We start from the raw sequence: 56541 nt of genomic DNA, 5'->3' as shown, positions 1-56541 counted from the left end.
ACACGGCCTGGGCTTTTTCCATGGCCGCAAACACCTCTTCAGCGAACTCGACGCGCGCATCGAATGGGGGCAGCGCATCGCCATCATCGGCGACAATGGCAGCGGCAAGTCGTCATTGCTGCATTTGCTGCAGGGCAGCCTGGCGCCCAGCGAGGGGCACATGGAGCGCCACGGCGGTTTGCGTGTCGGCCATGTGGCACAGGTACTGGGCGGCGAGTCGTCGCTCAGCGGCGGCCAGCGTGTCAACCAGGCATTGAGCCAGGCACTGGCCCTGGACCCCGACCTGCTGCTGCTGGACGAGCCGACCAACCACCTGGACGCCGCCAACCGCCGCTCGCTGTCACGCATGCTCGAGCATTTCCACGGCACCCTGGTGCTGGTGACCCACGACGTGGCGCTGATGAACCAGACCTGCGACACGCTCTGGCACTTGCACAACGGGCGCCTGGACGTGTTCAACGGCAGCTACGCCGACTACATGGCCGAGCGCGACCTGCAGCGCGGCTTGCTCGACAAGCGCATCGCCGAGGTGCGCCGCGCCCGCGACGACGCCCACGACTCGCTGATGCAGGAACAGGCCCGCGCCGCCGGCGCCCGCAAGCGTGGGGCCAAGGCGATCCAGAACAGCAAGTGGGCTACAGTGCGCTCGCCGACCAAGCTGGGCCGCGGGAACACCACGGCCGGGCGCAAGCAAGCGCAGATCCTGCAGCAACAGCGCGAGCTCGGCGAACAGCTGGCCGAACTGCGCCCGGAGCCGGTGATCGTGCCACGCTTCCATCTGCCGGCGACGGGCCAGTCATCGCGGGTGCTGATACAGGTGCGTGACGGCTGTGTGGGCTCCGCAGACACAGCGGTGCTCAACGGCATCGACCTGCAGTTGGACGGCGGCGAACGCCTGGCCCTGACCGGCAACAACGGCAGCGGCAAGTCCACCCTGGCGCGTGCAATCCTCGGCGATCCACGGGTCTGGCGGCGCGGCGACTGGCTGCTGCCGGCGCCCGAGCAGATCGGCTACATCGACCAGCACTACGCCACCCTGCCTGCCGACGCCAATGTGCAGGAAGCCCTGTCGCGACAAGTGCCGGATTGGCCGCTGGAACAGTTGCGCGCCCACCTTGCAGACTTTCTGTTCCGCCATGCCGATGCGGTGCAGGCGCCGGTGGCGGGCTTGTCCGGCGGCGAAAAGGCGCGCCTGTCCCTGGCCTGCATCGCCGCGCGGCCGCCGCAGCTACTGATCCTCGACGAGCCGACCAACAACCTCGACCTGCGCATGCGTGCCCACCTGCTGGAAGTGCTGGTGGTTTACCCCAACGCGCTGCTGGTTATTTCCCACGACCGGGACTTCCTCGACGGCCTGGGCATCGACCGTCACTTTCACTGCGTCAGGGACCACTCGGCCAAAGGCCAGTAGCGGCCCTTGCGTGACTCGTACAGGGTGAAGTGGCGGGCGACGAGGTGGAACGCCGGCGCCTCGCCCGCCTCCGGCAATGGTTCGCGAAAATCCCGGGACAGGGTCAGGTGCGGCCGGTACTCACGCACCGACGGCTCGATGCCCAGCGGCAGCAGCGCCTGCTGCAAGTCGTACACCAGCTGGCGCAGGGCCAACGGCGCCTGCGCCTGCGCCGGCGCCAGCACCAACGCCGAAGCCCGCGGCCATACCTGCAACTGGTCCAGGACCAGGCGCAGCTTGGCTTCAGGAAGCCGCAGTGCATCCACTACGGCGCACACCGCCGGCACCTGGGCGGCATCGACATCGCCCAGGAACAGCAAGGTGACATGGAAGTTCTCGCTCGGCACCGGCTTGCCGCTGCGCAAGCCCAGGCCACGCCGCCACTGGCTGATGCCACGGCGCTGTTCTTCGCCCAGTGACAGGGCGAAAAACAGCCGCTTGAAGGGAGCCCCGCTGGGGCGTACATCCTGGATCATCGGGAGTTCCTTGCTGGATGGACGTCCACCCGATTGTAAACGCCGGGTCGCCAGAAAATACCCGCACATACGGATGAATCGTTTGCGCAAGCTGTAGGCCATGCCACCTAAGTCGGGCGGTTTTGTCGTAACAATAAGTACAAACCCGCGCCACGATTGTTTATGCTGGCTGGCTTACGCCATGGCGCATGGCCATTTTTCGACAAGTAAACGTCCATGAAAATTGCACTCGTACTGATCTTCGTCCTCTCGATCGCCTATGTTCACCTGCGCGGTCGGGTACGTCACAAGCTGACCCGCCAGCTGGGCGACCACTCCAGCTTCCTGGCCCCGGTCAACGCCTTCCTGTACCTGTTCTCCAAGCACCCGGCCAAGCCTTACCTGCCGGTCAGTGCCTTCCCCGAGCTACAGGTACTGCAGGACCACTGGCAGGAGATCCGCAAGGAAGGCCAGCAACTGCTGCAGGCCGGCGAGATCAAGAAGTCCGACAACTATGACGATGTCGGCTTCAACTCGTTCTTCAAGACCGGCTGGAAGCGCTTCTACCTGAAGTGGTACGGCGAGAGCCACCCCTCGGCGATGACCCTGTGCCCACGTACCACCGAGTTGCTGCAAGGCATCGGCACGGTCAAGGCGGCGATGTTCGCCACCCTGCCGCCGGGCGCCAAGCTGGTGCGCCACCGCGACCCCTACGCCGGCTCGTACCGCTACCACCTGGGCCTGGACACGCCCAATGACGATGGCTGCTACATCGACGTGGACGGCGAGAAGTACTCCTGGCGCGACGGTGAGGGCGTGGTGTTCGACGAGACCTACATCCACTACGCCGCCAACACCACCGAGCACAACCGCATCATCCTGTTCTGCGACGTCGAGCGCCCGCTCAAGTACCGCTGGGCAGCCGCGTTCAACCGCTGGTTCAGCCGCAACGTGATGGCCGCCGCCGCCGCGCCCAACGACGCCAATGACAAGACCGGCGGTATCAACCGCCTGTTCACGCGCATCTACAAGATCCGTGAGCGCGGCAAGGCCATGAAAAAGCGCAACCGCACCCGCTACTACCTGGAGAAGTGGGCAGTGGTCGCGGCGCTGGTGCTGGTGTTCATCTACATCTGATCCGGTCGTCATCCTCGCGGGGCAAACCCGCTCCTGCCAACAGCGGGAGCGAGCTTGCCCCGCGAGTGTTTTATCCGCTGCACACCCCGTCTTCGACTAGCCTGAAAGCTCCTGTTGCCAACCTGACAAGGTGAAGACGATGAGCATGATGGACTGGGACGCCTACCGTAAGCAGTTGATGGCCGGCATCGGCGATCTCAAGCAACTGTCCCCCGATACCGTGGCCGGCTACATGACTGCCAGTGGCGCCGGGGCCAAGACCAACCACCTGGACGCCAAGACCCGCGAACTGATCTCCCTGGCCGTGGCGGTCACCACCCGCTGCGACGGCTGCATCGCCGTTCACTCGCAGCAGGCGGTCAAGCATGGCGCCACCCGCGAAGAGATCGCCGAGGCCCTGGGGGTAGCGGTGGCGATGAACGCCGGCGCGGCACTGGTCTACTCGGCCCGGGCCCTGGACGCGGTGGGCAAGACCGGCGCCTGACACACCAAGGCGTCGCCGCCCTTGCGCGACGACGCCGCGCCACCCAGACTTGGCGGCCCAGCCCGTGCAGGAACCGCCATGATCCAGATTCGCCCCATGACCCCGGAAGACTTCGAGCGCTTCTGGCCGACCTTCCAGGCCATTGTCCAGGCTCGCCAGACCTACGCCTTCGACCCCGCCCTGAATATCGACCAGGCCCGCACGCTGTGGCTGGAGAACCCGTTGCGCACCCTGGTGGCCGAGGCAGACGGCGAACTGCTCGGCTCCTACTTCCTCAAGGCCAATGCCGCCGGCCCTGGCGGGCATGTGGGCAACTGCGGCTACATGGTGTGCGAAAACGCCCGTGGCCGCGGCGTGGCCAGGCTGATGTGCGAGCATTCGCAGAAGCTCGCCCGCCAGGAGGGCTTCCTGGCCCTGCAGTTCAATTCGGTGGTGGCGACCAACGGAGTGGCAGTGGCGCTGTGGCACAAGCTCGGCTTCGAGACTGTCGGCCGCCTGCCCAGGGCATACCGCCATGGCGAGCTGGGCCTGGTCGATTGCCTGGTGATGTACAAGTGGTTGGCCGACGAGCCGGTGGTGGAGAAACCGCCGCTGCTGATCGGGCGCAAGAACATCGAGGCGCGGGTGTCGCGGCGGCGCGGCCGCTAGCGACTGCTCCAGCGGGCCGCGCCCCCGCCCCTTGCCGGGTCATCACCCGGCAAAACACTGCAGCACGTCAACGACGCCGTCGCGTCAAGCTGCCACACTAGAGCCATTGCCTTTCGTGCCTGTGTGAAGGAACACCCCCTCCCCATGAACCATGAGCTGCTCTGGGTCCTTGGCCTGCTGGCCGTCGTCGTCGTCCTGTTCATCCTCAACCGCCCGCGCATGGACGTGGTCGCCCTGCTGGTGATCGTCGCCCTGCCGCTGTCGGGCATCCTCACCGTGGAGCAGGCCATGGCCGGCTTCAGCGACCCCAACGTGGTGCTGATCGCCGCGCTGTTCGTGATCGGCGAAGGGCTGGTGCGCACCGGCATCGCCTACCGCATCGGCGAATGGATGAGCGAGCGCGCCGGCAACAGCGAGGCGCGCCTGCTGGTGCTGCTGATGGTGGCCGTGGCCGGGCTGGGCTCGGTGATGAGCTCCACCGGCGTGGTGGCGATCTTCATCCCGGTGGTGCTGAGCATTGCCGCGCGCCAGCAGCTTTCGCCCAGCCGGCTGATGATGCCACTGAGCTTCGCCGGCCTGATCAGCGGCATGCTGAGCCTGGTGGCGACGCCACCGAACGTGGTGGTGCACAGCGAACTGGTGCGCCACGGCGAACAGGGCTTCGGCTTCTTCAGCTTCACCCCTTTCGGCCTGGTGGTGCTGGTGCTCGGGATCGGCTACATGCTGCTGACCCGCCACTGGCTCAACGGCGAGGTGCGCAAGGACGGCCGGGTCGAGAGCCGCCGCACCTTGCTCGACCTGGTGCTGGACTACAAGCTCAACGGGCGCGAGCGGCGCCTGCGCATCCGCCCCCATTCGCCGCTGATCGGTCATACCCTTGGCGAGCTGGAACTGCGCACCCGCCACGGCGCCAACGTGATCGGCATCGAGCGCCAGCACAAGTTCACCACCCGGGTGATCAGCGCCGACTCCGGCACCCTGCTGCAGCAGGGCGACGTGCTGTTGCTGGACTTGTTCGCCAACCGCGACGACCTGCGCAGCCTGTGCCAGACCATGCTGCTCGAACCCCTGCACTTCAAGGCCGCCTACTTCATCGACCAGTCCCAGGAGCTGGGCATGGCGGAGGTCTCGCTGCCGCCCGGCTCGCAACTGATCGGCAAAAGCATCCTCGAACTGGCCTTCCGTACCCGCTACGACCTCAACGTGGTCGGCCTGCGCCGTGACCAGCAAGCCATCGAAGGGCAACTGGTGGAAGAAAAGCTGCGCCTGGGCGACACCCTGCTGGTGGTAGGCCCGTGGAAGGCTGTACGCCAGCTGCAGGGCAAGCCGCGCGACTTCCTGGTGCTGAGCCTGCCGGCGGAAATCGACCAGGTCGCGCCGGCGCGCGCCCGAGCACCCTATGCACTGATCAGCCTGGCGGTAATGGTCGGGCTGATGGTCAGCGGCCTGGTGCCCAACGTCATCGCCGCGCTGATCGGCTGCCTGCTGATGGGCGCCGGGCGCTGCATCGACATGAACAGCGCCTACCGCGCCATCCACTGGCAGAGCTTGGTGCTGATCGTCGGCATGCTGCCCTTTGCCCTGGCTCTGCAGAAGACCGGTGGCATCGACCTGGCCGTCGGTGCGCTGGTCGGCGCGCTCGGCGGTGCCGGGCCCAGCGTGATCCTTGCCTGCCTGTTCGCCGTGACGGCGCTGATCGGGCTGTTCATCTCCAATACCGCAACTGCGGTGCTGATGGCCCCGGTGGCGGTGAGCACTGCGCAGCAGCTGGGCATGTCGCCCTACCCGTTCGCCATGACCGTGGCCCTGGCGGCATCGGCGGCGTTCATGACGCCGGTGTCGTCGCCGGTCAACACCCTGGTCCTGGGGCCCGGTCAGTACCGCTTCGCCGACTTCGTCAAGGTTGGCGTGCCGTTCACCCTGCTGGTGATGCTGGTGACCGTGCTGATGGTGCCGTGGGTATTCGGGCTGTAATCGTCGGCACGAACCGCGCTGATTGCGGCGAATTGACATCAAATGACCAGTTGAAAGACACTGGCATGACATCGTCCCAGGTGCCTACAGCCGTTTTCCTGGATTCTGTCTTCGCTTGCCGGTCGAGCCCATGGTGTCTCCAGTCCCGTCGCGCCTGCTGCCCCCGCTGATCCTGTTCGGCTTGACCCTGGCGCTGACGCTGGGCGGCATCCTCGCCCGCCCGATCGAGTCACTGTCGCTGTTCTGGCCAGTCAACGCGGTGCTCGCGGGCGTGCTGCTGCGCAATTCCCGCCAGGCCAACCCCGGCGGCTTCGCCCTGATCTACCTGGCCATGGTCGCTGCCGACCTGGCCTGTGGCAGTGCCTGGCGTCCGGCCGTGTGGTTCAATCTGTGCAACCTCGGCGCCATCGCCACCATCTGGTTATTGATGGCTCGGCTGCCGCGCGTGCATCGTCGCCTGCGCACCCCGCATGGTACTTTGTGCCTGTTCGGCGCCTGCGCCGCTGGGGCGATTGTCGCCGCAAGCCTGGCCTGCGTGATGGCCGCGCCGTGGTTCGAACAATCGCTGCGCGCCACTTGGCTGGCCTGGTTCAGCGAACAGTTCTCCACCAGCGTGCTGGTGCTGCCGGTGCTACTCACCGCGCCATCACCCAGAGCCTTGACGCGGCCGGGCAGTGCCAGCCAAACGGTGCGCCTGGCGCCGTTGCTGGTGCTGCTGGCCTCGCTGAGCGTCAGCATCGTCTTCGGCGGCCCCGGCGCCATCGCCTTCCCGATTGCCGCGCTGTTGTGGTGCGCGCTCAGCTATTCGCCCTTCCTCGTCTCGTTGCTGGCCCTCACCTCGGGCAGCACCTTGATCGTCGCTGTAGCGCAGAACCTCATGCACTTCAACATCCCGCAGAGCGAGACAGGGGTCACTACCTTGATGTCGGCGCGCCTGGGCATCGCCATGTTGGTGCTCGGCCCCTTGGTGCTGGCCTGCGTCAGCAGCGCCAACCGCAGCCTGATGGCGCGCCTGGCGCATCAGGCGACCATCGACCACCTGACCGGTGCCCTCAGCCGCAGCGCCTTCATCCGCCGTGCCCACGCCCTGCTCGACAACCGCCAGCAAGCGCCGCTGACCTTGATGATGCTCGACATCGACCACTTCAAGACCATCAACGACCAGCATGGCCACGCTGTCGGCGACCAGGTGCTGCGCCAGTTCGCCACGACCCTGCAGGACCAGTTGCACGACGGTGAACTGTTCGCCCGCCTGGGCGGCGAGGAGTTCGTCATCGTCGTGCCGGGGCTGGCGCCGGAGCTGGCCAGGTTTACCGCCGAGCGCCTGCGCCGGGCGGTGCAGGACCAACACATCGCACAGCCCGGGCAGCCGCTGCGGATCACCGTGAGCATCGGTGTGAGCGGGTGCGCTGCCGACACCCTGGCACCCAGCCTCGACGAGCTGCTGGCCAGCGCCGACCAGGCGCTCTACCGGGCCAAGGCCCAGGGCCGCAACCGCGTCGAACAGGCCGACGGGCAGCGCCAGGTGGTGTGAGTCAACCTGCCAGCAGGTCCCAGCTCAGTTTGGCGATCAGCACGCACAGCAGCACCAGGAACAGCCCTCGCACGAACCCCGCGCCCTTGCGCACCGCCAGCCAGGTGCCGGTCAGCGCGCCAAGGACATTGAACAGCGCCATCGGCAGTGCAATGGCCCACAGCACATTGCCCGACGGTATGAAGAACACCAGCGCGGCCAGGTTGGTGGCGATGTTGACCAGCTTCGCCGAGGCCGAGGCATGCAGGAAATCCAGGGCAAAGAAACGGATGAACAGGAAGATCAGGAAACTGCCGGTGCCCGGCCCGAACAGCCCGTCATAGAAGCCGATGGCGCCGCCGATCAGCACCGCCAGGCATTGCTCCTTGCGGCCGATGGCCATGGGTTTGTGCAGGGTGCCGAAATCCTTCTTGCAGAATGTGTAGATGGCCATCAGCACGATCAGCACCAGCACCATCGGCCGCATCACGCTTGCCGGCACCAGGGACACGGTGGCCGCGCCGAAGAACGACATCACGAAGGCGCTCAGCGCCGCCGGCACGATCAACCCCCAGTCCAGCTTGACCTTGCGGATGAAAGAGCGCGCCGCGAACGAGGTCCCGCACACCGAAGCCAGCTTGTTGCTGCCCAGCAGCGCCGCCGGCTGGGCATTGGGCAGCACGTTGAACAGCGCGGGGATCTGGATCAACCCACCGCCACCGACGGCAGCGTCGATCAGGCCAGCGGCAAAGGCAAACAGCGAAAGCAGGGCAATATCCATCATCTCGGGGGACCAGGCGGCACAAAACAGGCTGCCAGACTAATCAAAGTGGTGCTGTTGTGTTGAAATGCCACATTGCAAAAACTGCAACAAGGAGCTCCCGCATGGCCCTGGACATGCTGCGTGAAATACAAGCGTTCGTCAGTGTTGCGCACAAGCGCAGCTTCGTCAGCGCCGCCCGCGCGCTGGGTCGTTCGCCCAGCGCGGTTACACGGGCCGTACAGGCCTTGGAGGACAACAGCGGCGCCAAGCTGCTCAACCGCAGCGCCAGCGCGGTGTCATTGACCGAAGCTGGCGAACGCCTGCTGCCCCACGCCGAACGCTTGCTGGATGTGCAACGGGATGCCGCCGACGAATTGGCCGCGCTGACTGGCAACGCCCAAGGCTGGATTCGCCTGGCCGCGCCCGAAGTGCTAGCCCAGCATGTATTGCCGGGAGTGCTGGCCGAGTTCTCTCGTCGCCACCCCCATGTCACCCTCGACGTGCAGTACAGCGACCAGGCCCTGGATCCGCTGCAGGGCAAGCTGGACTTTGTGATCCGCGGAGCCTTCCCGCAGTCCAGCGAGCTGATTGGCTATCCACTGTGGCGTTACCGCCGCCACCTGTACGCCAGCCCCGACTACCTGGCCCAGGCTGGCACCCCCCAAGGGCTGGAAGACCTGGAACGGCATGCACTGATCCTGCATACCGCGCCGCGCATCCTCAAGGCCTGGCATTTCAGCAAGAACGGGCGTATCTCCAGCCTGCGCCCACGGCCACGTCTGCGACTGGGTTCGGGGGCCGCAGTATTGCAAAGCACGCTGGCGGGGGCCGGCATCGCGCGGCTGGCGGATTGGCTGGGGGAGCCGGAGGTACGCGCCGGACGGCTGGTGCGGGTCTGCCCTGACTTTCACCTGACATCCAGCACGGGGCACGACCCGCAGATGCATGCCGTATACCCCGCCGGCGACCTGCCAGCGCGGGCTCGCGACCTGTTGCAGGCACTGCGCGATGGCCGTCCGCGCCTGGGGGAACAGCCCTGAACAGGGCTGCTCAATTTCTGCTCAATCTAACAGAGTGCTTGCCAATACTGGCCTGTAGCGTTTTATCCACAGACCTACCCACGATTTTTGTGGACAGTTTCCGCAAGGCTTGAAGGAAAAATTACAAACGCAGCAAAGCCACGTTGGCCAGCTTGACCAACTCGATCCATTCGCTTGCACTGATCACACCGGAACGCTCCAACTCTTCGGCACGGCGCAGTGCCTGATCGTAATCCTCTTCGTGGAGGATGCCCTCGCCGAGAAAACGACCGCGCCACTCCAGCATCGCTGCAGTGCCTTTCTTGCATTCCATAGTGTGTATTGTCTCCAAGGCAAGTGAATAGCCCGTGTGCCCGGGCCCTTTGATTGGGGGCGGGAGATTACACGAGCGCCTTGAACTTGAGAACGACATGCAGCTACCGCTTGTCTAGACGACCGCGGTCTTTGGCGGGGAAGCCTGGAGGGAAGGGTCTGGCCCGCCATTGCGGCAGGCGGGCCGGGACAGGAAAAATTGCGGCTCAGCTTGGCGGAATGGTGCCCAGCAGGCCAATCATGATAGTCAGCAGCAGAAAACCACCCAGAAACAGCGCGAGCTTGCCCATCGGAACCTCTACAGTGTAATGACGTAACGGCGGGGCTGGCCGCTGCGGTAGTGCAGCAGGGCAGCCTGCCCAGCGCACACCGGATTGGAAGGCTGGGCCTGAACGTATTGTCCGGCAGCGGCTGATACGGTTACAGATTCAGGTTCGCGGAAAAAAAGCGGATCAGATGGTAGCCGACCATCGCGGGGCACCCGCTCCCACGCGTGTGCACAACCGGAGGTCAATGCGCTTGGCGTGGGAGCGGGCTTGCCCAGCGATACATCCGCGCAGGCAGCACACCTGTGCTACGGTCCGAAGCCCAGACAAGGAGAACTACCGCAGATGACCGCGCTCGCCAGCAATGCCGCCCTGCTGATCATCGACATGCAGAACGGCATCAACCACCCTCGCCTGGGCCGTCGCAACAACCCCGAAGCCGAACAGCGCATCAGCGAACTACTGGCCTTTTGGCGCGCGAGCATGCGCCCGGTGGTGCACGTGCGGCATATCTCCCGCGATCCGGATTCGGTGTTCCGGCCAGGTCAGCCCGGCTGCGAGTTTCAACCCGCGTTCGTCCCGCAGGCTCACGAGGCCGTGTTTGAAAAACACCTGCCCGATGCTTTTTGCAACAGCGGCCTGGAACACTGGCTGCACCAGCGCGGCATTCATCAACTGGTCATCCTCGGCGTGGTCACCAACAACTCGGTGGAATCGACTGCACGCTCGGCGGGCAACCTGGGGTTTGCAACGGTGGTGGTGGGCGACGCCTGCTACACCTTCGACCAGCGCGATCTGCAAGGCCGGCTGTGGTCGGCGGAGGATGTCCATGCCCTGGCCCTGAGCAACCTGGCCATGGACTATGCGCGCATTCTGGACAGCACGGCGGTGCTGGCCGCAGGCTGATCACGCCAGGGCGCGCAGCTTGGCCAGCGGCACCCAGCCGAGCTCGCCATTGCTCACACGGCGGCACCAGGCCCAGCCATTCAAGGGGCGCAGGCTATCGAGCTGCTGGCCGGGGTCGACGTCCAGTTCATGGGCCGAATAGGCTTCCAGCGCCCTGCCCCGGCCCACGCCCAGCCGCTCGATGAACTGGGCTGGCACCCAACCCGCTGCCTGGCCCTGGCAACTGCACAGGTACCAGTCCTCCCACTGCTCGTCGCCCTCGTAGCGCTGGCCGATCTCCAGCAGCGTGCCACGGGCGAAGGTGATGGGCGCGGGGTACTCACTGCGATGTGTCTCGATCACGACGTACTTCACAAGCCTCTCCCTGGCTGCGAAAAGCGTCGATGCTAGACCAAGGGCCTCTACAGCACCATGACCATTTCATGCCAGGCCATGCCGCCATGGTCGGAAGCCGACGGGCGTACATAGGCGTAGCCCATCTTCTCGTACAACCCGACATGGCGCTCCTTGCACATCAGGTGGATGGTGGCCTTGCCGCGCTCGCGCATCTGCGCGACGAAGCGCGCCATCAACCGGCTGGCATGGCCCTGGCCCTGGTACGCGGGGTCGAGCACCACCGACATGATCACCACATTGGGCGCCTGGGGGTCATGCCCGACCAGTTCCTTGAAAGCCTCGTCCGACATCACCACCTGGTCGGCGCAACCGCTGTTGATGAAGCCGATTACCTGGCCCTCGGTTTCCAGCACGAGAAAGCCTTCCGGATACTGGGCGATGCGCGTGGCGATCTTTTCCCGGGTGGCGGCTTCGTCGCCTTCATAGGCGCTGGTCTCAATTTGGTAGCAACGGTCCACGTCGCTGGAGGTGGCCTGGCGGAATGTCGGTGTGCTCATGGGCGGAATCCGGATAGCGGGAAACAGGGGCGACATCCTAACGGAAGTCGCCGCCCTGCTACAGGCTCGCCATGTCTCTTACACCGAACGGGTAATACCCCCGTCGACCCGCAGGTTCTGCCCGGTGATGTAACCCGCGCCCTCGGAGGCAAGGAAGCTGACAGTGGCCGCGATCTCCTCGGACTTGCCGTACCGCTCCATGGGAATCCGGCTACGGAATTCCTCCTTCTCCGGCAGGCTGTCGATGAAGCCTGGCAGTACGTTGTTCATGCGGATGTTCTCGGCCGCGTAACGGTCGGCGAACAGTTTGGTAAAGGCCGCGAGCCCGGCACGGAACACGCCGGAGGTCGGGAACGCCGGATCCGGCTCGAAGGTGGCGAAGGTCGAGATATTGATGATGGTCCCGCCTTTTTGCCGCTGCATGATCGGGGTCACCAGGCGGGTCGGGCGCACCACGTTGAGGAAATACACCTCCATGCCCCGGTGCCAGTCCTCGTCGCTGAGCTCGAGCACCGGTGCACGCGGGCCATGCCCGGCGCTGTTGACCAGTACATCGATACGCCCCCATTGCTGCATCACGGTATCGACCAGACGCTGCAGGTCCTCTGCTGACTGGTTTGAGCCCGTCACACCGATGCCGCCCAGCTCGGCCGCCAGGGCCTCGCCCTTACCCGAGGACGACAGGATCGCCACCCTGAAACCGTCGGCAGCCAGCCGCCGCGCAGCCTCCGCGCCCATGCCACTGCCACCTGCGGTGATGATTGCCACTTTCTGAGAAGACATATGCCGCTCCTTCCGGGAGTTGATCAAGTGGGCCCATGAAGCCAGAATCCGGCTCAACGCACCAATCACGAATACTGGCAGCAGCCTGCAGGAAATCTACTGGATGAGCGCGCCCAAGCGACGCAACGCCCCCGCCATCGTCAATCACCTGGTGGCCTTCGAGGCCGCCGCCCGCCTGGGCAGCTTCCGCGCTGCCGCCGACGAGCTGCATGTCACGCCGGGCGCGGTCGCCCAGCAGGTGCGCACCCTGGAAGATAAACTTGGCCGCCCCTTGTTCGAGCGCCTGCCCCGCGGCCTGCGGCCCAACCGGGACGGCGCCGACTACCTGGCCCGCGTGCGCCTGGCCCTGGAGATCATCGAGGACGCCACCGGCGAACTGCTGGAGCGGGACAACCAGCGCGATCCGCAGCAGGTCCTGCTCAGCACCACCCCCGCCTTCGCCAGCCGCTGGCTGATCCCGCGCCTGGGGCGCCTGGCCGAGGCGCATCCGCAGGTGGCCCTGATGATCGACGCCTCCGACAGTACCCGCCCCCTGAGCGGCAAGGGTGCGGTGGACCTGGCCGTGCGCTGGGGGGCGCCGCACTTCGTCGAGGCCTACGCCCTGCCCCTGCTGCCCGGCGTGGCGGTGCCAGTGTGCGCGCCGGGGTTGCGCGGCGCGCACCCTTGGCGGCAAGCCGCGGATCTTGCGTACCACCCGCTGATCTCCGACAGCCACAACAACTGGAAGCGCTGGTTCGACCATTACGCCTTGCCCGGCACACGCTTCAACGGCCCAGTTTTCTCGCAGACCATCCTCGCCATCGAGGCCGCCGAGCAAGGCATGGGCATCGCCCTGGTGCCCCACCTGCTGGTGGAGAACGCGCTCAAGGCCGGGACCTTGGTGCTGGCGCTGGAAGGCCATGAATTGCACAGCGACGCTGGCTTCCACTTGCTGGCCAGCCATGCACCGCTGGCAGGCTCGGCCGCCGAGCAGGTGGTGCAGTGGTTGCAGATGCAAGCGAACAAGCAAGACTGAGCCTGTATCGCCCCACGCGACGGCACTTGGCCTGAGGGCGGCGCGGTCGGAGTGGGAGCCGGCTTGCCGGCGATGGGCCGCAACGCGGCCCCGGCTTTGTAGCTTTCTGTGTATCAAGCACCCGCCGATACACACGAACGCCTACTGCACCCGTACCCGACACACCCCGGACACAGCCATCTCCTTAACTACACGCCATCCAGCCCACACCGATGGCCCGCCAGGGAGATGCACCATGTTCGCCACCGCCAACCGCCTCAACCGCCCAGCCCTGCTCGCCTGCGCCCTGCTGCCGCTGGCCCTGCTGGTCGCCGCTCCAGGCCAGGCCGAGGAAACCAGCACGCCTGCGGCATCCCGCCAGGCCTCCACCTTCGGCCCGCTCAAGCATGTCCACGCTGGCGATCTGGACGTCGCTTACGTCGAACAGGGCCCTGCAAACGGGCCAGTGGTGATCCTCCTGCACGGCTGGCCTTACGACATCCACAGCTACGAGCAGGTGGCGCCGAAACTCGCAGCCCAAGGCTACCGCGTACTGGTGCCCTACGCCCGCGGCTACGGCGACACCCGCTTCCTCTCCGGGACAACCCCGCGCAACGCACAGCCCGCCGCCCTGGCCAGCGACGTGATCGCCTTCATGGACGCGTTGCAGATCAAGCGCGCCGTGCTCGGCGGTTTCGACTGGGGCGCGCGTACCGCCGATATCGTCTCGGCGCTGTGGCCCGAGCGGGTCAAGGCGTTGGTGACGGTCAGCGGCTACCTGATCAGCAGCCAGGAAGCGGCCAAGACCCCACTACCGCCCAGCGCCGAGCTGCAATGGTGGTACCAGTACTACTTCGCCACCGAACGCGGCCGCGCAGGCTACGACAGCAACCGCCACGCCTTCGCCCGCCTGATCTGGCAGACCGCGTCACCGCAGTGGACCTTCGACGACGCCACGTTCGAACGCAGCGCCAAGGCGCTGGACAACCCTGATCAGGTCGCCATCACCGTGCACAACTACCGTTGGCGGCTTGGGCTGGCTCAAGGCGAGACCCGCTACGACCCGCTGGAGGCCAGGCTGGCCACGTTCCCCAGCATAGGCGTGCCGACCATTGCCCTCGAGGGCGATGCCAACGGTGCGCCGCATCCTCCGGCCGAGGCCTATGCCAAGCGCTTCACCGGCAAGTACGCCTATCGCCTGGTGAGCGGCGGGATCGGCCACAACCTGCCGCAGGAAGCGCCCGAGGCGTTCGTCAAGGCGGTGGTGGATGCGGACCATCTGTAGGGGTAATTGCAACATATCGTTTCAGTAGCGCGTGTCGGGGTGCCGGGATGCTCGCATTATCGCTACAACCGGTCTTTTGCGCGGCAGGCCTTGTTTTTCGGGGCCTGCCGCAAAATGCGCGGAAGCATCCCGAAACAGTCACCCAAACCATCTTGTAAGACGCCTCTTTCGTCTCCGTAGGACGTTTCTACGGGATTGTGAGCCGGTGTATGAATAATCAGTATTGGCGGGAGAATTGAGCTGATACCGTCGAGCCTCACTTACAACGGCACGGATGCCCACGACCAACGAGTACAGCATGGACAACTACGACAGCTCGGCACTTGGACTGCAAAAATGCCTGTTGAACCTGCGAAGGGATCATGCCCGAATGAAGGCGTCAGGAGAGCTGGAAAGAGCGGCGATACTGGCGCAGGTGATCGGGCGGATGGAACAGGGATTGAAGGAGGCTTCCCAGGGGAGGAAGCCCGAGACGTTGCAGTGAAGTGATACCCGGCAAATGGCGATGGGTATGCGGTGTGCTCCGGGCTCCCCATCGCTCAGCCCCGAAGCAGGGTCAACAGCCAGCCGGCATTGCCGAAGGCGCTCGCAGACCAACGTTCAAGTTCCACGGTACGTCGCCCTCATGGCTTAGCTGAAGCCCGCTTCGCCGCGGTTCAGCGGAGGGCGCGGCCTCGGCCTGCTCCTCTGTTCCCTGGGCACACATGCCTCCCGAGGGCGGCGGCCATGCCAGAAAGCATTTTTTGCTGGATTGTTTCAATCGAACGGGTTGTTGCAACACAGAACGATCAGACCCCTCCATGCGTTCATGCGCACGCGCCATGCCTGATCTCGGGGCGTTTTTCTAACTCAATGATCAGCTCAAGCGCCGAATCGGCTTGTTATTTCAAAGACCTCGGGTGATTTGGTACAGACTATGCAAACGTTTGCTCCAAACCTTTGAGCGAACAATCGCTGCAGCTTTCGCCACATCGCAGCCCCCAGGGGCTTACCACTGCATGAACAAGGATTTTCAATGCACCGACCGTCTTTACCCGCAACCGCCCACTTCTCTCTGCCTGCCAAACTGCTACTGGGCGCTGTTACGGGACTACTCAGCGTCACCACCCAGGCCCAAGACAATCTCGCAAGCGAGTCGGCTCAGGGCGAGACCTTGAGCCCGGCCGCCGCGCCGGCCAAATCGGGCCCCTATCTGTCGGACTGGTACAACCAGAACTTCACCCTGATCGGCACCAAGGACATCAGTTTCGGCCCCCGCCCGGTCGATGATATCTACCTCGAATACGAGTACTTCGGCCGCAAGGGGCCGTTCGAGCTGTACGGCTACATCGACATCCCGAAGATCCTCGACATCGGCAACAGCCATGACAAAGGCGCGTGGGACCACGGCTCACCGTTGTTCATGGAGCATGAGCCGCGGATCTCCATCGACTACCTGGCCGGTCGCAGCCTGGCCGTCGGCCCGTTCAAGGAGTGGTACGTAGCCTTCGACTGGATCTACGACCACGGCAGCAACAGCGCCAACCGTGCCAATACCCTCTTCAGCGGCCTGGGCACCGACATCGACACCCATTCGCGGGTCAACCTGTCGGCCAACTTCTACGGCCGCTACCAGTGGGAAAACTATGGCGCCAGCAACGAGTATTCGTGGGACGGTTACCGGGCCCAGCTCAAGTACATCGTGCCCCTTGGCAAGTTCGACAACGGCGCCTCGCTGACCTATATCGGCTTCACCAACTTCGATTTCGGCTCGGACCTGCACAAGGACAACCCCAACCGCACGGCCAATGCCACAGTATCCACCAACGTGTTGCTGTACGCCTTCACCCACCTGCGCTTCACCCTGGTGGGCCGTCATTTCCACAATGGCGGCAACTGGCAGGACGGCAGCCAGCTGAATTTCGGCGACGGCGATTTCCGCGGTCGGTCCGATGGCTGGGGGTATTACGCCGGGGTTGGCTACCAGTTCTGATTACTTGGGTCATGGAGGCCTACCCTGCTACACGGAGCGATGCCGAGCAGTGGGTTTGCACGGGCGTTGGAGAATCTTTGACTAGATGAGGTGAGCCATGTTGGATTTACCCTACGCATCGAGCATCGAAGGCAACACCGTCAGATGGGGAAAAATAGGCACAGGCGCGCCGCTGGTCGCCGTCCACGGCACCCCTTTCTCTTCCCAGGTCTGGAGGCGCGTCATACCGCACCTCACTGACCGCAGAACCGTGTATTACTTCGACCTGGTTGGCTATGGCATGTCTGAAATGCGAGAAGGCCAGGACGTTTCACTGGCGATTCAGAACAACGTCATGGCTGCGCTTTTCGAGGAGTGGGGCATCGAGCGCCCCGACGTCCTGGCCCATGATTTTGGCGGCGCTACAGCGCTGCGCGCGTACTACCTGAACGGTCTGCGCTATGCGTCCCTCACCATTTTTGATGCCGTAGCCCTGGCACCCTGGGGCTCTCCTTTTGTTCAGCATGTCCGTCAACATGAGGCTGCCTTTTCCGGGATGCCCGACTACATGCACCGCGCGCTACTGGCCGCCTATCTGCAAACCTCTGCGGCCAATCCCCTCAGTGACGAAGCCCTGCAGGTTTACAGCGCACCATGGCTGGGGCCGATTGGCCAGGCGGCCTTTTACCGACAGATCGCACAGATGGATCAGGTCTATACCGAGGAAATTGAACCGCTTTACGGGAAGCTGGATTGCCCCGTGTCGGTACTTTGGGGCGCGGAGGACGCATGGATTCCGTATTCCCAAGGGGAGCGTCTTGCTGGGCTTATTTCCCAGCAGCCCTGCGCCAGAGTGGAGAACTCAGGCCACCTGATGCAGGAAGACAGGCCGGAAGCGATTGTGGCGGCGGTTTTGAAGCAGATTGGGCTCTGAGACCGGTTCGCTGGGCTGTCTGTATGTTCAAATTCCCAGCGGTCTGTGCCTATCGGCAGAGCGACTTCATCGGTACGGTTCAGGCCTCACTGTTTCTACGAGGTTGTCATGGAACTGACAGCAATCCCGTTTGGCACCACGGACTGGTCAAAGATCGATCCCGTCGCTTATCCGGGCGAGAACGGTACGGCGTATTGGCGTACCTGTCTGTTTGGGGAGGTTCGGGTTCGATGGGTTGAGTACACCCCTGGATATGTGGCCGATCATTGGTGCCGGAAGGGGCATATTCTGTTTTGCCTGGAAGGTCGACTGGACACTGAGCTGGAGGATGGTCGGACTTTCACCCTGCAGCCGGGCATGAGCTATCAGGTGGGCGACAATGCGGAGGCGCACCGGTCATCGACGACTATCGGAGCCAAGCTCTTCATTGTCGATTAAACAGATGGCTCTGATTGCACAGCGGGTGGAGCTGGCGCGCAACGGTGCTAACGACAAAATCATTTGCAGAATGCAATCAGGCTGGGTGGTGATGAAAACCTGAGGATCAACTGTGAAATTCTTGCATTCCGGGTCCTTAACTGCTCGTCCCTCCAAGAACGTCCTCCTGGACAATCCCCCCAGAAACGCAAAAAGCCCTGACATTGTCAGGGCTTCAAAAATGGCGGAAGCGTAGAGATTCGAACTCTAGGATAGTTGCCCATCGACGGTTTTCAAGACCGTTGCCTTAAACCACTCGGCCACGCTTCCAGCTGTTTTGCGGCGGCAATAATACCTTAATGTAACAAGCTGTCAAACTCTCTGTGTCGCGGCTTGCGACAGCTCTGATATGCTCTGCACCATACGTTCCACTACCGCAGGTCTCGGACCGCGGTCTCACCCCAAAGGAGTGCGCCATGCGCGAACAGGATTACGCCGTCCAACACGGCCAGCAGGTCGAGCAGCAGGAGGTCAGCAAGGTCCTGCGCAACACGTACAGCCTGCTGGCCCTTACCCTCGCCTTCAGCGGCATCATGGCCTTCGTCGCCCAGCAGATGCGTGTCGGCTACCCGAACATCTTCGTGGTGCTGATCGGCTTCTACGGCCTGTTCTTCCTCACCAACAAGCTGCGTGACTCGGCCTGGGGCCTGGTGTCCACCTTCGCCCTCACCGGCTTCATGGGCTTCATCCTCGGCCCGATCCTCAACCGCTACCTGGGCATGGCCGGTGGCGCCGAAGTGGTCAGCTCGGCCTTCGCCATGACCGCCCTGGTGTTCGGCGGCCTGTCGGCCTACGTGCTGATCACCCGCAAGGACATGAGCTTCCTCAGCGGCTTCATCACCGCCGGCTTCTTCGTCCTGCTGGGTGCCGTGGTGGCCAGCTTCTTCTTCCAGATCAGCGGCCTGCAACTGGCGATCAGCGCTGGCTTCGTACTGTTCTCGTCGGTCTGCATCCTGTTCCAGACCAGCGCCATCATCCATGGCGGCGAGCGCAACTACATCATGGCCACCATCAGCCTGTATGTGTCGATCTACAACCTGTTCGTCAGCCTGCTGCAGCTGTTCGGCATCATGGGCCGCGACGACTGATCGAATCGGTTGCCAGCGCCTCAGGAAAAGCCCGCTTCGGCGGGCTTTTTCGTCCCCGCTGGACAGCAGCGGGCGCCTTACAAACATTGACTTAAAAGTCAGCTTATTAGCGCCTTCCTCCGCGATTGTGCGCCCATCGTGCTTGCCTCTACCGCAATGGCCGTTCTGCCCGTAGAATGCGCTCCTTTTTTCTTCCGGGGCGGCATTTTCCCATGAGTTCACACGAACACGGCCCAGGCGCGGCGGCGCCTGCCAATGAACTGGTCCTTGGCCTGGAGGACAAGCCTCGCCTGCTGATCGGCCTGCTGGCGGCTCTGCAGCACTTGCTGGCGATCATCGTGCCGATCGTCACGCCGGGCTTGCTGATCTGTCAGGCGCTGGGCGTGTCGGCGCGCGACACCAACCTGATCGTGTCGATGTCGCTGGTGATCTCGGGCATCGCCACCTTTGTCCAGTGCAAGCGTTTTGGGCCGTTCGGCGCCGGGCTGCTGATCGTGCAGGGCACCAGCTTCAACTTCGTCGGCCCGCTGATCGCCGGCGGCGCGCTGATGGTCAAGCAGGGCACGCCAGTTGAAGGCGTGATGGCGGCGATCTTCGGCGTGGTCATCGCCGGTTCGTTCGTGGAAATGGGCGTGTCGCGCATCCTGCCCTTCGTCAAGCGCCTGATCACGCCGCTGGTGACCGGCATCGTCGTACTGATGATTGGCCTGACCTTGATCAAGGTCGGCTTGATCAGCATGGGCGGCGGCTTTGGCGCCATGGCCAACGGTACCTTCGCCGATGGCGAGAACCTGCTGCTTTCGGGAGTGGTGCTGGCGATCATCGTCATCCTCAACCGTGTCCCGGTGGTATGGATGCGCAGCTGCGCCATCGTCATCGCCCTGGCGGTGGGCTACGCCCTGGCCGGCTACCTGGGCCGCCTGGACTTCACCGGCATGCACCAGGCCGCGCTGTTCCAGGTGCCGACGCCGCTGCACTTCGGCCTGGGCTTCTCCTGGTCGCTGTTCATCCCGATGCTGGTCATCTACTTGGTCACCTCGCTGGAGGCCATCGGTGACGTGACTGCGACCAGCAAGGTTTCGCGCCAGCCGGTCGAGGGCCCGGTATGGATGCAGCGGATCAAGGGCGGGGTGCTGGTCAACGGCGCCAATTCGCTGCTGGCGGGCCTGTTCAACACCTTCCCCAGCTCGATCTTCGCCCAGAACAACGGCGTGATTCAGCTGACCGGCATCGCCAGCCGCCATATCGGCATCTGGATCGCCGCCATGCTGATCCTGCTGGGCCTGTTCCCGTCGGTTGCCGGGGTGATCCAGGCAGTGCCGGAGCCGGTGCTCGGCGGCGCGGCCATGGTGATGTTCGGCGCCGTCGCGGCCTCGGGCATCAATATCCTCGCCAGCACCCGCCTCGACCGCCGTGCCCTGCTGATCATCGCCGTGTCGCTGTCGCTGGGCCTGGGCGTGGCCCAGGTACCGGAGTTCCTCGCGCATATGCCGGCGGCGCTGCGCAACGTGCTGGAGTCGGGTGTCGCCACCGGCGGCATCTGTGCCCTGGTGCTCAACTGGTTCCTGCCAGAAAGCAAAGACCAGGCCTGAGCCCCGCCAGCCAGAGCAGAAGCCCGTGCCCACCCGCACGGGCTTTTTGCTTTATCATGGCCGCATTCATTTGCTCGAGCCTTACATGAAATTCGCCATCGCGGTCTTTTCCCCGGCCCATGCGCCCTCCTCGCGCCGCGCCTTGCGCTTTGCCGAGACGGTGCTGGCCGGCGGGCATGAAATTGCCCGGCTGTTCTTCTACCAGGACGGGGTACACAGTGCTTCGGCCAATATCGTCGCGCCCCAGGATGAGCTGGACGTGGCCGCGCAGTGGCGTGCCTTCGTCAGCGATCACCGGCTCGACGCCGTGGTGTGCATTGCCGCCGCCCTGCGTCGTGGGGTACTCGACGACACCGAGGCCAACCGCTACCAGCGCCCGGCGGTAAACCTGCCGATGCCGTGGGAGCTGTCCGGCCTGGGCCAGCTGCACGAAGCCGCGCAACTGGCCGACCGCCTGGTCTGCTTCGGAGGTGATTGAAATGGCCAAGTCCTTGCTGATCATCAGCCGCCAGGCGCCGTGGAGCGGACCGTCCGCTCGCGAAGCGCTGGATATCGCCCTGGCCGGCGGCGCCTTCGACTTGCCGCTGGGCATGCTGTTCCTCGATGACGGCGTGTTCCAGCTCACCGCCGCACAGCAGCCAGATGCCGTGCAACAGAAGAACCTGGCCGCCAACCTCCAGGCCCTGCCTATGTTCGGTGTGGAAGAATTGTTCGCCTGTGGTCACAGCCTCGCCCGCCGAGGGCTGGACAACGACGTCCTGTCACTGCCGGTGGAAGTGCTCGACAACGCCGCGCTGACCGCACTGATTGCCCGTTTCGACCAGGTGGTGACGCTCTGATGACGATCCTGCATGTAATCGCCCATTCGCCTTTCGGTGACGAGCGCCTGGCCAGTTGCCTGCGTCTACTTGGCCCGCAGGACGCGCTGCTGCTGTGCGGTGACGCCACCTACGCGCTCAAGGCAGGCACCGAGCCCTTCGCTGCCCTGCAGGCCGCCAATCTCGGCGAGCGCCTGTTCGCCCTCGCCGAAGACATGCAGGCCCGCGCCCTCGACAGCCAATTGGCCAAGGCAGTGGACTACCCTGCGTTCGTCGAGCTCACCCTGCACCACGACAAGGTCAACAGCTGGCTATGAGTACCCTGACTGTCGGCGATCGCAACATCGCCCTGGACAAGGACGGCTTCCTGGTCGAGCTGCAGGACTGGTCCCGCGAAGTCGCCGAGGCCCTCGCCACGCGCGAAAGCATCGCCCTGACCGCAGACCACTGGGAAATCCTCGAGCTGTTGCGCCAGTTCTACCAGGAGTACCAGCTGTCGCCGGCCACCCGCCCGCTTATCAAATACACCGCGCTCAAGCTCGGCGCCGAGAAAGGCAACAGCCCACACCTCAATCGCCTGTTCAACGGCACCCCCGCCAAACTTGCCGCCAAGCTGGCGGGCCTGCCCAAGCCGACCAACTGCATATGACCGAGCCACAGCTGAACGAAACACGCCCCTTGATCCTGGAAACCCCGGCCGAGCACCCGTTCGCCGAATTCGTGCGCATCCTCGGCAAGGGCAAGCGTGGCGCCCGCGGCCTGACCCGCGAGGAAGCCCGCGCCGCCATGACCCTGCTGCTCGAGGGCAAGGTCGAGGACACCCAACTGGGCGCCTTCCTGATGCTGCTGCGGCACAAGGAAGAAAGCGCCGAGGAGCTGGCCGGCTTCACCGAGGCCCTGCGCGCCCATCTGCACGCGCCCCAGATCACCGTTGACCTTGATTGGCCCAGCTACGCCGGCAAGAAGCGCCATCTGCCATGGTACCTGCTGGCGGCCAAGTGCCTGGCGGGCAACGGTGTGCGCATCCTGATGCACGGCGGCGGCGCCCATACGGCGGGCAGGCTGTACACCGAGCAACTGCTCGACCTGCTGGGTATTCCGCTGTGTCGCAACTGGACGGTCGTGGAGCAAGCCCTGGACAGTCGTCAACTGGCCTTCTTCCCGTTGCAGGACTGGGCGCCACAGCTTCAGCGCATGATCGACCTGCGCAACACCCTGGGCCTGCGCTCGCCCATCCACTCCTTGGCCCGGGTGCTCAACCCGCTCGGCGCCCGCTGCGGCCTGCAGAGCATCTTCCACCCCGGCTACCAGGCGGTGCACCGCGAGGCCAGCCGCATGCTCGGCGACCACACAGTGGTGATCAAAGGTGACGGCGGCGAGATCGAGGTCAACCCGGATGTCATCAGCCACCTGTACGGCACCTCGGCCGGCGAGGCCTGGGACGAGGAGTGGCCGGCCCTCAGCGCCCAGCGCCATGTGAAGCCAGCCAGCCTGCAGCCCGAGCACCTGCTGGCGGTATGGCGTGGCGAGGCACAGGACAGCTATGGCGAGCTGGCCGTGGTCGCGACCATGGCCCTCGCCCTGCGCGGGCTGGGCCAGGACCGCGAGCAGGCGTTCAGCCGCGCTCGCGACTACTGGACCAACCGCAGAAGCATCGAATAAGCCGATAGATAGGGCGCAGTCTTTGCGCTATTTATTCGAACGCTTTTCACTAGACTGAGCTCCAACGACAAACGACTTTGTTCCGAGGAGCTTTGCAATGGGCCTTTTGATCGATGGCCGCTGGCATGACCAGTGGTACCAGACCAGCCAGGATGGCGCGTTCAAGCGCGAGAACGCTCAACGCCGCAATCAACTGCCCGCCGCCGAGGCCGGCCGTTATCACCTGTACGTGTCACTGGCCTGCCCCTGGGCGCATCGCACCCTGATCTTCCGCGCCATCAAGGGCCTGGAACCGCTGATCGACGTCTCCGTGGTCAGCTGGCTGATGGGCGAGCACGGCTGGACCTTCGACCGGCAGCAGGGCTCCAGCGGCGATCATCTGGACGCATTGCAGTACCTGCACCAGCGCTACACCCAGGACGACCCGCACTACACCGGGCGCGTAACCGTGCCGGTGCTGTGGGACAAGCAGGAGCAGCGCATCGTCAACAACGAGTCCGCCGAGATCATTCGTATCTTCAACAGCGCATTCAACGAACTGACCGGTAACACCCTGGACCTTTACCCCGAGCCGCTGCGCGCTACCATCGATGGGCTCAACGAACGTATCTACCCGGCCGTGAACAACGGCGTGTACCGCGCAGGCTTCGCCACCTCGCAGGAAGCTTACGAGGCCGCCTTTGACGATGTCTTCAACGAACTGGACCAGCTGGAAACACTACTGGGCCGCCAGCGTTACCTAGCCGGTGAGTACCTGACCGAAGCCGATGTGCGGTTGTTCACCACGCTGGTGCGTTTCGACGCGGTGTACCACGGGCACTTCAAGTGCAACCTGCGCCGCCTGAGCGACTACCCGAACCTGTCCAACTGGCTGCGCGAGCTGTACCAGTGGCCGGGCGTGGCGGGCACGGTGAACATGGAGCATATCCAGAAGCACTATTACATGAGCCACAAGACCATCAACCCGAACGGAATCGTGCCCAAGGGGCCGTTGCAGGATTTCGGCTTGCCGCATGACCGGGAGCGGTTAATGGGCAAAGGGATCTGGAAGGCTTGATAAAGCTGGGGCTGCTTTACGGCCCACCGTCGACACGCCGGCTCCCACAGGGGCTTGTATGACCCTATGCAAGCCGGCTTATCGTGGCGATGGGCCGCAAGGCGGCCCCAGTCATTTCAGGCGTCTTGCGCGCCTTCGAACCACGCCAGCTTCTCGCGCAACCGCACCACTTCCCCGACGATCACCAGGGTCGGCGCATGCACTTCGTGGCGTGCCACCAACGCTGGCAGGTCGGCCAGGGTGCCGGTGAACACCCGCTGGTTGCGGGTGGTGCCCTGCTGCACCAGCGCAGCCGGCGTACTCGCCGCACGGCCATGGCGGATCAACTCGGCGCAGATGGTCGGCAAGCCGACCAGGCCCATGTAGAACACCAGGGTCTGGGCCGGAGCCACCAGGTCATTCCAGGGCAGGTTGCTGGTGCCATCCTTCAGGTGGCCGGTAACGAAGCGCACCGACTGGGCATAGTCGCGGTGGGTCAGTGGAATCCCGCCATAGGCCGAACAACCACTGGCTGCCGTGATGCCCGGTACCACCTGGAACGGAATACCTTCGTCGGCCAGCTCCTCGATCTCCTCGCCACCCCGGCCAAAGATGAACGGATCGCCACCTTTGAGCCGTAGCACGCGCTTGCCCTGGCGAGCGAGGTCGACCAGCAGGCGATTGATCTTGTCCTGCGGCACGGCATGATCGGCGCGGCGCTTGCCGACATAGATGCGCTCGGCGTCACGCCGACACATATCGATGATGGCAGGAGCCACCAGGCGGTCGTACAGCACCACGTCGGCCTGCTGCATCAGGCGCAGGGCGCGGAAGGTCAGCAGGTCCGGATCGCCCGGCCCCGCGCCCACCAGGTACACCTCGCCGCCTTGCTGCACCGGCGCGCCATCGACCATCGCCTGCAACAGGCGCTCGGCCTCGGCGCCCTGCCCAGCCAGCTGGCGCTCTGCGATCGGCCCCTGGAACACGGTTTCCCAAAAGCCACGACGCTGGTTCACGTCAGGGTACAAGGCCTTGACCTTGTGACGGAAGCGCGCCGCCAGCCCAGCCAGCTCGCCGTAGGCGGAAGGGATCCAGGCCTCCAGCCTGGCGCGGATCAGGCGCGCCAACACTGGAGCGTCGCCGCCGCTGGAAACCGCCACCACCAACGGTGAACGGTCGACGATGGCCGGGAAGATCACCGTGCACAGGGCCGGCGCATCCACCACGTTGACTGGCAGGCTGCGCGCCTGGGCCTCGGCAGAGACCTGGGCGTTGAGCGCCGAGTCGTCGGTCGCCGCGATCACCAGCCGACAACCGTCCAGGTCCGGGGCCTGGTAGCCACGCACCAGGACTTCGCCCCCGCCCTCTCGGGCCATTGCGGCGAGCTGGCTGTCGACCTCAGGCGCTACCACCCGCAGCGCGGCGCCAGCATCGGCCAGCAGGCGCGCCTTGCGCAAGGCGATCTCGCCGCCGCCGACGACCAGCACACGGCCACCCTGCAGCTTGTGGAACAGCGGCAGGTAGTCCATTCAGCGAATGACCTCGACGCCACCCATGTACGGTTTGAGCACTTCAGGCACACGGATCGAACCGTCGGCTTGCTGGTAGTTCTCCAGCACGGCGACCAAGGTACGACCGACGGCCAGGCCCGACCCATTGAGGGTGTGCACCAGCTCCGGCTTGCCGGTTTCCGGGTTGCGCCAGCGGGCTTGCATGCGGCGCGCCTGGAAGTCGCCGCAGTTGGAGCAGGAGCTGATCTCGCGGTACTTGTCCTGGCTTGGCACCCAGACCTCCAGGTCGTAGGTCTTCACCGCGCCAAAGCCCATGTCGCCGGTGCACAGCGCCAGTACGCGGTACGGCAGCTCCAGCAGCTGGAGCACGCGCTCGGCGTTGGCGGTCAGGCCTTCCAGCGCTTCCATCGACTTGGACGGCTCGACCACCTGGACCATCTCGACCTTGTCGAACTGGTGCTGGCGGATCATGCCGCGGGTGTCACGGCCCGAGGCACCGGCCTCGCTGCGGAAGCACGGGGTGTGGGCGACCAGCTTCAGCGGCAGCTGCTTGGCGTCGAGGATCTCACCCGCCACCAGGTTGGTCAGCGACACTTCGGCGGTCGGGATCAGGTAGAAGTCAGCCTCGCCTTCGCGGGTGATCTTGAACAGGTCTTCCTCGAACTTCGGCAGCTGGCCGGTGCCCTGCAGGGCCGGGGCCTGCACCAGGTACGGGGTGTAGTGCTCTTCGTAGCCGTGCTCGCCGGTGTGCAGGTTGATCATGAACTGCGCCAGGGCGCGGTGCAGGCGGGCCACCGGGCCACGCAGCACGGCAAAGCGGGCGCCGGACAGCTTGGCCGCGGCCTCGAAGTCCAGGCCACCGCTGACCTCGCCCAGGGCGACGTGGTCCTTGATTTCGAAATCGAAGGCCTTCGGCGTGCCCCAGCGGCGCACTTCGACGTTGTCGTCTTCGCTGGCGCCGACCGGCACGCTGGCGTCCGGCAGGTTGGGGATGGTCAGCAGGATGCCGTCCAGTTCCGCCTGGATGCCATCCAGCTCGGTCTTGCCGGCGGCCAGCTCGTTGGCCATGCGCTCGACGTCGGCCATCAGCGGGGCGATGTCCTCGCCCTTGGCCTTGGCCTGGCCGATGGACTTGGAGCGGGCGTTACGCTCGGCCTGCAGCTGCTCGGTGCGGGTCTGCACGGCCTTGCGACGCTCTTCCAGCGATTCGATGCGCGCGACATCCAGGCTGAAGCCACGGGAGGCCAGGCGGTCAGCCACTTCCTGAAGTTGGCCGCGTAACAGTTTGGAATCGAGCATATCGTTCTCTCGTTATAAGTAGGTGTTGGTTCAGAATCGGGTCAGGGACAGGCCAGCCCAGGTCGCGAGCAGGCCGCCCACCACGCTGATAATGGTATAGCCCAAGGCCAGCGGGACCTGCCCGCTTTCCATCAGGCGCACGGTATCGAGCGAGAAGGAGGAAAAGGTGGTCAGGCCGCCGAGAAAGCCGACGATCAGCCCGGCGCGCAGCTCGACCGGCACCAGCGGCTTGTGCAGGAACAGCCCGTACAATAGGCCGATCAGCAGGCAGCCAACCAGGTTGACCGCCAGCGTACCGGCATAGAAGTGCCGCGGCCAGTGGGCCGTGACCCAGTTGGCGGTGGCGAAACGCAACAGCGTGCCGGCGATGCCGCCGGCGCTGACTGCGGCGATCAGTGCAATCACGGTTTTCTCCGCTGGCGGGGGCTGGCGCGATCAAGTTCGGCCAGGTGCTTGAGTTTCTCGCCGATCTTCAGTTCGAGGCCGCGGGGCACTGGTTGATAGTACAGGCGCGGTTCGAGCTGCTCGGGGAAATAGTCCTCGCCGGCGGCATAGGCGTCCGGCTCGTCGTGGGCATAGCGGTACTCCTCGCCATAGCCCAGTTGCTTCATCAGTTTGGTCGGCGCATTGCGCAGGTGCAGCGGCACCTCCAGTGAGCCATGCTCGGCGGCCTCGCGCATCGCCGCCTTGAAGCCCATGTACACGGCGTTGCTCTTCGGCGCGCAGGCGATGTAGGTGATGGCCTGGGCCACCGCCAGCTCGCCCTCGGGGCTACCCAGGCGCTCCTGCACGTCCCAGGCTGCCAGGCACAGGCTCAGGGCGCGGGGGTCGGCGTTGCCGATATCCTCGCTGGCCATGCGCACCACGCGCCGGGCGATGTACAGCGGGTCGCAGCCGCCGTCGAGCATGCGCGCATACCAGTACAACGCACCGTCGGGGTTGGAGCCGCGCACCGACTTGTGCAGTGCCGAGATCTGGTCGTAGAACGCCTCGCCACCCTTGTCGAAGCGGCGGCGGCTGTCACCGAGCAGGCTCTGCAACAGCTCGACGCCGATCTCGCCGCCATCTTCGGCCAGGTCCGAGGCGTTCTCGAGGAAGTTGAGCATGCGCCGGCCATCGCCGTCGGCGGCGGCCATGAGCATCTTGAAGGCTTCGTCACCCACCCGCAGGTTGCGCTTGCCCAGGCCGCGCTCCTCGCTCAGGGCGCGATCGACCAACTTGCGCAGCGCGGCCTCGTCCAGGCTCTTGAGCACATAGACCCGTGCCCGCGAAAGCAGCGCGTTGTTCAGTTCGAAGGACGGGTTCTCGGTGGTCGCGCCGATGAAGATCAGCGTGCCGTCCTCCACGTAGGGCAGGAAGGCGTCCTGTTGCGACTTGTTGAAACGGTGCACTTCATCGACGAACAGGATGGTGCGCCGGCCATATTGTCCGGCCTGCTGCTTGGCCACCTCGACGGCCTGGCGGATCTCCTTGACCCCGGCCAGCACCGCCGACACCGTTTCGAAGTGGGCGTCGCAAAACTGCGCCAGCAGCCGCGCCAGGGTGGTCTTGCCCACCCCGGGCGGGCCCCAGAAGATCATCGAGTGCAGCGCACCCTGCTCCAGCGCCTCGCGCAGCGGCTTGCCGCGCGCCAGCAGGTGCTCCTGGCCGACGTACTCGTCCAGGTTCGACGGGCGCAGGCGGGCGGCCAGGGGCTGGGCGACGGGTTCGCTTCGAAACAGGTCCATCACGGGCTCCGCTTACTCCTTGATGACGTCCGCGCCATTGGGGATGTCGAACTGGAACTTGCTGTCCGGCACCGCCTGGTTGGCCTTGACGCCATTGAACAGGATGTTGGTGCGCTGGCCGACGCTGTCGATCAGCTGCATGTCATTGATCAGCCCCCGGCGGAACGACACGCGCAGCGAGTCGAACAGGGTGTCCTTGGTCTTGGGCTTCAAGGTGAAGTCCATGACCTCACCCTGCTCCTTGGAGGTGATGTCGAAGCTCTGGCTGATCTTCGACACATCGCCGGACAGCAGTAGCGCCGGGGTCTGGTTCAGGCGCACGTCGAGCTTCTTGACGGTGGCCTGCTCCAGGTCCGGGTCCCACAGGGTGACGTTCTTGCCGTCCGACACCACCACCTGCTCCTGAGGCGCGTCGGTGTGCCAGTAGAACAGGCCCGGGCGCTTGACGGTCATCTTGCCGTTGGTCTCCTGCAGGCTGGTGCCGCTGGCATCCAGGGTCAGCTGGGAGAAATTGGCCTCGATGGTCTGCGACTTCTCCAGCAATTGCGTCAGGCGCTGGACGTCCTGTTCGCCGGCGTGGGCCGACAGGCTGGCCGCAGCCAGGGCAGAAACCAACAGCATGCGAATCGCGCGCATGGAAATCCTCATTGCACAGTGAAGGGGCCGGGCGCCGTCTATGGCGCCCGGCAGGTTGTTCATCAATCGCGTGGGCCGCCCGGGGCAATCACTTCCCGCGAGCCGTTGCTGTTCATCGGCGTGACCACACCGGCCATTTCCATCGCCTCGATCATGCGCGCGGCGCGGTTGTAGCCGATCTTGAGCTTGCGCTGCACCGCCGAAATCGACGCCCGGCGGCTTTCCAGCACGAACTGCACGGCTTCGTCGTACAGGGCGTCGCTTTCCGAGTCTTCGCCATCGCCGCCGCCACCGCCACCGCCGTCGAAGCCGCTGCCGGCCTCTTCGACGCCATTGAGGATGTCGTCGTTGTAGTCCGGCGCGCCGCGCAGCTTCCATGCTTCGACCGTGCGGTGCACTTCGTCGTCGGAGACGAAGGCGCCATGCACGCGGATCGGCAGGCTGGTGCCCGGCGGCATATAGAGCATGTCACCGTGGCCGAGCAGCTGTTCGGCGCCGCCCTGGTCGATGATGGTCCGCGAGTCGATCTTGCTCGACACCTGGAACGCCATGCGGGTCGGGATGTTGGCCTTGATCAGGCCGGTGATCACGTCCACCGACGGGCGCTGGGTGGCGAGGATCAGGTGGATACCGGCGGCACGGGCCTTCTGGGCGATACGCGCGATCAGTTCCTCGACCTTCTTGCCGACGATCATCATCATGTCGGCGAATTCGTCGACCACCACCACGATGGTCGGCAGGGTCTTCAACGTCGGCGGCTCGTCGTCCATGCTCTCGCGACGGTACAACGGGTCATGGATGACTTCGCCGGCTTCCTGGGCGTCCTTGATCTTGCGGTTGAAGCCCGCCAGGTTGCGCACGCCCATGGCCGCCATCAGCTTGTAGCGGCGCTCCATTTCGGCGACGCTCCAGCGCAGGGCGTTGGCGGCATCCTTCATGTCGGTGACCACCGGGCACAGCAGGTGCGGGATGCCTTCGTAGATCGACAGTTCGAGCATCTTCGGGTCGATCATGATCAGCCGCGCGTCTTCCGGGCCGGACTTGAACAGGATCGACAGAATCATCGCGTTCACCCCCACCGACTTACCGGAGCCGGTGGTACCTGCAACCAGCAGGTGGGGCATCTTGGCCAGGTCGGTGATCACCGGCTTGCCGCCGATGTCGTGGCCCAGGGCCAGGGTGACCGGCGACTTGTTCTCGTCGAACTGCGGCGACGACAACACTTCGGAGAAGCGCACCATCTGGCGGTTCTCGTTGGGGATCTCGATGCCCACGGTAGTCTTGCCGGGGATCACCTCGACCACGCGCACGCTGGTCACTGCCAGCGAACGCGCCAGGTCCTTGGCCAGGTTGGCGATGCGGCTGACCTTCACGCCCGCGGCCGGCTGGATTTCGTAACGGGTGATCACCGGCCCCGGGTGGATCGAGTCCACCGCGACTTCCACGCCGAATTCCTTGAGCTTGATCTCCAGCAACTGGCCGACACCGGCCAGGGACTCAGGCGAGTACTCGATCTTCTTCTGCTCGGCAGGGTCGAGGATGGAAATGGACGGCAAGGTACCTTCCACCGCGCTGTCGATGAACAGCGGCGCCTGTTTTTCCTTCATGACCCGCTTGCTAGGTTCCGGCGCCTTGTCCGCGGTCGGCGGGATGATCACCGGGGCGGCGGGCTGTGCGCGAGCTACCACGGTTTCGCGCGGCGCGGCCGATTCGCGGGCCACCGCAGCTTCGCGCGGCACCACCGGGCGGGCCGGCGGCTCGTCACGCGTCATCACAGGCTCGGCGCGCTCGCGCAGCTGCGCCTTGGCCGGCTCGCGCCTGTCGCCTTTGCCGCCCAGGTCAAAGACCGGGTCGTCGACTTCACGCAGCTGGGCTTCCAGGCGCTTGCGCTCGTTGCGCGCCTCCCACCAACGGCTGGCTGCGCCTTGCACCAGTTCGAACAGGTCGAGGGTGATCTTGCCCGTCAGGTCCATCACCTTGAACCAGGACAGGTCGGTGAACACCGTCAGGCCGAACAGGAACAGGGCAATGAACATCAGCGTGCTGCCCTGCACGTTCAGCAGGTTGCGCGCCAGATCGCCCAGGCTTTCGCCCAGGGCACCGCCGGCGGAGAACGGGATGTTCGCCGAGGGGTGGAAGTGGATATGCGCCAGGGCCGCGCCCGACAGCACCAGGAACACCAGGCCGATCAGCCGCCAGGAGAACAGCCAGCCGCTCCACTGCCAGGGCTGGTGGCGCTCGCGGAAGATCTGCCAGGTCTTGATCGCCAGCAGCAGCGGGAAGATGTAGGCGAAGTAGCCGAGCACCATGAACAGGATGTCGGCGAAATAGGCCCCGGCGCGGCCGGCGGCGTTCTGCACCTGCTCGGCATTGCTGGTGTGGCTGAAGCCCGGGTCGGCGGTGTCATAGGTGACCAGTGCCATCCACAGGTACAGGCACAGGGCGCCGACGGCAATCAGCGCACCTTCCTTCAGGCGGTAGTGCAGCTGCTGCCGCCACAGGGGCACTGGCAAGGGGGCTGGGGTTGCGGTGGATTTCTTCAAAACGCGTCTATTCCTGCGCGTGCTGCGCGTCCAATAGTGATTGGCCGGTCACCGGCCAATGAACCACTACTTTTAACATTACTGCCCACCCGCCGCCATGGCGGCACGCTGTATGGCGCGTGAACGGGGCGACTTTCATATTGATGCAATTTGAGCATGCATTTTCTTTTGTGACAAAGGCTTATGCTGTGTTTTTGCACAGGTGTGACAGCAAATGTGCCAGATGGTGCCGGTGGCGGCTCGAATGGGTGGTTGATTGGCGGTAGATTCTGCCAGGTCCGGCCCTGTCGCGGGGCAAGTCGGGTCGCCGCATCGCCGCTCCCACGCGGACCGCGCCCGCGAGGACGGTCGTTGACCTCATCCGCAAGCCACGCCATGCTGGAGGCCCTCCCCTCCCCCGCCGCTCAAGAACCCCATGCTCACCTGGCTGACCCGCGACTCGCTGACTTTCCCGCCCCTGGAAAAGGCCCTGCACGACCCCAACGGCCTGCTGGCCGCTGGTGGCGACCTGACCCCGGAGCGTCTGGTCGCAGCCTATCGCCACGGCTGCTTCCCCTGGTACCAGGACGGCCAGCCGATCCTCTGGTGGTCGCCCGACCCGCGCACCGTGCTGTTTCCGGACGAACTGCATGTCTCGCGCTCGCTGGCCAAGCTGATCCGCCAAGGCCGCTACCAGGTGAGCTTCGACAGCGACTTCGCGGCGGTGATTGCTGCCTGCGCCGCGCCCCGGGACTACGCCGATGGCACCTGGATCACCGACACCATGCGCGCCGCCTACTGCGAGCTGCATCGGCGCGGCATCGCCCACTCGGTCGAGGTACGCCGGGAGGGTGAACTGGTCGGCGGCCTGTATGGCCTGGCCATGGGCCGCCTGTTCTTTGGCGAATCGATGTTCAGCCGCGCCGACAATGCCTCCAAGGTGGGATTCGTGACACTGGTCGAACACCTGAAGCAGGCAGGCTTCGTGCTGATCGACTGCCAGATGCCCACCGACCACCTGCACAGCCTGGGCGCCCGCGCCATCAGCCGGGCCAGCTTCGCCGATTACCTGGCGCAACACCTGGATCAGCCCAGTGCGGCCAGCTGGGTTGCCTAGGCGAGTTCCCGGAGCTGGCTTACACTTAGATACAACGTCTCACCTAAGGGGTTGATCATGACAGAGCTGGCGCGGTTGAAGTTCTATGCCACTCAACCCCACTCCTGCAGCTACCTGCCGGATGAGCAGGCAACCACACTGTTTCTCGATCCTAGCCAGCCGATGGATGTGCATGTCTACGCCGACCTTTCGGAAATGGGCTTTCGTCGCAGCGGCGACCACCTCTATCGCCCGCATTGCCAGCAGTGCAACGCCTGCGTGCCGGCGCGCATTCCTGCTGCGCGCTTCATTCCCAACCGCCAGCAGCGACGCATCCTCAAACGTAACGCCGACCTGACCGTCACCGCCGCCCGTCCAGCGTACAAGGAAGAGTACTTCGACCTGTACCGGCGCTACATCGAGCAGCGCCACGCCGATGGCGACATGTATCCGCCAAGCCGCGACCAGTTCTCCACTTTCCTGGTGCGCGACCTGCCGTTCTGCTGGTTCTACGAGTTCCGCCTGGAAGGCCGACTGCTGGCCGTGGCGGTGTGCGATCTGCTGCCCAACGGCCTGTCAGCGGTCTACACCTTCTACGAGCCCGAGGAAGAGCGCCGCAGCCTCGGCCGCTACGCGATCCTCTGGCAGATCACCGAAGCCCTGCGCCAAAACCTTGAGGCCGTTTACCTTGGCTACTGGATCAAGAACTGCAAGAAGATGAACTACAAGACCCAGTATCGCCCCATTGAACTGCTGATCAATCAGCGCTGGGTCACCCTCAACTGAAAGGCATTGGCTTGAAACACAATTTTCGGGCATAATCCACGCCACTTTTTTGCCCGGTGCAGTCGTGCGTCGGGCCATCACTGGATACCGAGGGCTTTACTGCATGTCGAAAGAAGACAGCTTCGAAATGGAAGGCACTGTCGTCGACACCCTGCCCAACACCATGTTCCGCGTGGAGTTGGAAAACGGGCACGTCGTTACCGCGCACATCTCTGGCAAGATGCGCAAGAACTACATCCGTATTCTCACTGGCGACAAGGTCCGCGTCGAACTGACGCCGTACGACCTGAGCAAGGGCCGCATCACCTACCGTGCGCGCTAAGCTCAAGCCATGAAAAAGCCCGGCCATTGTGCCGGGCTTTTTTGTGGACGCTGAAAAGCATCGCGGGGCCAGCCCGCTCCCACGCCAATTTCTGCTGGCATGGGAGCGGGCTGGCCCCGCGATGGTCGTTACGCAACCTCGGCCGTGGTCTCGTAATCGAACACCAGCTCATCATCGCGCAGGTCGATGTGCACCACACCGCCATGCTCGGCCAGCTCACCGAACAGGATCTCTTCGGCCAGCGGCCGCTTGATCTTGTCCTGGATCAGCCGCGCCATTGGCCGCGCGCCCATCTGCACGTCGTAGCCCGAGGCCGCCAGCCAGCCGCGCGCGGCGTCGGTGACCTCCAGCAACACACGCTTGTCTTCCAGCTGCGCCTGCAGTTCGATAAGGAACTTGTCGACAATGCTCTTGATCGTCTCGTGGGACAGGCGGCCGAACTGGATGATGGTGTCCAGGCGGTTGCGGAACTCTGGCGTGAAGCTCTTGCGGATAACCTCCATGGCGTCGGAGGAGTGGTCCTGATGGGTGAAGCCGATCGAGGCCCGCGCGGCAGTTTCGGCACCGGCGTTGGTGGTCATGATCAGGATCACGTTGCGGAAGTCCGCCTTGCGCCCGTTGTTGTCGGTCAGGGTCCCGTGGTCCATCACCTGCAGCAGCAGGTTGAAGACTTCCGGGTGGGCCTTCTCGATTTCATCGAGCAGCAGCACGCAGTGCGGCTGCTTGGTGATGGCCTCGGTCAGCAGGCCACCCTGATCGAACCCGACGTAGCCGGGCGGCGCACCGATCAGCCGCGACACAGTGTGCCGCTCCATGTACTCGGACATGTCGAAGCGTACCAGCTCGACCCCCAGGGCCTTGGCCAGCTGCCGAGCAGCCTCGGTCTTGCCCACGCCGGTGGGGCCGGCGAACAGGAACGAGCCCACCGGCTTGTCCGGTGCCTTGAGGCCGGCACGGGACAGCTTGATGGCAGTGGCCAGCGAGTCGATCGCGGCATCCTGGCCGAACACGGTCAGCTTCAGGTCACGCTCAAGGTTGCGCAGCAGCTCCTTGTCGGAACTGGTGACATGCTTTGGCGGGATCCGCGCGATCTTGGCGACGATATCCTCGACCTGCGGCACGTCGATGCGCTTGACCCGGTTGGCTTCCGGCTGCAGGCGCTGATAGGCGCCGGCTTCATCGATCACGTCGATGGCCTTGTCCGGCATGTGCCGGTCATTGATGTAGCGCGAAGCCAGTTCGGCGGCGGCGCGCAGGGCCTCGTCGCTGTACTCGATGTTGTGGTGGCTTTCGAAGCGGCCTTTCAGGCCACGCAGGATGCCCACGGTGTCTTCCACCGACGGCTCGGTGACATCGACCTTCTGGAAGCGACGCGCCAGGGCACGATCCTTCTCGAAGATGCCGCGGAACTCCTGGAACGTGGTGGAGCCGATGCAACGGATCTCACCGGACGACAGCAACGGCTTGAGCAGGTTGGAGGCATCCATCACGCCCCCGGAAGCCGCGCCGGCACCGATGATGGTGTGGATCTCGTCGATGAACAGGATCGCCTGCGGCCGTTTGCGCAGCTCGCCGAGCAGCGCCTTGAAGCGCTTCTCGAAGTCGCCACGGTACTTGGTGCCAGCCAGCAGCGCGCCGAGGTCCAGGGAATAGACCACGCTCTGGGCCAGCAGGTCGGGCACCTGGCCATCGACGATGCGCTTGGCCAGGCCTTCGGCGATGGCTGTCTTGCCGACGCCGGCCTCGCCGACCAGCAACGGGTTGTTCTTGCGCCGACGAGCTAGGATCTGCGCGACGCGCTCGACCTCCTGCTCCCGGCCAACCAGCGGATCGATACGACCGGCACGGGCCAGTTCGTTGAGGTTGCTGGCGTAGGCGTCCAGCGGGTTGCTGGAAGAGGAAGCCTCGCCGCCCTCCTCATCCTGCATGTCCTGGTCGCTGTCGGTGTTCGGACCATGGCCCGGCACCTTGCTGATGCCATGGGCGATGTAGTTGACGACGTCGATACGCGCCACGCTCTGCTGCTTGAGCAGGAACACCGCCTGGCTTTCCTGTTCGCTGAAGATCGCCACCAGCACGTTGGCGCCGGTCACTTCGCGCTTGCCGGAGCTCTGCACGTGGAACACGGCACGCTGCAGCACGCGCTGGAAGCCCAGCGTCGGTTGCGTCTCGCGGTCCTCGTCATGCACGGGGATCAGCGGGGTGGTGGAATCGATGAACTCCTGCAGGTCGTGCTTGAGCTTGTCGAGATTGGCGCCACAGGCGCGCAGAACGGTCGCGGCAGCCTCATTGTCAAGGAGTGCCAGCAGCAGGTGTTCGACGGTCATGAACTCATGACGTTTCGAACGGGCCTCCTTGAAGGCCAGATTGAGGGTGACTTCGAGCTCGCGGTTTAACATAGCTTCACCTCATACCCAAGTGGTCGGCGATTAACCGTCCTTCTCGATTTCACAGAGTAGCGGATGCTGGCTTTCCCTGGCGTATTGGTTGACCTGCATGGCCTTTGTTTCGGCGATGTCACGGGTAAACAATCCGCACACTGCCCGCCCTTCGGTATGGACGGTCAGCATGATCTTGGTCGCCAGCTCGCGGTTCAGATTGAAGAACGTCTCGAGCACTTCGACGACGAAATCCATTGGCGTGTAGTCATCGTTGAACAAAACCACCTTGTACATCGGTGGCGCCTGCAGGATCGGCTTGGCCTCCTGGACGGCAAGGCCCGCGCCATCGTCCTCGTGCCCGTCCTCATGCGACTGCGGGCGATCCTGATTGAATGTTAGTCGAATCTCACTGAGTACATGCATGGAAAGAATTTCATCATGATCGACAGGTTAAGGTTGTGGGTTGACCGCGCAGGCCCCTCCCGGCGCGGGCGCCGGCTGACCTTGACTATCGGCAAAACGGTGTTACAACCAATAAGAACCCACCGTGGTCGATAAAGATCCGCGCAGTCAACCAGATTTTCTCGCAAGGTTCGTATGCGGATGAAGTGGATGATACTCCAGTGATGGAGTCCTTTGCAGAGGGACATAGGGATGGCAAGCGGTAAAGTCAAGTGGTTCAACAATGCCAAGGGCTACGGATTCATCAACGAGGACGGTAAGACCGATGATCTGTTCGCCCACTATTCAGCGATCCAGATGGACGGGTACAAGACGCTGAAAGCCGGCCAATTCGTGAACTTCGAGATCATCCAGGGCCCCAAAGGGCTTCACGCGACAGAGATCAAAAGCGCCACCAGCACGGTACAGGCCAGCGCCACGAACCCGGGCAGCACCGTCGAAGTCTGATCTCTGAGCTGTCTGCCGGTAAACGAAAAAACCGGTCGCCCCTTTAACAAAGAGGCGACCGGTTTTTCACGCTTACATGTGCTTGATCAGCGCCTCGCCAAAGCCCGAGCTGCCGACCAGGGTCGCGCCCTCCATCAGGCGTTCGAAGTCGTAGGTCACGGTCTTGGCCGCAATGGCGCCATTGGTGCCCTTGATGATCAGGTCCGCGGCCTCGGTCCAACCCATGTGGCGTAGCATCATCTCGGCCGACAGGATCACCGACCCCGGATTGACCTGATCCTTGCCGGCGTACTTCGGCGCGGTGCCGTGGGTGGCCTCGAACATGGCCACGGTGTCAGACAGGTTGGCCCCCGGTGCGATGCCGATACCGCCCACCTCCGCCGCCAGGGCGTCGGACAGGTAGTCGCCATTGAGGTTGAGCGTGGCGATCACATCGTACTCCGCCGGGCGCAGCAGGATCTGCTGGAGCATGGCGTCGGCGATGGCATCCTTGACGATCACCTCGCGGCCGGTCCGCGGGTTCTTGAACTTCATCCACGGGCCGCCATCGAGCAATTCGGCGCCGAACTCGTCGCGAGCCACCTCGTAGCCCCAGTCCTTGAAGGCACCTTCGGTGAACTTCATGATGTTGCCTTTGTGCACCAGGGTCAGCGACTTGCGGTCGTTATCAACGACATATTGCAGAGCCTTGCGCACCAGGCGCTTGGTGCCTTCCTTCGACACCGGCTTGACGCCGATGCCGCAGTCCTGGTCGAAGCGGATCTTGGTGACGCCCATTTCCTCCTTGAGGAACTTGATCACCTTGTTCGCCTCGGGCGAGCCGGCCTTCCACTCGATACCGGCATAGATGTCCTCGGAGTTCTCGCGGAAGATCACCATGTCGACGTCGCCTGGCTTTTTCACCGGGCTCGGCACGCCCTGGAACCACACCACCGGACGCAGGCACACATACAGGTCGAGTTGCTGGCGCAACGCCACGTTGAGCGAACGGATGCCGCCACCGACCGGTGTGGTCAGCGGCCCCTTGATCGACACCACGTAGTCTTTCACCGCATCCAGGGTTTCCTGGGGCAGCCAGGTGTCCTGGTCATAGACCTGGGTGGCCTTCTCGCCGGCATACACCTCCATCCAGGCGATCTTGCGCTTGCCGCCATAGGCCTTTTGCACGGCGGCATCGACCACCTTGATCATCACCGGCGAGACGTCCACGCCGATGCCGTCGCCTTCGATGTAGGGAATGATGGGGTTATCGGGAACATTGAGCGAATGGTCTGCATTGACGGTGATCTTGGCACCATCAGTCGGAACCTTGATTTTCTGGTATCCCATGCTGCACTACTCCGCTTTTCCTAGTGTGATTGGAAATCGTGCGATCCACTGAGCCTAAACCACATCCGCCGACCTGCAAGGCAGGAGCCCGCCAACACCGGCAAACAGGTGGCAAATGCCTGCGGCAACACGCCACATTGCCCCTACGTCTTTGGTCTTATAAATGCGCTGATACCACTTCGCCTTGCTGATTAGCCCAAAGGGTTTGATATACTCCGGCGCGACCATAGGGTCACCGGGGCGAACCCTAGGAAAATGCGGCTCGCCCTTGGTCATGAATGACCACAAAGCCTGGGTCGTTACCGCGGCCCAGCACTTGACGCTCGACTGATGCATCCACCATCACCGCTCGCAGCCTCTCGACTTTCCGCTCATGGCGTCGCCAGGGCGAAGCGCCTACCCTGCGCACCTCGAGACTCGAGTACGCTCAGCACATAGAGAGTTAACCCGCATGCCCACCCGTTCCAAGATCATCTACACCTTCACCGACGAAGCCCCCGCCCTCGCCACCTACTCGCTGCTGCCGATCGTCGAGGCCTTCACTGCCTGCGCCGACATCGCCGTCGAAACCCGCGACATCTCCCTGGCCGGCCGTATCCTCGCCGCCTTCCCGGAGCAACTGGGCACCGAGAAGCAGGTAGGCGATCACCTGGCGGAACTGGGCCAGCTGGCCACCACCCCTGAAGCCAACATCATCAAGCTGCCGAACATTTCCGCTTCGGTTCCACAGCTGAAGGCCGCGATCAAGGAGCTGCAAGCCAAGGGCTTCAACATCCCCGACTACGCCGACGAGCCGGCCAGCGCCGAAGAGAAAGAATCGCGCGCCCGCTACGACCGCATCAAGGGCAGCGCCGTGAACCCGGTCCTGCGCGAAGGCAACTCCGACCGCCGCGCGCCGCTGTCGGTCAAGAACTACGCCCGCAAGCACCCGCACAAGATGGGCGCCTGGGCCGCCGACTCCAAGTCGCACGTTGCCCACATGACCCAGGGCGACTTCTACGGCAGCGAGAAGGCCGCGCTGATCGAGGCTGACGACAGCCTGCGCATCGAGCTGGTCGGCAAGGACGGCAGCACCACCGTGCTGAAAGAAAAGACCGCCGTCAAAGCCGCCGAAGTGATCGACTGCGCCACCATGAGCCGCAAGGCCCTGAAAGCCTTCATCGCCGAGCAGATCGCCGATGCCAAGGCCTCCGGCGTGCTGCTGTCGGTGCACCTGAAAGCCACCATGATGAAGGTTTCCGACCCGATCATGTTCGGCGTGATCGTCGAAGAGTTCTACAACGACGTGCTCGTCAAGCACGCCGCCGCGCTGGCCGAAGTGGGCTTCAACGCCAACAACGGCATCGGCGACCTGTACGCCCGCATCAAGGACCTGCCTGCTGAAAAGCAAGCCGAGATCGAAGCCGATATCCAGGCCCTGTACGCCGTTCGCCCGGCCCTGGCCATGGTCAACTCGGACAAGGGCATCACCAACCTGCACGTACCGAGCGACGTCATCGTCGACGCCTCGATGCCGGCAATGATCCGCGACTCGGGCAAGATGTGGAACACCGCAGGTGAGCTGCAGGACGCCAAGGCCGTGATCCCGGACCGCTGCTACGCCGGTATCTACCAGGCCACCATCGAAGACTGCAAGGCCAATGGCGCCTTCGACCCGACCACCATGGGCAGCGTGCCGAACGTCGGCCTGATGGCGCAGAAAGCCGAAGAGTACGGCTCCCACGACAAGACCTTCCAGATCAAGGCCGACGGCGTCGTGCGCGTGGTCGACGGCAAGGGCAAGGTCGTCCTGGAGCAGAACGTCGAAGCCGGTGACATCTTCCGCATGTGCCAGACCAAGGACGCGCCGATCCAGGACTGGGTCAAGCTGGCCGTCAACCGCGCCCGCCTGAGCAACACACCGGCGGTGTTCTGGCTGGACCCGGCCCGCGCCCACGACGGCGTGATGATCGAAAAGGTGCAGCAGTACCTGAAGGATCACGACACCGCCGGCCTGGACATCCGCATCCTGGCCCCGGTCGACGCCATCAAGTTCTCCCTGGCCCGCATCCGCGAAGGCAAGGACACCATCTCGGTGACCGGCAACGTGCTGCGCGACTACCTGACCGACCTGTTCCCGATCATGGAGCTGGGCACCAGCGCCAAGATGCTGTCGATCGTGCCGCTGATGAACGGCGGTGGCCTGTTCGAGACCGGCGCCGGTGGTTCGGCACCGAAGCACGTGCAGCAGCTGGTTGAAGAGAACTTCCTGCGTTGGGACTCGCTGGGTGAATTCCTGGCCCTGGCCGCTTCCCTGGAGCACTTGGGCAACACCTACGACAATCCGCGCGCCAAGGTCCTGGCCAACACCCTTGACCAGGCCACCGGCAAGTTCCTCGACACCAACAAGTCGCCTTCGCGCAAGGTTGGCGGTATCGACAACCGTGGCAGCCACTTCTACCTGACCCTGTACTGGGCAGAAGCACTGGCCGCCCAGTCCGACGACGCCGCCCTGCAGGCGCGCTTCGCCCCGCTGGCCAAGACCCTGAGCGAGAACGAAGCGACCATCGTCGCCGAGCTCAACGCCGTCCAGGGCAAGCCGGCCGACATCGGTGGCTACTACGCCCCGGATGCCGAGCTGACCGCCAAGGTGATGCGCCCAAGCCAGACCCTGAACAGCGCCATCGCCGCACTGTAAGGTTCGCTTGACGTAACAACACAAACCCCGGCCACGCACCGGGGTTTGTGCTTTCTGGGACTGGGTCTGCTGCGCAGCCCCCAGCATGCAAAAGGACAACCCCAATGACCTGGCAACCCCACATCACTGTCGCCACCGTCGTCGAACACGAGGGCAAGTTCCTTTTCGTCGAGGAATTCAAGGCCGGCCAGCATGTCTTCAACCAGCCCGCCGGCCACCTCGAAGCCAATGAAACCATCACCCAGGCCGCCCTGCGCGAAACCCGCGAGGAAACCGCCTGGGAAGTAGAGCTCACCGGCGTGGTCGGTATCTATCTGTACACCGCCCCCAGCAACGGCGTCACCTACCAGCGCATCTGCTTCGCCGCCCGCCCCGTGCGCCACCACCAGGACCGCGCCCTGGACAGCGACATCGTCCGCGCCGTATGGCTGACCCGCGACGAACTGCTGGCCGAGCCGTCGCGCTGGCGCAGCGAGTTGGTGCCACGCTGCCTCGACGACTACCTCCAAGGCCCACTGCACAGCCTTGACCTGCTGCGCGACTGACGCCTGTTTGATAGAATCGGCGTTTTTCCCCTCTGATACACATCGGTAGCCATGACCAGCCCAGCACTCAAAGACCCCGCCAAGACCCGCGTCATCGTCGGCATGTCCGGCGGCGTGGACTCTTCCGTCTCCGCCCTTCTGCTCATGGAGCAGGGCTACCAGGTGGAAGGTCTGTTCATGAAGAACTGGGAAGAGGACGACGGCACCGAATACTGCACCGCCCGCGAAGACCTGGCCGACGCCCAGGCCGTGTGCGACCGCATCGGTATCAAGCTGCACACCGCCAACTTCGCCGCCGAATACTGGGACAACGTGTTCGAGCACTTCCTCGAGGAATACAAGGCCGGCCGCACGCCAAACCCGGATATCCTCTGCAACCGCGAAATCAAGTTCAAGGCCTTCCTCGACTACGCCCTGTCCCTGGGCGCCGACCTGATCGCCACCGGCCACTATGTGCGCCGCCGCGACACTGGCGAGCTGACCGAGCTACTCAAGGGCCTGGACCCGAACAAGGACCAGAGCTACTTCCTGCACGCCGTCGGCGGCAAAGAGATCGCCCGCACCCTGTTCCCGGTGGGTGAACTGGAAAAGCCCGAGGTACGCGCCATCGCCGAGAAACACGGCCTGGCCACCGCCAAGAAGAAGGACTCCACTGGTATCTGCTTCATCGGCGAGCGCCGCTTCAGCGACTTCCTCAAGCAGTACCTGCCGGCCCAGCCGGGCGAGATCCAGACCACCGAGGGTGAAGTGATCGGCCAGCACCACGGCCTGATGTACCACACCATCGGCCAGCGCCAAGGCCTGGGCATCGGCGGCCTGAAAGACGCCAGCGACGAGCCGTGGTACGTGCTGGAAAAGGACCTGTCGCGCAACGTGCTGGTGGTCGGCCAGGGCAACGAGCACCCGTGGCTGTTCTCCCGCGCCCTGCTGGCCTCGGAAATCTTCTGGGTCAACCCGATCGACCTGTCGAGCCCGCGCAAACTTACCGCCAAGGTGCGCTACCGCCAAGCCGACCAGCAGTGCACGCTGGAGCAGACCGCCAGCGGCTACCGCGCCGTGTTCGACGAGCCGCAGCGCGCCGTCACCCCGGGCCAGTCGGTAGTGTTCTATGACGGCGAGGTATGCCTGGGCGGCGGCGTGATCGAAGTCGCCGAGCCCTGGAGCCCGCGCCCATGAACAACCTCCAGGAGCAACTGATTGCCCTGGGCGGCGTGTTCCAGGCCGCCGTGCTGGTGGACCGTATCGCCCGCACCGGCCAGGCCAGCGAAGCCAATATCGGCTGCATGCTCGGCAGCCTGCTGGTGGTCGACCCCAAGGACACCCTGGAAGTGTTCGGCGGCGACGACATCAACCTGCGCGACGGCTACCGGGCGCTGGTCGGCGCCCTGGAGCGCGACCCCAGCAGCCTGCAACGCGAGCCGCTGCGCTACGCCCTGTCGATGCTGGGCCTCGAGCGCCAGCTGAACAAGCGTGGCGACATGCTCGATACCATCGGCAACCGCCTGCCGCAGATCCAGTCCCAGGCCGAGCATTTCGGCCTGGTTCATGAAAACGTCATCGCCTCCAGCGGAGCCTTGTACCAAGACACCCTGAGCACCCTGCGCCAGCGCATCCAGGTGCATGGCGACATGCGCTTCCTGCAGCAGGCCAGCAACGCTTCGAAGATCCGCGCCCTGCTGCTGGCCGGCATTCGCGCCGCGCGCCTGTGGCGCCAGCTGGGCGGGCACCGCTGGCAGCTGGTGTTCAGCCGGCGCAAGCTGCTCAACGAGCTGTACGGGATGATGCGTACCGCCGATTGAAATGAACCGTGGGAGCGGCGGTGCGCCGCCGCTCCCACGCCAGACACCACACGCTTCGAAATGGCCCGACCTTTGGTCAGCCACCCGACCCGGGCGCGTTTTTCATGTATGATATGCGCCCTTCCAAAAGCCTGACTGTCCGAGAACACCCCATGCAGCTCTCCTCGCTCACTGCGGTTTCCCCTGTAGACGGCCGTTATGCCGGCAAAACCCAGGCCCTGCGCCCCATTTTCAGCGAATTCGGCCTGATCCGTTTCCGCGCCCTGGTCGAAGTGCGCTGGCTGCAGCGCCTGGCCGCCCACCCGCAGATCGGCGAAGTGCCGGCGTTCAGCGCCGAAGCCAACGCCGTGCTGGACAGCCTGGCCACCGATTTCAAACTCGAGCACGCCGAACGCGTCAAGGAAATCGAGCGCACCACCAACCACGACGTCAAGGCCATCGAGTACCTGCTCAAGGAGCAGGCCGCGCAGTTGCCTGAGTTGGCCAAGGTCAGCGAGTTCATCCACTTCGCCTGCACCAGCGAGGACATCAACAACCTGTCCCACGCCCTGATGCTGCGCGCCGGCCGTGACGAAGTGCTGCTGCCACTGATGCGTCAGATCGCCGAAGCGATCCGCACCCTGGCCCACACCCACGCCGCCGTGCCGATGCTGTCGCGCACCCACGGCCAGCCGGCCTCGCCGACCACCCTGGGCAAGGAACTGGCCAACGTCGTCTACCGCCTGGAGCGCCAGATCGCGCAAGTGGCCGCCGTGCCGCTGCTGGGCAAGATCAACGGCGCCGTGGGCAACTACAACGCCCACCTGTCGGCCTACTCGCAGATCGACTGGGAAGCCAACGCCCGCGCCTTCATCGAAGACGAGTTGGGCCTGGTGTTCAACCCCTACACCACCCAGATCGAGCCGCACGACTACATCGCCGAGCTGTTCGACGCCATCGCCCGCTTCAACACCATCCTCATCGACTTCGACCGCGACGTCTGGGGCTACATCTCGCTGGGCTACTTCAAGCAGAAGACCGTTGCCGGCGAAATCGGCTCCTCGACCATGCCGCACAAGGTCAACCCGATCGACTTCGAGAACTCTGAAGGCAACTTAGGGATAGCCAACGCACTGTTCCAGCACTTGGCCAGCAAGCTGCCGATCTCGCGCTGGCAGCGTGACCTGACCGACTCCACCGTGCTGCGCAACCTGGGCGTGGGCTTCGCCCACAGCGTCATCGCCTACGAGGCCAGCCTGAAGGGCATCGGCAAGCTGGAAGTCAACGAAGCCCGTATCGCCGCCGACCTGGATGCCTGCTGGGAAGTCCTGGCCGAGCCGATCCAGACCGTGATGCGCCGCTTCAACATCGAAAACCCCTACGAGAAGCTCAAGGAGCTGACCCGTGGCAAGGGCATCACCCCTGACGCGCTGCTGACCTTCATCGACGGCCTGGACATGCCGGCCGAAGCCAAAGCCGAGCTCAAGCAGCTGACCCCAGCGACCTACATCGGCAACGCGGTGGCCCAGGCCAAACGCATCTAAGCTGACCGTCGCGTGCAACGCCCGGCCTGGCCGGGCGTTTTTATTCCCGTACGAAAATTACGTTTTTTCAATAGGTTGAACATGAATTCTGATACTCCACTGCAACTGTTGGGCGGCCTCACGGCCCGTGAATTCCTGCGCGACTACTGGCAGAAGAAGCCACTGCTGGTACGTCAGGCCTTCCCTGACTTCGTCAGCCCCATCGACGCCGACGAGCTGGCTGGCCTGGCCCTGGAAGAGGAAGTCGAGTCGCGCCTGGTGCTCGAGCACGGCGAGCGCCCGTGGGAGCTGCGCCGCGGCCCGTTCGCCGAGGACGCCTTCAGCGACCTGCCCGAGCGCGACTGGACCCTGCTGGTACAGGCCGTGGACCAGTTCGTCCCGGAAGTGGCCGAGCTGCTGGAGGAATTCCGCTTCCTGCCCAGCTGGCGTATCGACGACGTGATGATCAGCTACGCCGCGCCTGGCGGCAGCGTCGGCCCGCACTTCGACAACTACGATGTATTCCTGCTGCAAGGCGACGGCACGCGCAACTGGAAAGTCGGCCAGATGTGCAACAGCGACAGCGCGCTGATCGACCACGCCGACCTGCGCATCCTCGCTGATTTCGAGCAGAGCGACGAGTGGACCCTGGAACCCGGCGACATGCTCTACCTGCCGCCGCGCCTGGCCCATTACGGCGTCGCCGAGAGCGAGTGCCTGACCTACTCGGTCGGCTTCCGCGCCCCAAGCGCCGCCGAAGTGCTGACCCACTTCACCGATTTCCTCGGCCAGTTCCTGCCGGATGAAGAGCGCTACAGCGATGCCGACGCCCAGCCGGTCAGCGACCCGCACCAGATCCAGCACGATGCCTTGGACCGCCTCAAGGCGCTGATCGACAAGCATATGTCCGACAAGGACCTGCTGCTGACCTGGTTCGGCCAGTTCATGACCGAGCCGCGCTACCCTGAGCAGGTTGTCGGTGAAGAGCTGAGCGAGCAGGAGCTGATCAACTACCTCGAACAGGGCGCCGTGCTGATCCGCAACCCAAGCGCACGCATGGCCTGGTCCGAGCTCAACGACGACCTGATGCTGTTCGCCAGCGGGCGCAGCTGCCCACTGCCGGCCAAACTGCGCGAGCTGCTCAAGCTGGTGTGCGCCGCCGATGCCCTGCACATCGACAACCTTGGCCAGTGGCTGCAGGACGAAGACGGCCTGATGCTGGTACAACAGCTGGTCATGCAAGGCAGCCTGGGATTCGCCGATGAATAAGATCAGTGTTCGACTGGCCGACTGGCACAAGGACAATGCCGACATCCACCGCATCCGCAGCGCCGTGTTCGTCGCCGAGCAGCACGTGCCGCCGGAGCTGGAATTCGACGCAGAAGACCCGACCGCCGTGCACTTCCTGGCCCTGGAGGGCGACTACCCGATCGGTACTGCGCGCCTGCTGCCTGACGGCACCATCGGCCGGGTCTCGGTGCTCAGGGACTGGCGCGGCTTGAACGTGGGCGATGCATTGATGCGTGCGGTCATTGTCGAGGCGCAGAACCGCGACCTTACCAAGCAGATGCTCAGCGCCCAGGTACATGCCACTCCATTCTACGAGCGCCTGGGATTCCGCGTGGTCAGCGAGGAATTCCTTGAGGCAGGCATCCCGCACGTCGACATGGTGCGGGATTCGCGCGAAATCGCCTGAGCACTGGGCCGGCTAGCGCCGGCCATCGCCGGCAAGCCGGCTCCCACACCGACCGCGCCCCTCTCAAGCCAAGCGCCGTCGCTGTGGGAGCCAACTTGTCGTGCCGACGAACCGCAGCCCCAGGATCAAGCAATCACGATCTGCCCATCCCCAACCCCCTGCCCCGCAATCCCCACCAGCGTCACGCTGTCCCCGCCGAACTTCAGCACCAGGTCATCCCCCACCTGGCTGGCATGGGCACGCCAGTCCGGCGCGGCGGTGCCGCCTTCCACGCCAATGAATACCAGCCGGTCCTGGCCTGTGAAGTCCAGCACCCGGTCCTGGCCGAAATGGCCGCTGAACAGGAAGGTGTCGCGCCCGCCGCCACCCATCAGCACATCGTTGCCCGAGCCACCGACCAGCACGTCATTGCCGGCGCCGCCCTGCAGACGGTCGTCACCGCCCAGGCCGAACAGCCACTGCCCCTGATTACCCGCCACCAGCTGGTCGCTTGCCTGGGTGCCGTTGAGCGAGGACGCATAGGGGGTGATCTTGCCGCTTTCGAACAACCCCTGCGCCGCCACCGCGTGACTGACTTCCTTGCTGAAGATCAGCAGGCTGGACTCCTTGCTCACCAGGTTTTCGACATTGCGCACCAGGCTGATGCCGCCCTCGGCGTCACGCACGTACAGCGTGCCTTCGCCATCCCGGGCGATGCTCAGCTTGGCCAAGGCATCCTGCAGCTTCAGGGTGTCATGGCCGGCACCGCCGTCGATCAGGTTGAAACCGCCGTCATCGCGGAAGGTATCGTTGCCGGCCCGGCCTTCGAGGTAGTCGTTGCCGCGCCCACCATGGATCAGGTCGTCCTTGTCCGAGCCGATGATGAATGTGCTGCCCTTGTGCGGCTCGGCATTGCGGTTGAGGTCCTCGACCCAGGTCGAGCCACGGGTCACGTCCGACAGGTTGCTGACCAGGATGGTCGAGTCGCGGCTGGTCCACTGATAGAAGGAGGAGTCCAGCACACGCCCAAGGCCATCGGTGTAGGCCGTCGGCAGGTGCGACAGCCAGGTGGCGATGTTGCCGATGGAGAACGGCAGCAGGTTCCAGGCGTCGGACACGTAGTGGTCATTGAAATTGACGATGTTGTTGGTGGCCGAGGCCTTGGCGCCGTCGTGCACGCCCAGGGTGCCCCAGGTTGCCGAGGTGCCGTCGAGCACACGGAACACCGGGTCGTTCTCGTAGCCGATATTGAGCACCTTGCTGGCGTCGGCGGCCTGGGTTGGCGAGGCGAAGGCCACGTAGCGCGCATCCTGGTAGAAACCGCCCCAGCGCGAGCCGCTCAAGTCGGCCAGGCTGTTGACTGCCAGGCCGCCGAGGCTGTGACCACTGACGGTGATATCCGCGCCGCTCAGGCCGTTGGCCTTGGCAAAGGCCGCCACATCGGCGAGCAGCTGCCCGAATGCGTTGCCGGCGTAATCACGGGCATAACCTGCCGGGCCGATCGCCGCCAGCAGGTCGTTGATGGCGTCGCCGATGGTGTCGCCCAGCAGGTTCTCGCGTGGGCCGCTGGTGCCGCGAAAAGCGATACCGATACCGCTGAGCTGGCCGGCGGCATCATAGCGGCCGAGGATCTCCACCTGCGCCGAGGTGTAGCCCGGCGCTTCGCCGTGGAAGGTGCCGCGGGCGTCGGTCTTGCCCTGGTAGCCCAGTTGCGCCGCGCTGATCGGCGACCAGCCGGCGGCCTTGACCTGGGCCAGGGCCCGGGCTTCGGAGTCGGGGTTCCAGGGGATACCGGGGATCACGCCCTGGCTGTCGGTGCCGCCGATCAGCGCCTTGACCAGCGTGGCCGGCAGGCCAAGGCCGAAGCCGTACTTCTGGTAGCCGGCGCTGAAGCCATCGTCGATGCCATGGTAGGCATAGGTGGCCAGCGCCATGGCGTCCTTGTACAGCGCAGAGGAGGCAGTGCTGTCGAGCTGTCGGTAATCGAATACGGGCATTGGTTTACATCCCTGTTGTTCTTGTAGGAAGGACACCCCAGCGACATCGTCCGGTGACACGACTGACGGGCGAAAGGCAAAGCTGGCACGCATTTGCCACCTCGTCCAACCCGAAGGGATGACGTCCCTGCCAAAGATGCGGGCAAAAAACCTGTACATGCATACAGATAAAACTTGCCTGCGCGCCCTGGCTTGCGCATCCTAGGGGCCACTTTCACGATGAAGCGTTTTCGGCCATGCGCCTCTTTCTCTGCGAAAAGCCCTCCCAGGCAAAAGACATCGCCAAGGTCCTCGGCGCCCAGCGCCGCGGCGATGGCTGCTGGCAAGGCACCGATGTCTGCGTGACCTGGTGCATCGGCCACCTGCTGGAGACCGCCCCGCCGGACAGCTACGACGAGCGCTACAAACGCTGGACCCTAGAAGACCTGCCGATCATCCCGGAAAAATGGAAGATGACGGTCAAGCCCAAGACCGCCAGCCAGTACAAGGCGGTCAAGCGCCTGCTGGGCGAAGCCCGCGAACTGGTGATCGCCACCGATGCCGACCGCGAGGGCGAGATGATTGCCCGCGAACTGGTCGAGCACTGCCGCTACCGCGGGCCGATCCAGCGCCTGTGGCTGTCGGCGCTGGACGATGCCTCGATCCGCAAGGCCCTTGGGCGCCTGCTGCCCGGCCAGGAGACGTTCAGCCTCTACCATTCGGCCCTGGGCCGCTCGCGGGCCGACTGGCTGATCGGCATGAACATGAGCCGCCTGTTCACCCTGCTCGGCCGCCAGTCCGGCTACCAGGGCGTGCTGCCGGTGGGCCGGGTACAGACTCCGACGCTGCGCCTGGTAGTGGACCGCGACCGCAGCATCGCCGATTTCGTACCCGTGCCGTTCTGGGCCATCGACGTGCAGCTGGAAAGTGCGGGCGCCGTGTTCAACGCCCAATGGCGCGCCCCCGAGGACGCCTGCGACGATCAGGGCCGCTGCCTGAAACAGGACCTGGCGCAACAAGCCGCTGCCGCCATGCAGGCTGCCGGCAGCGCCCGGGTGCTGAAGATCGCCACCGAACGGGTGCGCGAAGCCGCGCCGCTGCCCTTCGACCTCGGCACCCTGCAGGAGCTGTGTTCAAAGAAGCTCGGCCTCGGCGCCCAGGAAACCCTGGACATTGCCCAGGCCCTTTACGAAACCCACAAGCTCATCACCTACCCGCGCAGCGACAGTGGGTACCTGCCCCTCAGCCAGCATGGCGAGGCCGCAGCCATCCTCGCTGCCTTGCAGCGCGCCGACAGCAGCCTCGCGCCACTGCGGGACCACCTGGACCCACAGCGCCGTTCACGGGCGTGGAACGACCAGAAGGTCAGCGCCCACCACGGCATCATCCCCACCGCCGCCGCCAGCGACCCGGCGCGCCTGCCACCCAAGTACAAGGCGGTGTACACCCTGATCCGCGCCCGCTACCTGGCGCAGTTCCTGCCCAACCATGAGTACGACCGCACCCAGGCCGAGTTCGATTGCGCCGGCCATGCGTTGCGGGCGGTGGGCAAGCAGATCGTCGAACCGGGCTGGCGCCGGGCATTGCCTGAGGCGCTGGCCCCGGCCAAGGGTCGCGAAGCGCCACCGGCCCAAGTGCTGCCGGCGTTGCGCGAAGGCCAGGACTGTTCAGTGCGGGATCTGCAATTGAAGGACCTGTGGACCCAGCCCCCCAAGCCTTTCACCGAAGGCGACCTGATCAAGGCGATGAAGAACGTCGCCAAGCTGGTGGACGACCCCAGGCTCAAGCAGAAGCTCAAGGAAACCACCGGCATCGGCACCGAGGCGACGCGCGCCAGCATCATCCAGGGCCTGCTCGACCGTGGCTACCTGGTCAAGAACGGCAAGGCCCTGTCGGCCACGCCTGCCGCCTTCAGCCTGATCGACGCCGTGCCCCGGGCCATCGCCGATCCTGGCACCACGGCGATCTGGGAGCAGGCGCTGGACATGGTGCAAAGCGGGGAAATGAGCCTGGAGGAGTTCGTCGCCCGGCAATCGGCGTGGATGGGCAAGCTGGTGCAACGCTGCAGCGGCATGCGCCTGACCATCAGCGGGCCGGCGGCGGGCAAAGCCGCGGCACCTTGGAAGAAGAAGCGCAAAAGCGCTGGCAAGGGCAAGTCAGCAGCCGGCAAACCCCGACAGCCGCGGCGCAAGGCAGCTACCTAGCACGATGACGCCATCTACTGGCGAAATGAAAATCCTCTGCTATTTTTTCATGAAAATAATCAGAAAAAATTTCACGAGGCCCCGGCATGTTCAAGCAATCCGCCCAGCACGTCGCCAGCTACTACGCCCGCACCTACCCCGCCACCATCCCTTTGCGCCCCACCCTGCAGGGCGCCCACGACACCGACATCCTCATCGTCGGTGCCGGCTTCAGCGGCCTGCATACGGCCCTGCGCCTGACATTGGCCGGCCAGCGCGTGACCCTGCTGGAAGCCAGCCGGGTGGCCTGGGCCGCCTCGGGGCGCAACGGTGGCCAGGCACTGCTGGGCTGGTCGTGCGACATGCCCCCGCTGGAGCGAGCCCTGGGCCTGGAGCGCAGCCGGCGCCTGTGGGACAGCATGTGCTGGGCCGCCGGCGAGCTGCGCGAACTGCCCCTGCGCCATGACTTCGACGTCGATTACCGCCTGGGCAGTCTGTGGACCGCCGTGTTGCCGCGCCGGGTAAAACTGCTGGAGGACGCCCGGCGTGAAGCACAGGAGAAGCTCGACTACGACTGCCTGCGCCTGATCGACCGCGAGGAACTGTCCGAGTGGGTCGACAGCCCCCGCTACCAGGCCGCGCTGTACGATCCCAATGGCGCCCACCTCAACCCGCTGAAGCTGGCCCAGGGCCTGGCCGCCGTGATCGAAGCGCATGGCGGGCGGATCTATGAGCAGAGCCAGGTGATGGGTTACCAGGAACACGCCGACGGCTTCGCCGCCCGAACCGATCAGGGCGAGGTGCGCAGTCGCGTAATGGTGCTGGCCTGCAACGCCTATATCGACCGCCTCGACCGCACGCTGTCGCGTCGTCTGCTGCCGGTGGGCTCATACCAGGTGGCCACGGCGCCGCTGGACGCCGACTTCGCCGCCTCGCTGCTGCCACGCAACAGTTGCGTGATCGACAACCAGTTCGTCCCCGACTATTTCCGCCTTACACCCGACCACCGCTTGCTGTTCGGCGGTGGCTGCACGTACCTCGGTGGCATCCCCAAGGACGTCGCCGGCGCCACCCGGCCGTACCTGGAACGGGTGTTCCCACAGTTGCAAGGGGTCGCCATCGAGCATGCCTGGGGCGGCCACATCGATTGCAGCATCCAGCGCACGCCGGATATCGGCCGCCAGGGCCAACGTTACTGGCTGCAGGGTTTTTCCGGCCACGGCGTACTGCCGACCCTGGCCGGTGCACGCGCTGTCAGCGACGCGATCCTCGGTGACGACGACCTGCTGAAGCTTTACCAGGGCATCGATAACGGCCGCTTCCCCGGTGGCGACCTGCTGGCCGCGCCGCTGGAGGCGGCGGCCAAGGCCTGGTACAGGATGCGCGATCATGTCTGACGATATCCAAACCCTCGCCCGCCAGGTCCGCGACCTGCGCAAGCATCGGGGGTTGACCCTCGACGAGCTGGCAACTCGCGTCAACCGCTCGCTGGGCTTCCTCTCCCAGGTCGAACGCGGCCTGTCGCGGCCGACGGTGGCCGACCTGACCGCCATCAGCGAAGCGCTGCGCGTACCGACCACCTATTTCTATCAGGCCGTGCCGCCCCGCGAGATCGACTGGGTGACCCGCCCCGGCGAGCGACGCACCCTGTACTACGCCGCCGGGGTCACCGACGTGCTGGTCTCGCCGACCCTCAATGGCCGCTTCGCCATGCTCGAAAGCCACCTGGCGCCCGGTGCCAGCAGTGGCGAGGGGCATCTGGACGACAGCTCGGAACAAGGCGGTTTCGTCCTCGAGGGCGAGCTGACCCTGTGGCTCGAGGGCCGCGACGACGCCGTCACCCTCTGCCCCAACGACAGCTTCCAGCTGCCACCCCACAGCCAGTTCCGCTACGCCAACCTGACCGCCCGAACCACCCGGGTTCTCTGGGTCTTCCGTTGAGAGCATGCCAATGACAAGTACAACAGGCTTCCCCGATCTGCTCAGCGAAGTGCGCGCCTTCCGCGCCCGACACCCCGACGTGCGCTACGTTGACCTGATCAGCCTGGACATCCCCGGGCATTTCTACGGCAAGCGCTACCCCATCGACATGCTGGAAAACGTCGCCGCCGGCAGCCCGCTCAAGCTGCCGCAGAACTGCGTACTGCTCGGCGTGCAGGGCGGGCTGTTCCCGATCGGCGACTACTGCTTCAACGACGGCGACCCGGACGCCCCGCGCCGCCTGGTACCCGGTACGCTGAAGCCGGTGAACTGGGAGCGAGAGCCGCTGGGGCAGATGCTGATCACCTCGGACGGCACTGCGGCGCCCATCGAATTCGAACCCCGCGAGGTGCTGGCCCGCGTCCTGCAACGCCTCGAAAGCCGAGGCATCCGCCCGGTGGTGGCGTTCGAACTGGAGTTCTACCTGTTCGACAGGACGCTGAAGGAGGGCCTTCCGCAGTTCCCCCGCGACCCAGCCAGTGGCGATGCCGACGACCAGCCGAACATGCATATCGAGCGCCTGTCGCGCTTTGCCGACGTACTGCGCGAAATGGTCGAGACCGCCAATGCCCAAGGAGTGGACGCCAATGTCATCACCGCCGAACTTGGCCCCGGCCAGTTCGAGATCAATTTCGGCCATTGCGACGATGGCCTGCGCGCCGCCGACTGGGCGGCGCTGTTCTGCCGCAGCACCCGGGGCGTGGCGCTCAAGCACGGGCTGCGCGCCTCGTTCATGAGCAAACCCTATCTGCACGCGCCGGGCAGCGGCATGCATGTGCATGTCAGCCTGTACGACCCGGCGGGCAACAACCTGTTGTCTGCCGATAACCAACGGCCGCTGCGTCATGCTGTGGCCGGTTGCCTGGCGTTGCTGCCGCATTGCATGCCGATATTCGCCGCCAACCATAATGCGTTTCGCCGCTACGGGGCCATGGTCAACGCCGCCCGCCGCGCCAGCTGGGGCTTCGAGGATCGCGACGCCTGTATCCGCATCCCTGAGTCGGATCCGCGCAACCTGCGGATCGAGCATCGGCTGGCCGGGGCGGATGCCAATCCGTACCTGGTGCTGGCGGCGATCCTGTGCGGCATGGAGCACGGGCTGGATGCCGCGCAGGAGCCCATCGCGCCGCTCAACGAGGACCGTGGCAGCGGGATCGATTTTCCCAAGGACATGCTCGGCGCGGTGGCGGCGATGCGTGGGCATCCGGCGGTCAACGAGGGGTTGGGCGCGGAGTTCGTGATGGTCTATTGCGAGAACAAGCGCCAGGACCAGCTGGCGTTTCTCCATGAGGTCAGCGCGCGGGAGTATCGCTGGTTCCTGTGACATCCCTCGCGGGGCAAGCCCGCTCCCACGCGCTACGAACAGACGTGGGCGCGGGCTTGCCCCGCGATGAGGCGGCACTGGCAACCCCTACCATCCGGGATTACCATGTGCCCCTCTAGCGCGGCCGTTTGCCGCACCCCGCCGTCCAGCCTGCCCGTGCCCTCATGCCCTTCGAACTCACCGTAGAACCGCTCACCCTGCTGATTCTCGCCCTGGTCGCCTTTGTTGCAGGTTTCATCGATGCCATCGCCGGTGGCGGCGGCCTGCTGACGACCCCGGCGCTGCTCACTGCCGGCATGCCGCCGCACCTGGTGCTGGGCACCAACAAGCTCAGCTCGACCTTCGGCGCGGCCACGGCCAGCATCACCTACTACCGGCGCAAGCTGTTCCATCCGGCGCAATGGCGCCTGGCGATCGTCGGTACCCTGGTAGGCGCGTTGATCGGCGCGGTGGTGGCTCACTACATGCCGGCCGAGTGGTTGAACAAGATGCTCCCGGTGATCGTGTTCGCCTGTGGCGTCTACCTGCTGTTCGGCGGAACACCGAAGGCGCCGGTGGATGCCGATGCGCCGATCAAAAGGAAGTGGCAGTTTCCGCAGGGCTTCACCCTGGGCTTCTACGACGGCGTGGCCGGGCCGGGTACCGGTGCTTTCTGGACCGTGAGCACGTTGCTGCTCTATCCCATCGACCTGGTTCGGGCCAGTGGTGTGGCGCGCAGCATGAACTTTGTCAGCAACATTGCGGCGTTGACGGTGTTTGTCATTTCCGGGCAGGTGGATTACATCGTTGGGTTGTGCATGGGGGTGTCGGTGATGGTCGGGGCGTTTTTTGGGGCGCGTACGGCGATCAGCGGGGGTAGCAAGTTCATTCGGCCGGTGTTTATTACTGTGGTGCTGGCGTTGACTGTGCGGTTGGCTTGGCAGCATTGGTTTGGGTAGGGATCAGAAATTTGGCTCTGGCCCTGGCTCGATTGTTTTGATTTTGCATACATCTTCTTGAAATGTGTCGACATCTAGTCACCTTTTCGCCTTTACGGCGACCTACTTTTGCTCTTGGGCAAAAGTAGGCAAAAACCGCTGGCTCCATTCATACGGCCCCTGCGCTGCGCTCCGGGGTACCCTCGCTCCGTTCTTGCTCCCGTGGGTACCGCGCTGTACGCCCCATCCTGGGGCGCAGCGCTCGACGGCCATCCATGGCCGTCGCCCCACTACGCAAGAACTCCACTCGGCCTCCTGAAGTCGCAATTGGCGGCGCCTGGAATATTGCGCGCTTAGAAGCAAGAGCAAGAGCAAGAGCAAGAGCAAGAGCAAGAGCAAGAGCAAGAGCAAGCAATGGGAATGCGAACTTAGTTATTTGACAGTTAGTTATACAATGGCTGTTCCGGACTATCGCAGGGGAGCCCGTTCCCACGTTGAATAACGTAGTCAAACTATCGTGGGAGCGGGCTTGCCCCGCGATGTAGATCTAGAGTTCCCACGATTGCAACTAGCGATCAGCTGCGCCAGTCCAGGCGCCGCCCGTAACTTCGCGACTTCAGGAGGCCGAGCGGAGGTCTTGCGGAGGGAGGTGACGGGCATGGATGCCCGTCAAGCGCTGCGCCCCAGGATGGGGCGTTCAGCGCGGTCCTCCCGGGAGCAAGGCCGGAGTGAGGGAACCCCGGAGCGAAGCGTAGGGGCCGTATGAATGGAGCGAGCGGCTTTGCCTACTTTGGCCAAGACCAAAGTAGGCCGCCGTAAGGGCGGAAAGGTGAATAAGCGTCGCCATCACAAATGAATGCGCATACAACTTTCAAAACCAACCAACCCAACTAAAACCAGAAATCAAAAATCAAAAATCAAAAATCAAAAATCAAAAATCAAAAATCAAAAATCAAAAATCAAAAATCAAAAATCAAAAATCAA

General features: G+C 64.4%; 54 protein-coding genes and 1 tRNA gene (1 of these 55 only partly in view). 38 read left to right on the top strand and 17 right to left on the bottom strand.

Going from position 1 to position 56541, the window contains the following annotated elements; all coding sequences use genetic code 11:
• Positions 1-1411: the 3' portion of an ATP-binding cassette domain-containing protein gene (locus OH705_RS24325; RefSeq protein WP_267303144.1), read on the top strand. It extends 17 nt beyond the left edge of the window; only the last 1411 of its 1428 coding nucleotides appear in the window; the start codon falls outside the window, past its left edge; its stop codon occupies positions 1409-1411.
• Here OH705_RS24325 and thpR read toward each other — a convergent pair.
• Positions 1375-1926, bottom strand: a complete 552-nt coding sequence (thpR, locus tag OH705_RS24320) for an RNA 2',3'-cyclic phosphodiesterase (RefSeq protein ID WP_267303143.1) — start codon at positions 1924-1926, stop codon at positions 1375-1377. The two genes, OH705_RS24325 and thpR, sit on opposite strands and share 37 nt — an antisense overlap.
• Before the next feature lie 216 nt (positions 1927-2142).
• Between thpR and lpxO the strand changes: the two genes are divergently transcribed.
• The 5 genes from lpxO to OH705_RS24295 all read left to right on the top strand — a co-directional run bounded on the left by lpxO (position 2143) and on the right by OH705_RS24295 (position 7682).
• Positions 2143-3042 (top strand): lipid A hydroxylase LpxO, encoded by a 900-nt coding sequence (gene lpxO / locus OH705_RS24315; protein WP_023632669.1) that lies wholly within the window; start codon positions 2143-2145, stop codon positions 3040-3042.
• Between the two features lie 139 nt (positions 3043-3181).
• A complete protein-coding gene (locus OH705_RS24310) occupies positions 3182-3526 on the top strand; it encodes a carboxymuconolactone decarboxylase family protein (RefSeq protein WP_038705853.1) in 345 nt (114 codons plus the stop codon).
• Between the two features lie 78 nt (positions 3527-3604).
• Positions 3605-4174 (top strand): GNAT family N-acetyltransferase, encoded by a 570-nt coding sequence (locus tag OH705_RS24305; protein WP_267303142.1) that lies wholly within the window; start codon positions 3605-3607, stop codon positions 4172-4174.
• Between the two features lie 144 nt (positions 4175-4318).
• On the top strand, positions 4319-6148 hold the full coding sequence (locus OH705_RS24300) for an SLC13 family permease (RefSeq protein WP_267303141.1): 1830 nt from the start codon (positions 4319-4321) through the stop codon (positions 6146-6148).
• A gap of 115 nt (positions 6149-6263) precedes the next feature.
• Positions 6264-7682 (top strand): diguanylate cyclase, encoded by a 1419-nt coding sequence (locus OH705_RS24295; protein WP_267303140.1) that lies wholly within the window; start codon positions 6264-6266, stop codon positions 7680-7682.
• A 1-nt stretch (position 7683) separates the two neighbouring features.
• Here the strand turns inward: OH705_RS24295 and OH705_RS24290 are convergent, their stop codons facing one another.
• Positions 7684-8445 (bottom strand): sulfite exporter TauE/SafE family protein, encoded by a 762-nt coding sequence (locus OH705_RS24290; protein ID WP_023631840.1) that lies wholly within the window; start codon positions 8443-8445, stop codon positions 7684-7686.
• 101 nt (positions 8446-8546) lie between these two features.
• Here OH705_RS24290 and OH705_RS24285 point away from each other — a divergent pair, with 101 nt between their 5' ends.
• Positions 8547-9464, top strand: coding sequence for a LysR family transcriptional regulator (locus OH705_RS24285; RefSeq protein ID WP_094010414.1), 918 nt, complete (start codon positions 8547-8549; stop codon positions 9462-9464).
• 121 nt (positions 9465-9585) lie between these two features.
• Here the strand turns inward: OH705_RS24285 and OH705_RS24280 are convergent, their stop codons facing one another.
• Positions 9586-9777: a hypothetical protein gene (locus tag OH705_RS24280; RefSeq protein ID WP_031315428.1), complete on the bottom strand. Its 192-nt coding sequence runs from the start codon at positions 9775-9777 to the stop codon at positions 9586-9588.
• Positions 9778-10387: 610 nt separating this feature from the next.
• On the opposite strand from OH705_RS24280, the gene OH705_RS24275 reads away from it, so the two are divergent.
• Positions 10388-10948, top strand: coding sequence for a cysteine hydrolase family protein (locus tag OH705_RS24275; RefSeq protein WP_094010415.1), 561 nt, complete (start codon positions 10388-10390; stop codon positions 10946-10948).
• Here the strand turns inward: OH705_RS24275 and OH705_RS24270 are convergent, their stop codons facing one another.
• The 3 genes from OH705_RS24270 to OH705_RS24260 form a co-directional block, all read right to left on the bottom strand.
• Positions 10949-11302 (bottom strand): SH3 domain-containing protein, encoded by a 354-nt coding sequence (locus OH705_RS24270; RefSeq protein WP_023631242.1) that lies wholly within the window; start codon positions 11300-11302, stop codon positions 10949-10951. It lies immediately after the preceding gene.
• Positions 11303-11349: 47 nt separating this feature from the next.
• Positions 11350-11841: a GNAT family N-acetyltransferase gene (locus tag OH705_RS24265; RefSeq protein WP_023631241.1), complete on the bottom strand. Its 492-nt coding sequence runs from the start codon at positions 11839-11841 to the stop codon at positions 11350-11352.
• A gap of 78 nt (positions 11842-11919) precedes the next feature.
• Positions 11920-12624, bottom strand: coding sequence for an SDR family oxidoreductase (locus OH705_RS24260; protein ID WP_267303139.1), 705 nt, complete (start codon positions 12622-12624; stop codon positions 11920-11922).
• Between the two features lie 103 nt (positions 12625-12727).
• On the opposite strand from OH705_RS24260, the gene OH705_RS24255 reads away from it, so the two are divergent.
• The 6 genes from OH705_RS24255 to OH705_RS24230 all read left to right on the top strand — a co-directional run bounded on the left by OH705_RS24255 (position 12728) and on the right by OH705_RS24230 (position 18226).
• Entirely contained in the window at positions 12728-13639 is a 912-nt protein-coding gene (locus OH705_RS24255) for a LysR substrate-binding domain-containing protein (protein ID WP_267303138.1), read from the top strand.
• Positions 13640-13874: 235 nt separating this feature from the next.
• Entirely contained in the window at positions 13875-14903 is a 1029-nt protein-coding gene (locus OH705_RS24250; protein ID WP_267303137.1) for an alpha/beta fold hydrolase, read from the top strand.
• A gap of 298 nt (positions 14904-15201) precedes the next feature.
• Positions 15202-15387: a hypothetical protein gene (locus OH705_RS24245; RefSeq protein WP_102682584.1), complete on the top strand. Its 186-nt coding sequence runs from the start codon at positions 15202-15204 to the stop codon at positions 15385-15387.
• 531 nt (positions 15388-15918) lie between these two features.
• Positions 15919-16875 carry a nucleoside-specific channel-forming protein Tsx gene (locus OH705_RS24240; RefSeq protein WP_267303136.1) on the top strand — a complete coding sequence of 319 codons (957 nt, stop codon included), beginning with the start codon at positions 15919-15921 and terminating at the stop codon, positions 16873-16875.
• A 97-nt stretch (positions 16876-16972) separates the two neighbouring features.
• On the top strand, positions 16973-17788 hold the full coding sequence (locus tag OH705_RS24235; protein ID WP_267303135.1) for an alpha/beta fold hydrolase: 816 nt from the start codon (positions 16973-16975) through the stop codon (positions 17786-17788).
• A gap of 108 nt (positions 17789-17896) precedes the next feature.
• On the top strand, positions 17897-18226 hold the full coding sequence (locus OH705_RS24230; protein ID WP_263158679.1) for a DHCW motif cupin fold protein: 330 nt from the start codon (positions 17897-17899) through the stop codon (positions 18224-18226).
• Positions 18227-18447: 221 nt separating this feature from the next.
• Here OH705_RS24230 and OH705_RS24225 read toward each other — a convergent pair.
• Positions 18448-18535 (bottom strand) — tRNA-Ser (locus tag OH705_RS24225).
• A gap of 146 nt (positions 18536-18681) precedes the next feature.
• On the opposite strand from OH705_RS24225, the gene OH705_RS24220 reads away from it, so the two are divergent.
• The 8 genes from OH705_RS24220 (at position 18682) to OH705_RS24185 (ending at position 24482) form a co-directional block, all read left to right on the top strand.
• On the top strand, positions 18682-19353 hold the full coding sequence (locus OH705_RS24220) for a Bax inhibitor-1/YccA family protein (protein ID WP_028692373.1): 672 nt from the start codon (positions 18682-18684) through the stop codon (positions 19351-19353).
• A 212-nt stretch (positions 19354-19565) separates the two neighbouring features.
• Positions 19566-20945 (top strand): nucleobase:cation symporter-2 family protein, encoded by a 1380-nt coding sequence (locus OH705_RS24215; RefSeq protein ID WP_038705848.1) that lies wholly within the window; start codon positions 19566-19568, stop codon positions 20943-20945.
• An 85-nt stretch (positions 20946-21030) separates the two neighbouring features.
• The gene (tusD, locus tag OH705_RS24210) at positions 21031-21423 is read left to right on the top strand and encodes a sulfurtransferase complex subunit TusD (RefSeq protein ID WP_267303134.1); all 393 of its coding nucleotides are present in this window, start codon (positions 21031-21033) and stop codon (positions 21421-21423) included.
• Position 21424: 1 nt separating this feature from the next.
• Positions 21425-21784 carry a sulfurtransferase complex subunit TusC gene (tusC, locus tag OH705_RS24205; protein WP_023632844.1) on the top strand — a complete coding sequence of 120 codons (360 nt, stop codon included), beginning with the start codon at positions 21425-21427 and terminating at the stop codon, positions 21782-21784.
• Positions 21784-22080 carry a sulfurtransferase complex subunit TusB gene (tusB, locus tag OH705_RS24200; RefSeq protein WP_267303133.1) on the top strand — a complete coding sequence of 99 codons (297 nt, stop codon included), beginning with the start codon at positions 21784-21786 and terminating at the stop codon, positions 22078-22080. The genes tusC and tusB overlap by 1 nt, the downstream gene beginning before the upstream one ends.
• Positions 22077-22412, top strand: coding sequence for a TusE/DsrC/DsvC family sulfur relay protein (locus OH705_RS24195; RefSeq protein WP_023632846.1), 336 nt, complete (start codon positions 22077-22079; stop codon positions 22410-22412). The genes tusB and OH705_RS24195 overlap by 4 nt, the downstream gene beginning before the upstream one ends.
• The gene (locus OH705_RS24190) at positions 22409-23425 is read left to right on the top strand and encodes a glycosyl transferase family protein (RefSeq protein WP_038705847.1); all 1017 of its coding nucleotides are present in this window, start codon (positions 22409-22411) and stop codon (positions 23423-23425) included. The genes OH705_RS24195 and OH705_RS24190 overlap by 4 nt, the downstream gene beginning before the upstream one ends.
• A gap of 97 nt (positions 23426-23522) precedes the next feature.
• Positions 23523-24482: a glutathione S-transferase family protein gene (locus OH705_RS24185; RefSeq protein WP_267303132.1), complete on the top strand. Its 960-nt coding sequence runs from the start codon at positions 23523-23525 to the stop codon at positions 24480-24482.
• A 116-nt stretch (positions 24483-24598) separates the two neighbouring features.
• On the opposite strand, the gene cysG is transcribed toward OH705_RS24185, so the two are convergent.
• The 6 genes from cysG to OH705_RS24155 all read right to left on the bottom strand — a co-directional run bounded on the left by cysG (position 24599) and on the right by OH705_RS24155 (position 32177).
• The gene (cysG, locus tag OH705_RS24180) at positions 24599-25990 is read right to left on the bottom strand and encodes a siroheme synthase CysG (RefSeq protein WP_110605583.1); all 1392 of its coding nucleotides are present in this window, start codon (positions 25988-25990) and stop codon (positions 24599-24601) included.
• Positions 25991-27271: a serine--tRNA ligase gene (serS, locus tag OH705_RS24175; protein ID WP_038705845.1), complete on the bottom strand. Its 1281-nt coding sequence runs from the start codon at positions 27269-27271 to the stop codon at positions 25991-25993.
• 30 nt (positions 27272-27301) lie between these two features.
• Positions 27302-27676 (bottom strand): fluoride efflux transporter CrcB, encoded by a 375-nt coding sequence (gene crcB, locus OH705_RS24170; protein ID WP_023630958.1) that lies wholly within the window; start codon positions 27674-27676, stop codon positions 27302-27304.
• Positions 27673-28998, bottom strand: coding sequence for a replication-associated recombination protein A (locus tag OH705_RS24165; RefSeq protein WP_110605584.1), 1326 nt, complete (start codon positions 28996-28998; stop codon positions 27673-27675). The genes crcB and OH705_RS24165 overlap by 4 nt, the downstream gene beginning before the upstream one ends.
• 12 nt (positions 28999-29010) lie before the next feature.
• Positions 29011-29634, bottom strand: a complete 624-nt coding sequence (gene lolA / locus OH705_RS24160) for an outer membrane lipoprotein chaperone LolA (RefSeq protein ID WP_267303131.1) — start codon at positions 29632-29634, stop codon at positions 29011-29013.
• Between the two features lie 62 nt (positions 29635-29696).
• Complete coding sequence (locus OH705_RS24155; protein ID WP_052062188.1) at positions 29697-32177, bottom strand: DNA translocase FtsK; 2481 nt, start codon at positions 32175-32177, stop codon at positions 29697-29699.
• Between the two features lie 415 nt (positions 32178-32592).
• Between OH705_RS24155 and aat the strand changes: the two genes are divergently transcribed.
• The 3 genes from aat to infA all read left to right on the top strand — a co-directional run bounded on the left by aat (position 32593) and on the right by infA (position 34360).
• Positions 32593-33273: a leucyl/phenylalanyl-tRNA--protein transferase gene (gene aat / locus OH705_RS24150; protein ID WP_023630956.1), complete on the top strand. Its 681-nt coding sequence runs from the start codon at positions 32593-32595 to the stop codon at positions 33271-33273.
• A gap of 57 nt (positions 33274-33330) precedes the next feature.
• The gene (locus OH705_RS24145; RefSeq protein WP_023630955.1) at positions 33331-34038 is read left to right on the top strand and encodes an arginyltransferase; all 708 of its coding nucleotides are present in this window, start codon (positions 33331-33333) and stop codon (positions 34036-34038) included.
• A 103-nt stretch (positions 34039-34141) separates the two neighbouring features.
• Entirely contained in the window at positions 34142-34360 is a 219-nt protein-coding gene (infA, locus tag OH705_RS24140; protein ID WP_002553999.1) for a translation initiation factor IF-1, read from the top strand.
• Between the two features lie 128 nt (positions 34361-34488).
• Here the strand turns inward: infA and clpA are convergent, their stop codons facing one another.
• Positions 34489-36759, bottom strand: coding sequence for an ATP-dependent Clp protease ATP-binding subunit ClpA (gene clpA / locus OH705_RS24135; protein ID WP_038705843.1), 2271 nt, complete (start codon positions 36757-36759; stop codon positions 34489-34491).
• A 30-nt stretch (positions 36760-36789) separates the two neighbouring features.
• A complete protein-coding gene (clpS, locus tag OH705_RS24130; protein ID WP_023630410.1) occupies positions 36790-37164 on the bottom strand; it encodes an ATP-dependent Clp protease adapter ClpS in 375 nt (124 codons plus the stop codon).
• A gap of 231 nt (positions 37165-37395) precedes the next feature.
• On the opposite strand from clpS, the gene cspD reads away from it, so the two are divergent.
• On the top strand, positions 37396-37650 hold the full coding sequence (gene cspD, locus OH705_RS24125; RefSeq protein ID WP_267303130.1) for a cold shock domain-containing protein CspD: 255 nt from the start codon (positions 37396-37398) through the stop codon (positions 37648-37650).
• A 72-nt stretch (positions 37651-37722) separates the two neighbouring features.
• Here the strand turns inward: cspD and icd are convergent, their stop codons facing one another.
• A complete protein-coding gene (gene icd, locus OH705_RS24120) occupies positions 37723-38979 on the bottom strand; it encodes an NADP-dependent isocitrate dehydrogenase (RefSeq protein ID WP_023630408.1) in 1257 nt (418 codons plus the stop codon).
• Between the two features lie 451 nt (positions 38980-39430).
• Here icd and OH705_RS24115 point away from each other — a divergent pair, with 451 nt between their 5' ends.
• From OH705_RS24115 to OH705_RS24085, 7 genes are all read left to right on the top strand, one after another.
• Positions 39431-41656 (top strand): NADP-dependent isocitrate dehydrogenase, encoded by a 2226-nt coding sequence (locus OH705_RS24115; RefSeq protein WP_094010426.1) that lies wholly within the window; start codon positions 39431-39433, stop codon positions 41654-41656.
• A gap of 104 nt (positions 41657-41760) precedes the next feature.
• Complete coding sequence (locus tag OH705_RS24110) at positions 41761-42201, top strand: NUDIX hydrolase (RefSeq protein WP_023630405.1); 441 nt, start codon at positions 41761-41763, stop codon at positions 42199-42201.
• Between the two features lie 51 nt (positions 42202-42252).
• Entirely contained in the window at positions 42253-43377 is a 1125-nt protein-coding gene (mnmA, locus tag OH705_RS24105; RefSeq protein ID WP_023630404.1) for a tRNA 2-thiouridine(34) synthase MnmA, read from the top strand.
• Positions 43374-44000: a high frequency lysogenization protein HflD gene (gene hflD / locus OH705_RS24100; RefSeq protein ID WP_038705842.1), complete on the top strand. Its 627-nt coding sequence runs from the start codon at positions 43374-43376 to the stop codon at positions 43998-44000. The genes mnmA and hflD overlap by 4 nt, the downstream gene beginning before the upstream one ends.
• 152 nt (positions 44001-44152) lie before the next feature.
• A complete protein-coding gene (gene purB / locus OH705_RS24095) occupies positions 44153-45523 on the top strand; it encodes an adenylosuccinate lyase (protein WP_046856178.1) in 1371 nt (456 codons plus the stop codon).
• An 81-nt stretch (positions 45524-45604) separates the two neighbouring features.
• On the top strand, positions 45605-46771 hold the full coding sequence (locus OH705_RS24090) for a cupin domain-containing protein (RefSeq protein ID WP_038705840.1): 1167 nt from the start codon (positions 45605-45607) through the stop codon (positions 46769-46771).
• The gene (locus OH705_RS24085) at positions 46764-47198 is read left to right on the top strand and encodes a GNAT family N-acetyltransferase (RefSeq protein ID WP_023631510.1); all 435 of its coding nucleotides are present in this window, start codon (positions 46764-46766) and stop codon (positions 47196-47198) included. The genes OH705_RS24090 and OH705_RS24085 overlap by 8 nt, the downstream gene beginning before the upstream one ends.
• Positions 47199-47323: 125 nt before the next feature.
• Here the strand turns inward: OH705_RS24085 and OH705_RS24080 are convergent, their stop codons facing one another.
• Positions 47324-49174 carry a polyurethanase gene (locus OH705_RS24080; protein WP_267303129.1) on the bottom strand — a complete coding sequence of 617 codons (1851 nt, stop codon included), beginning with the start codon at positions 49172-49174 and terminating at the stop codon, positions 47324-47326.
• Positions 49175-49410: 236 nt separating this feature from the next.
• Here OH705_RS24080 and OH705_RS24075 point away from each other — a divergent pair, with 236 nt between their 5' ends.
• The 5 genes from OH705_RS24075 (at position 49411) to OH705_RS24055 (ending at position 55578) form a co-directional block, all read left to right on the top strand.
• Entirely contained in the window at positions 49411-51357 is a 1947-nt protein-coding gene (locus OH705_RS24075; RefSeq protein ID WP_267303128.1) for a DNA topoisomerase III, read from the top strand.
• A gap of 86 nt (positions 51358-51443) precedes the next feature.
• Positions 51444-52733: an NAD(P)/FAD-dependent oxidoreductase gene (locus OH705_RS24070; RefSeq protein ID WP_267303127.1), complete on the top strand. Its 1290-nt coding sequence runs from the start codon at positions 51444-51446 to the stop codon at positions 52731-52733.
• Positions 52726-53277: a helix-turn-helix domain-containing protein gene (locus OH705_RS24065; RefSeq protein ID WP_267303126.1), complete on the top strand. Its 552-nt coding sequence runs from the start codon at positions 52726-52728 to the stop codon at positions 53275-53277. Before OH705_RS24070 ends, OH705_RS24065 begins: the two co-directional genes overlap by 8 nt.
• Positions 53278-53287: 10 nt before the next feature.
• A complete protein-coding gene (locus OH705_RS24060) occupies positions 53288-54640 on the top strand; it encodes a glutamine synthetase family protein (RefSeq protein ID WP_267303125.1) in 1353 nt (450 codons plus the stop codon).
• Positions 54641-54804: 164 nt separating this feature from the next.
• Entirely contained in the window at positions 54805-55578 is a 774-nt protein-coding gene (locus OH705_RS24055) for a TSUP family transporter (protein WP_046856185.1), read from the top strand.
• The last annotated feature ends 963 nt before the right edge of the window (positions 55579-56541 follow it).

Source organism: Pseudomonas sp. BJa3 (assembly GCF_026343815.1).
GTDB lineage: Bacteria > Pseudomonadota > Gammaproteobacteria > Pseudomonadales > Pseudomonadaceae > Aquipseudomonas > Aquipseudomonas soli.
The sequence above is the reverse complement of the archived record's forward strand: the minus strand, read 5'-3'. Positions and strand labels throughout refer to the sequence as shown.

Coding starts and splice junctions, on each gene's coding strand:
- OH705_RS24255 (WP_267303138.1), top strand. CDS start 12,728: ATGAGCGCGCCCAAGCGACGCAACGCCCCCGCCATCGTCAATCACCTG.
- OH705_RS24055 (WP_046856185.1), top strand. CDS start 54,805: ATGCCCTTCGAACTCACCGTAGAACCGCTCACCCTGCTGATTCTCGCC.
- OH705_RS24310 (WP_038705853.1), top strand. CDS start 3,182: ATGAGCATGATGGACTGGGACGCCTACCGTAAGCAGTTGATGGCCGGC.
- OH705_RS24080 (WP_267303129.1), bottom strand. CDS start 49,174: ATGCCCGTATTCGATTACCGACAGCTCGACAGCACTGCCTCCTCTGCG.
- OH705_RS24085 (WP_023631510.1), top strand. CDS start 46,764: ATGAATAAGATCAGTGTTCGACTGGCCGACTGGCACAAGGACAATGCC.
- thpR (WP_267303143.1), bottom strand. CDS start 1,926: ATGATCCAGGATGTACGCCCCAGCGGGGCTCCCTTCAAGCGGCTGTTT.
- OH705_RS24190 (WP_038705847.1), top strand. CDS start 22,409: ATGACCGAGCCACAGCTGAACGAAACACGCCCCTTGATCCTGGAAACC.
- OH705_RS24300 (WP_267303141.1), top strand. CDS start 4,319: ATGAACCATGAGCTGCTCTGGGTCCTTGGCCTGCTGGCCGTCGTCGTC.
- OH705_RS24240 (WP_267303136.1), top strand. CDS start 15,919: ATGCACCGACCGTCTTTACCCGCAACCGCCCACTTCTCTCTGCCTGCC.
- icd (WP_023630408.1), bottom strand. CDS start 38,979: ATGGGATACCAGAAAATCAAGGTTCCGACTGATGGTGCCAAGATCACC.
- OH705_RS24110 (WP_023630405.1), top strand. CDS start 41,761: ATGACCTGGCAACCCCACATCACTGTCGCCACCGTCGTCGAACACGAG.
- infA (WP_002553999.1), top strand. CDS start 34,142: ATGTCGAAAGAAGACAGCTTCGAAATGGAAGGCACTGTCGTCGACACC.
- OH705_RS24070 (WP_267303127.1), top strand. CDS start 51,444: ATGTTCAAGCAATCCGCCCAGCACGTCGCCAGCTACTACGCCCGCACC.
- OH705_RS24060 (WP_267303125.1), top strand. CDS start 53,288: ATGACAAGTACAACAGGCTTCCCCGATCTGCTCAGCGAAGTGCGCGCC.
- tusC (WP_023632844.1), top strand. CDS start 21,425: ATGGCCAAGTCCTTGCTGATCATCAGCCGCCAGGCGCCGTGGAGCGGA.
- OH705_RS24260 (WP_267303139.1), bottom strand. CDS start 12,624: ATGTCTTCTCAGAAAGTGGCAATCATCACCGCAGGTGGCAGTGGCATG.
- OH705_RS24065 (WP_267303126.1), top strand. CDS start 52,726: ATGTCTGACGATATCCAAACCCTCGCCCGCCAGGTCCGCGACCTGCGC.
- OH705_RS24195 (WP_023632846.1), top strand. CDS start 22,077: ATGAGTACCCTGACTGTCGGCGATCGCAACATCGCCCTGGACAAGGAC.
- lpxO (WP_023632669.1), top strand. CDS start 2,143: ATGAAAATTGCACTCGTACTGATCTTCGTCCTCTCGATCGCCTATGTT.
- OH705_RS24275 (WP_094010415.1), top strand. CDS start 10,388: ATGACCGCGCTCGCCAGCAATGCCGCCCTGCTGATCATCGACATGCAG.
- OH705_RS24220 (WP_028692373.1), top strand. CDS start 18,682: ATGCGCGAACAGGATTACGCCGTCCAACACGGCCAGCAGGTCGAGCAG.
- lolA (WP_267303131.1), bottom strand. CDS start 29,634: ATGCGCGCGATTCGCATGCTGTTGGTTTCTGCCCTGGCTGCGGCCAGC.
- OH705_RS24265 (WP_023631241.1), bottom strand. CDS start 11,841: ATGAGCACACCGACATTCCGCCAGGCCACCTCCAGCGACGTGGACCGT.
- purB (WP_046856178.1), top strand. CDS start 44,153: ATGCAGCTCTCCTCGCTCACTGCGGTTTCCCCTGTAGACGGCCGTTAT.
- OH705_RS24215 (WP_038705848.1), top strand. CDS start 19,566: ATGAGTTCACACGAACACGGCCCAGGCGCGGCGGCGCCTGCCAATGAA.
- OH705_RS24290 (WP_023631840.1), bottom strand. CDS start 8,445: ATGATGGATATTGCCCTGCTTTCGCTGTTTGCCTTTGCCGCTGGCCTG.
- OH705_RS24245 (WP_102682584.1), top strand. CDS start 15,202: ATGGACAACTACGACAGCTCGGCACTTGGACTGCAAAAATGCCTGTTG.
- cysG (WP_110605583.1), bottom strand. CDS start 25,990: ATGGACTACCTGCCGCTGTTCCACAAGCTGCAGGGTGGCCGTGTGCTG.
- clpS (WP_023630410.1), bottom strand. CDS start 37,164: ATGCATGTACTCAGTGAGATTCGACTAACATTCAATCAGGATCGCCCG.
- tusD (WP_267303134.1), top strand. CDS start 21,031: ATGAAATTCGCCATCGCGGTCTTTTCCCCGGCCCATGCGCCCTCCTCG.
- OH705_RS24165 (WP_110605584.1), bottom strand. CDS start 28,998: ATGGACCTGTTTCGAAGCGAACCCGTCGCCCAGCCCCTGGCCGCCCGC.
- OH705_RS24285 (WP_094010414.1), top strand. CDS start 8,547: ATGGCCCTGGACATGCTGCGTGAAATACAAGCGTTCGTCAGTGTTGCG.
- OH705_RS24145 (WP_023630955.1), top strand. CDS start 33,331: ATGACAGAGCTGGCGCGGTTGAAGTTCTATGCCACTCAACCCCACTCC.
- mnmA (WP_023630404.1), top strand. CDS start 42,253: ATGACCAGCCCAGCACTCAAAGACCCCGCCAAGACCCGCGTCATCGTC.
- OH705_RS24115 (WP_094010426.1), top strand. CDS start 39,431: ATGCCCACCCGTTCCAAGATCATCTACACCTTCACCGACGAAGCCCCC.
- clpA (WP_038705843.1), bottom strand. CDS start 36,759: ATGTTAAACCGCGAGCTCGAAGTCACCCTCAATCTGGCCTTCAAGGAG.
- OH705_RS24090 (WP_038705840.1), top strand. CDS start 45,605: ATGAATTCTGATACTCCACTGCAACTGTTGGGCGGCCTCACGGCCCGT.
- OH705_RS24230 (WP_263158679.1), top strand. CDS start 17,897: ATGGAACTGACAGCAATCCCGTTTGGCACCACGGACTGGTCAAAGATC.
- OH705_RS24305 (WP_267303142.1), top strand. CDS start 3,605: ATGATCCAGATTCGCCCCATGACCCCGGAAGACTTCGAGCGCTTCTGG.
- OH705_RS24185 (WP_267303132.1), top strand. CDS start 23,523: ATGGGCCTTTTGATCGATGGCCGCTGGCATGACCAGTGGTACCAGACC.
- cspD (WP_267303130.1), top strand. CDS start 37,396: ATGGCAAGCGGTAAAGTCAAGTGGTTCAACAATGCCAAGGGCTACGGA.
- tusB (WP_267303133.1), top strand. CDS start 21,784: ATGACGATCCTGCATGTAATCGCCCATTCGCCTTTCGGTGACGAGCGC.
- OH705_RS24075 (WP_267303128.1), top strand. CDS start 49,411: ATGCGCCTCTTTCTCTGCGAAAAGCCCTCCCAGGCAAAAGACATCGCC.
- OH705_RS24235 (WP_267303135.1), top strand. CDS start 16,973: ATGTTGGATTTACCCTACGCATCGAGCATCGAAGGCAACACCGTCAGA.
- OH705_RS24250 (WP_267303137.1), top strand. CDS start 13,875: ATGTTCGCCACCGCCAACCGCCTCAACCGCCCAGCCCTGCTCGCCTGC.
- hflD (WP_038705842.1), top strand. CDS start 43,374: ATGAACAACCTCCAGGAGCAACTGATTGCCCTGGGCGGCGTGTTCCAG.
- aat (WP_023630956.1), top strand. CDS start 32,593: ATGCTCACCTGGCTGACCCGCGACTCGCTGACTTTCCCGCCCCTGGAA.
- serS (WP_038705845.1), bottom strand. CDS start 27,271: ATGCTCGATTCCAAACTGTTACGCGGCCAACTTCAGGAAGTGGCTGAC.
- OH705_RS24280 (WP_031315428.1), bottom strand. CDS start 9,777: ATGGAATGCAAGAAAGGCACTGCAGCGATGCTGGAGTGGCGCGGTCGT.